Genomic DNA, 54,365 nt, shown 5'->3' with positions numbered 1-54,365 from the left:
AGCACGCGGATCGGGGCCCGGGGGCGGGCCGCCGGCACGGTGTGCGCCGACGGCGGCCGCGTCCCTGGCATGGGGGAGTCCGGTCAGGACGCCGGCTCGGTGGCCTTCTTCCGGCGCAGTGCGTACATGCCGGTGGCGCCTACCGCGAGCACGGCGAGCCCGCCCGCGGTGACACCGGGCGTGGCGAGGGCGCCGCCGCCGGTGTGCATGCCGCCGCGCGGCTTGTCCTGGTCGTCACCCCCGCCGCCCCAGTCGCTGTCCTCCTTGTCCCCCTTGCCGCTGTCGCCCTTGTCTCCCTTATCTCCCTTGCCGCTGTTGCCTCCCTTGTCCTCATCATTGTTCTTGTAGGTCTCGGGGTCGAACCTGCTGTCGTCGCTGCTCGAGCTCCAGTCGTCGTCACCCCGCACCGCGGCGAGGGCGCCGCCGCCCGTGTGCATTCCGCCGCGCGGTGAGTCGTGGCTGCCACCGCTGTCGCGGTCCGTGCTGTAGTCGTTGTCGTGGTCGCCGCCGGAGCCCTTGTCGCGGCCGCCGCCGGAATCGCTGTCTTTGTCCCTGCTGTACGAGGAGTCGTCACGGCCGCCGTCGTCCCCGGTCGATACGGCGAACACGGCGCCGGGTGTGACAAAGGAGAGGGCGGCCGCGGCGGCCGCCGTGGCGAGCAGGATGCGGGCAGAACGCATGTCGAGGTCCTTCCGCCGTGGCCGGGCAGCGGATTCGACATCGGCTGAATGAACCCGGCCTCGACATGAACCACCGTCAGTCAGGCGGTTGCCCCGCACCATCCGGGCCGCCCAGCCGGGTCATCGCTCCACCCGTCTGTCCCAGCGACACGCCGGAACACCCCTCGTTCGGACGAGTCCTCGTCACCCGTCCGCCCGCCGCTCGGCCGACGCCGTCAGTAGCCCACGAGGAACGTCGCGTCCGCCTGGTCCGTGGCCGTGGAGATCGGGTCGATGCGCAGGACGTAGTCCGCATGCCTGAGGTAACGGGTGGGGTAGTTGTGCGAGCGGAACGACGTCCAGCCGGCGTCGGCGAGGCCCGCGGTCCGGTGGAAGGTGGCGTCCTGGGCGAAGGTCGAGGTGCCGTCGTTCACGTCGAGGCGCAGCTGGTACGCGTAGTGCCGCAGATAGCGGGTCGGGTAGTTCACCGACTGGAAGGAGACACCGGATCCGTCGGCGAGGCCGGGGACGAGCTTCCACTGGGAGTCGGTGTACGGGTCGAAGGGGTAGGCGTCGATGCGGCCCACGTAGTCGGCGTGGCGGATGTAGCGGTCCGGGTGGTTGTAGGACTTGACCCGGTTCCAGGCGGGTGCGCCCCACTTGGCCACGAGGTCGGTGTACTCGGTGGTGGTGATGGGCTGGATGGTGCCGTGCTTGGAGTTGACCGGCTGGGAGTAGGTGCGCTGGTCGAGGGCGGTCCAGGTGCCCGCGGCCAGGTCGGTGCTCTGCCAGGCGTAGAAGACGCCGTTCGGCGTGTACGTGTCTCCCCACAGCCACCAGGTGCCCGAGGTCTGGGACTTGACGAGGATGGGGGCCTCGGTGCCGCCGTGGGCGACCGGCGTGCTGAAGACGGTGAAGCTCCCGGGGTCCAGCGAGGTGGATCTGGCGCCGACCAGTGCCTGGGCCGAACTGCTCTTGAAGTAGAGGTAGTTGACACCGTTGACGGATACGGCGAGGTCTCCGTCGATGACGTCGTAGCCGGGGTCGAAGAAGACCTGTGGGGCGGAGACGGTCTGGAAGTCGCTGGTGTAGTTCACCATGATCACGTTGTGTCCGCTGGAGTTCACGGACGAGTAGATGATGCCGTACTGTCCGCGGCCCGCGTCCCAGAAGGCTTCCGGGGCCCAGCTGTGGGTGTTCATGTCGTGCAGCTTGAGGCGGCGGTAGTGGGTGAAGGTGCGCAGGTCGGCGGAGTCCCAGACGTGGATGTACTGGCTGACGTAGCTCCAGTCGGTGCCCTTGAGGTCGGTGGCGAGGACGACGAAGGCGCCGTTCTGCTTGCGCAGCACGAACGGGTCGCGCAGTCCGCCGGCGCCTTCGGTCGGGGTGACGACGGGGTTGTTCTGGTTGAGCGGCATCCAGCGCAGCGCGTCCGTGCTGACGGCGAGGTGCAGGCCGTAGTCGGTGCCGGTGCCGTTCGGTGACTCGGTGAAGTACCCCATGACATAGGCGGAGTCCGCGGCGTGGGCGGGGCGGGCACCCAGGGTCAGGTCGGTGGCCGTGGCCAGCGGCACGGCGGCGGCCATGCCGAGGAACAGCCGGCGTGAGGGCAGGCCTTGGCGGTGGGGAGTTGCGCGCATGTGGTCTCCCGGGACTCTTCAATTGCCGGTATTTCGAACAGAGTTCGGTAAGTCGGTCAGAAAGTAGAGGTGCGGGAGGGGCGCGTCAATGCTTGTGACAGGCAAGCGGGCCGTGAGGCAGGGGGTGCTCCGCTGGGGGGTCCGCGCCGTCCCCCGTCCGGGTCGGTGCGGTCGTACGGCCGTGCGAGCGCCCCTAGCCTGAGTCCGACGAACCATCACGGCACGGCGGTGCCCCGCTGTCCCTCGCCCCGCCGAGAACGAGAAGGGGCCGCGCCATGACCGCCGCCGCAGCCGTGCTCGGACGTGCCATCCGCCGACTGTTCACGGCATCGCTGGGCGCCCTGGCCGGGGTCGCCGTCGTCGCCGCCCCGGTCCGGGCCGATGTCGGCGAGGTGACGGAGTTTCCGATCACGACCACGGCTGGCACTCTCCCCGCCGGCCTCACCACGGGACCGGACGGGGCCGTGTGGTTCGCGGCGTCCGGAGTCGGCCGGATCGGGCGGGTCACCGTCGAAGGCAGGGTCACCGACTTTCCCACCTCCCGTCCGGACAGCTTCCCGCTCGCCATCACCACGGGCCGGGACCAGGCACTGTGGTTCACCGAGGGGACGGCGAACAGGATCGGCCGGATCACCACCTCCGGACAGCTCACGGAGTTCCCGGTGCCGACGGCCGGTGGCTTCCCGACCGGGATCGCGCCCGGACCGGACGGTGCCCTCTGGTTCACCGAGGCGGACGGCAACAGGATCGGCCGCATCACCACCTCCGGCCGGATCACCGAGTACCAGGTCCCGACCCCGAGCGCCTCCCCGAACTCCATCGCGGCGGGCGGGGACGGAGCGCTGTGGTTCACCGAACTGACCGGCGGGAAGATCGGGCGGATCGACGGCTCCGGCCGGATCACCGAGTTCGCGCTGCCTCCCGCGTCCGGTTTTCCCGACGACATCGTCACCGGCCCCGGCGGCATGTGGTTCACCACGTCCGGTTCGAACTGGGTCGACCGGATCGACTCCACCGGACACGTCACCGGGATCCCGCTGCCCGACCCGGACAGCAGTCCCAGCGGCATCACCCTCGGGCCGGACGGGCAGGTGTGGTACGCCGATCAGGCCGGCCGGATCGGTCGCGTCGGGGCGACCGGCAGGATCACCGCCTTCCCGGTGCCGGGCGGCGCGGACAAGGTGCCGTTCCGCATCGCGGCCGGTCCCGACCACGGGGTGTGGTTCACGGGGCTGCTCGGCAATGTCATCGGGCGCGTCCAGGCCCTGCCCGAGTGATCACAGTGGCCGGAAACCGACCCGTACCCGCTTGTTATGACAGCGGTCATAGCGCAGGCTGGTGCCGACAGCACGGCAGGCCGACGCGGTGGGAGGAAGCAGTGGCGGGCGGGACGGCACGGACGATGTGGGAGCGGTACGAGCCGGTGCACGATCTCGTGTACTTCGCGCCCGAGGCGAGGCAGGCGGCGGACCGGCTGGGGATGCGCGGGTTCTGGATGGGGTACTTCGCGCTGCGGGCGGCCCCGCTGGGCGCGGTGTCGCCGTCCGTGGTCACCGGCTCCTTCTATGTCTTCCACCCTGTCCGGGTGGCCCGTGCGCTGCCCGACGCCTGGGGGTTCGCGGCTCCCGAGGAGGTTCTGGCGGCCCGCGGGGACGCCATGGACGCGGCCATGACCCGTCTGTTCGGGCCGGATGTGACGGGCTCGGCGGAGCTGGCCGAGGCGGCCGATCTCGCCTGGGAGGCGGCGGCCGCGGCGGACGTTCCCGGACGGGTGCTGGCTGCGGCCAACCAGGCACTGGAGCGGCCCGAGCGGCCGACGGTGCGGCTGTGGCAGGCCCTGACGACCCTGCGCGAGCACCGGGGCGACGGGCATGTCGCCGTCCTGGTGGGCCTGGGGCTCGGGCCGGTCGAGGCCATGGTGCTCAAGGCGGCCGCCGGGGAGTCGGATGGCGCGTTCCTGCGGGAGACCCGCAGGTGGGAGCCGGAGGACTGGGCGGCGGCCGAGGCCGCCCTGCGGGAGCGCGGCTTCCTCACCGAGGACGGATCGCTGACCCGCGCGGGTGTCGCCGGGCGCGCGCACATCGAGATGCGCACCGACCAGGCCGCCGAGCGCCCGTGGACCGCGCTCGGTGCGGAGCGCACCGCACGCCTGGCCGAGCTGCTGGAGCCGCTGGCCCGCACCGTCGAGGACTCGGGGCTGCTGCCGCCCGGCAATCCGGTGGGGCTGACGCGACGGGAGTCCGCGCGCCGGTGACGGCGCGCACGTCGGCGCCCCCGTCCGGGGTGCCGGACCGGGACGCCGTACAGGACGTACGGGGAGCCTGTGGGTTACCAGGCCACCGGGAGCCGTTCGGGGATGCGCTTCATGAAGCCGGTGCGCCACACCAGTTGACTCGGCGGCACGGCGAGCGTGAGGTTCGGCAGGCGTTCGAGCAGGACCTCCAGGGCGATCCGGGCGTGCGCGCGGCCGAGTGCGGTGGCGGGGCAGTAGTGGGCGCCGCCGCCGAAGGAGAGGTGGTCGGCGGTGTTGTCGCGGTGGACGTCGAAGCGGTGCGGGTCGGGGAACTTCTCCGGGTCGAGGTTGGCGCCCTCCACCAGGACCAGGACGAGTTCGCCCCGGCGGACCTGCACATCGCCGAGCCGGACGTCCTCCAGGGCGAGGCGCGGCAGGGCGTCGCCGATGGAGAGGTTCACCCGCAGCAGCTCCTCCACGCCCGGACCGATCAGGTCGGGGCGGTCCCTGAGCAGGTCCCTGGCCATGGGGTGGGTGAGCAGGTAGACCAGGGCCATGGCGAGGAAGCCCGAGGTGGAGATGGTGCCGGCGCCGAACATGGTGACGCCGACGGTGGCCAGCATCTCGTCGGTCAGGTGGGCGTAGTCGGGGTCGTCGCGCAGGGCGGCGAGTTCGCCCATCAGCCCATGGGTGGCCGGGTCGTCGAGCAGGGCGGTCATCCGGGTGATGTCCCGGTCCCAGTTGATCTTCGCGCCGGTGATCGGGCACGCCGAGTTCATGAAGGCGATGTCGAGGCTGCGCAGGAAGGCCGGGGCCTCGGTCTGCGGGATGCCGAGGATGCGGCAGTGCATACCCGCCGAGTACGGCTCGCAGAACGCGTCGCGCAGGTCCACCGTCGGCCCTTCGGCCTCCATCAGGTCCACCAGGCGGTGGGCGTCCTCGCGCAGCCGGTCCAGCAGGCCGGGCGCCTTGGGGTTGAGCGCCTTCATCACCGCCCGGCGCAGCCCCGCCCCGGTGATGTTGCCCATGTTGTTCACGACCTCGGGCGGGATCGTGAGCGCGTACTGGCGGGGGACGCCGGGCGCGGAGGTGTCCTTGAGGGAGAAGCGGTCGTCCTTGAGGACCTGCCGGCACAGGTCGTAGGAGGAGACCAGCCATGCCTCGTCGCCTGCGATGGTCCGCACGCGCCGTACGGGGGTGGCGGCACGCAGGTCCTCGACCTCGGCGGGCACGCGGGTGCCGTCCCAGGAGAACGGGAAGGCCGGCAGCGGCGCTTCGGTGCGGATGTCGGGGGCGGTGGTCATGCCGCGGCTCCTTGCTGGGCGGCGGGCGTCACGATGGCGTGGCCCTGGTTGCGGGAGGCGCGCAGTCCGGCGCCGCGGGAGTACAACAGCTCGGCCATCGGCAGCAGTTGGTGGTAGCAGTTGAGCGACGAGGGCACCTTGAGGATGGCGGGGGTGTCCAGGAACAGGGGCGCCTCGGCGCACACGTACTCCAGGCACACCTCACGCTGCCGCTCGCTCGCCTGCTCGCCGCGGGCCGACAGGAAGCGGCTCACCAGGGCGTCGCAGACGCGCCGGAAGTCGCTGTCGGAGTGCAGCCGGTGCTGCAGCTGCCGGTGGATCTCCTGGTAGGCGGGGTTGGTGCGGAAGGCCGACATCGGGTGCCAGTCGAGCCGGGTGCCGTCCGGGTCGGCCTCCGTCACCGCGTCGCGGACCTTCGCGCGCACGCCCCGCAGGTTCTTCACGGCCTTGCGGCGGGCCTCGTCCGGCGCGTATCCGGACGCCTCGTACATCTCGGCCACGTACAGGTCGGTGTAGACGAAGTCGACCCTGTCGAAGTGGTCCAGCCCCCAGCGGGCGAGGTCATGCAGGCGTTGGGCGGAGAAGTAGCTGTTGCCCGGCGACACGCCGATCACGGCGTGTGCGCCCTCGCCGAAGATGACTTCGCAGTGGGAGGTGTAGGGCTGAACCTCGAAGACGTCGGCCATCAGCACGGATGCTGTGGTCAAGGGGGATAACCCTCCGCCGCGCGCTAGTCCCGTCAGGGCCCTGTGCCCCTGGTGTGGCGACGCGGCGCCCTCACGCTAGCCGTACGACGTCAACACGGGTAGTTACTGCCTGGGTTTGGCCGAAATCAGTCGTATCAATGGTCGAAGTGCCCTCAGAGGAACCTCATTTGCGGGCCGTACGCTGGGGCCGTGGTCAACCGAGACGAGGATCCAGGACAGGCGGCGTCCCGGCTCACCGGGCGCCGGGTCACGGCCGTGCGAACGCCGTCCGGGTCGCCCGCAGAGGTGACGCTGGAGGGCGGAACGGCGGTGATGGTCAAGCGTGGCGACGCCACCGGCGCGGTACGCGCCGAGGTGACCGGGCTGCGCTGGCTCGGCGCGGCGGGAGCGGTCCGGGTGCCGGAGGTGCTCGGCCACGACGAGCGGTGGATGGTCACCGAGCGTGTGCCGACCGGGCGGCCCGACGCCGCGGCGGCGCTGCATTTCGGCCACGCCCTCGCGGCCCTGCACGCCGCCGGGGCACCGGCGTTCGGCGCGCCGCCGCCGGGCGGGCCGGAGGAGGCGTACATCGGCCTCGCCCCCATGCGCAACACGCCCGCGTCGGACTGGCCCGGCTGGTACGCCGAGCACCGCGTGCTGCCGTATCTGCGCGGTGCGGTCGACGCCGGCACGATGCGGCCCGCGGAGGCCGCCGTGATCGAGCGGGTCTGCGAGCGGCTGCCGGAACTCGCGGGGCCGACCGAGCCGCCCGCCCGGCTGCACGGCGACCTGTGGAACGGGAATGTGCTGTGGGCCACAGACGGGGCGGTCCGGATCATCGACCCGGCCGCGCACGGCGGGCACCGGGAGACCGATCTGGCGATGCTCCAGCTGTTCGGCTGCCCGCATCTGGACCGGGTGCTGGCCGGGTACCAGGAGGCGGCGCCGCTGGCCGACGGCTGGCGGCGGCGCGTCGGCCTGCATCAGCTGTTCCCGCTGCTGGTGCACGTGGTGCTGTTCGGCCGCGGCTACGCCGAACAGGCCCTCTCCGCGGCTCGGGACGCCCTCACGGAATGAAACGGAACGTAAGGCACCGCACGTCCGCGGGCGGACCGCGCAACTCCCCTCGACCGGTGTGACGTCCTCCTATCCGGCACCCCGAACGACCCCTCTCCGGACCCCGGTTACGGAGTGTGAGGAAACCAACCACCCGTTCGATTCGTATAAGGACGTGAAAGCCGAATCAGGGAGAGACCATGCAACCGTTCACGCTCAACTACGCGCGCCCCGCTGTGCAGTTGGACGTCACCGCTCCGTACGCGTACGACTCCGGACTGCAGTTGAACGTCCTCCCGGACGGGCGGATCGCCGCCACCGACCACGCGACTCTGAGAGCACTGGGGACAACGACCTCCACGGCAGGCTCCAAAACCCACTTCGACGACTGAACGCGGGCCGTGCAAGATGACCGTGCTCATCCTGACCAGTGAAGAGGACGTGACGGCGGACATGGTGGTCCTCCAGTTGGGCCGGGCCGGCGTGCCCGTGGTCCGGCTCGATCCCGCCGACCTCACCAACGGCGTGGCGCTGTCGGGCGAGTACGTGCAGGGCGCCCACCGCGGACATCTGTCCGTCGGCGGGCGCCTGGTGAGCATGAACGGCCTGCGCTCCATCTGGGTGCGCAGGCCGGGGGACGCGGCCCAGCGCGCCGACCAGCCCTCCGCCTGGCTGACCGAGGAGTCCGCCCAGGCGCTGTACGGCATGCTGCGCTGTACCGGCGCGCGCTGGATGAACCATCCGGACGCGGCCCGCCGGGCCCGCCACAAGCCCTGGCAGTTGCGACTCGCCCAGCTCAGCGGGCTCGCCGTGCCGGCCACGCTGATCACCACGTTTCCGCAGGCGGCCCGGGAGTTCGCCGAGCGTTTCCCGGACCTGGTGGTCAAGCCCGTCTCCGGCGCGCATCCCCAGGAGCCGCCGCGGGCGGTGCCCACCAGCCGGGTCGCGCCGGACGCCGACTTCGCGGCCGTCGCCTTCGGTCCGACCCTGCTGCAGCGGCGGATCCCCAAGCGGGCCGACATCCGGCTCACGGTCGTCGGCGAGCGGCTGCTGGCCGCGCGCAAGCCGGCCGACCCGGACGGCCACCCCGACGACATCGACGTCCGTTTCGCCCCGTCGGCCTCCCCCTGGCTCCCGGCGGACGTGCCCCCGCGCGTCGCCGAGGCCGTCCTGCGCTACCTGAAGGACGCCGAACTCGCGTACGGTGCCTTCGACTTCGCGGAGGACGCGGACGGAATCTGGTGGTTCCTGGAGTGCAACCAGTCGGGCCAGTTCGGCTTCGTGGAGATGGACACCGGCCAGCCGATCGCCGAGACCATCGCGCAGTGGCTGGCCGGGCACGGGGACCATGCGGTGCCGTACGTCAACGGCGGCCGGGACACGGCATCGTGAGGCCGTGGCGACCGGTCAGCGGAAAGGAACGCGAGATGCGCATCGGACTGCTGGGAACGGGCCCGTGGGCCCAGGCTGCCTACGCCCCCGCGCTCGCCGGGCACACCGGCCTGGACTTCGCCGGGGTGTGGGGCCGCCGCCCGGAGGCGGCCACCGCGCTGGCGGAGCAGTACGGCGTCGGGGCGTACGACGACGTGGACGCGCTGCTGGCCGACGTGGACGCGGTGGCGGTGGCTCTTCCGCCGTCCGTGCAGGCCGAGTTGGCGGTACGGGCGGCGCGGGCGGGCCGGCATCTCCTCCTGGACAAGCCATTGGCGGTGGGGGTCGCCGAGGCCCGGGCGGTGGCCGAGGCCGCGGAGCGGGCCGGGGTGGCCTCGGTGGTGTTCTTCACCACACGCTTCCAGAAGGAACCGGAGGCCTGGATCGACGAACAGGCCGCCGCGGCGGGCTGGTTCACGGCGCGGGCGCAGTGGCTGGGAGCGGTGTTCACGAGCGACAGCCCGTTCGCGGCCTCTCCCTGGCGACGGGAGAAGGGCGCGCTGTGGGACGTGGGACCGCATGCCCTGTCCGTCCTGCTCCCGGTGCTCGGCGACGTACGGCAGGTCCTGGCGGCGGCGTACGGTCCCGCCGACACCGTGCACCTGGTCCTCGACCACGCCACGGGCGCGTCCAGCACGCTCACGCTGAGCCTGACGGCACCGCCCGCGGCGGCCGGGGCCGACCTCGAACTGCGGGGCGAGGCCGGCGTGTCGCTCCTGCCGAGAAGCTCCGAGGGCGCCGTTCCCGCCCTCACCCGCGCCGCCGACGCCCTGCTCACCTCCACCCGCACCGGCCGCCCGCACCCCTGCGACGCCGCGTTCGGCCTGCGGGTCACCGAGATCCTGGCGGCGGCAGAGGCAAAGCTGGCCGGGCAACCGGCCTCCCTCGCTTAGCACCCGGCCCTAGGCCCCGTCGTCGTCCTCCTCGAACGGTTCGTCGCTCCACCGGAACCAAGCCCGGTCCCCCTCGATGTGCAGCAGGAACTCGGGGACCGGGCCGTCCGGCGAGGACAGCGAGACACGGCGCCGTATCTCGTCGTAGGCGGACTCCCACTCCTCCCAGCGCTCGTCCTCCAGCAGGGCCAGCTCACGAGCGAAGAGGTCCTGTACGGCGGCGAAGCCGGGGCCGGTGGTGAAGCTCCCCGACAGCCAGGGGAAGTCGGCCTCGTCGATCAGGATCTCGCCGACGGGGTCCTCCCCGGCACGCACCCGCCACACCGCTCCGTCGAACCCCATGGACTCTCCCCCGCTCCGCCGCCGTCGATCACCCCGTCAGCTTGTCACCCGGCACTGACAATGCGCTGGGACCAGAAGTTGAGGCGCTCCCGTACGACGGGGTAGCCGGCCCTGCTGAAATGCGCGGCCATCGGGAAGTTGTCCTGGTCGGTGGCGGCGGCGATGAACTCGGCGTCGCGTTCGACGAGGAAGTGGGTGCACTCGGCGAGCAGGTCGTAGGCGTAGCCGTGGCCGCGGTGCTCCGGGAGGACGCCGATGAAGCCGATGCACGGTCCGTTCGGATTGCGGGCCGGGATGTGGATGCCGACCGGTTCGCCCTCGGGCGTGCGGGCGAGCTGCCACCACGCGCGCGGTGACGGGAACCAGTGGAAGACGTCGAGTTCCTCCTGGGCGGCCTGGTCGATTCCGCCCTGCTCGATGGCCCGCCGGGCGTGGGCGTCCAGGGTGACGGAGTGGATGCGGCGCAGGGCGTCGAAGAAGACGGTGTCGTCCGGTTCGGCGGAGAAGACGAGGCGTCCGGGGCGCTCGGGCAGGCCGTTGTCCGGGGTCCAGCGGTAGATGAAGCGTTCCACGAGCGGTGCGTATCCGGCTTTGCGGGCGGCGGCGGTGCGGGTGGTGACGGTGGCCGACAGACCGGGGGCGTCCCGCCAGCCGGCGGGCAGGTCGAGTTCGAGTTCCTCGGTGCGCCAGGGTGCCGTCCGCAGGAGTTCGGCTCCCGCGTCCTCCTCGCCCTCGGCCACGTCGAACCAGTTGATGACGAGCGGCTCGGGGTCCTCCGGCCGGGCCCACCAGGCGGCGCGGGCCACGACCCGGCCGTCACGCAGGGCGACCCGCTTCCAGTCGGGCCGGTACCGGGTCTGCCGGTGCTTCTCACGAAAGCCCAGCGGGTCGGGCAGGGTGTCGAAAAGGTGAGCACTGCTCTCGTCGAGCGTGCGGATGACCACAGCGGTCATGGATTCCTCCGGGATGCGTGCTGCGTACAGCGGGGCGCGCTCCCGGTCGGACGTGTCACGCCCGAGGAACGGGAAGGCGGGAGCGCTGGGTGACAGTGGACTGCATGGCGCTCGCCTCCTTCCGGTGCCGTCTCGGGCGTGCTGCACAGGCTAGGAGGACGGGTGGGCGGGTGTCGACGGCTTTCTTCGCGGTGCACCCCCCTGCCGGCGACGCGTAGCGTGGGGATGTGAGATCGGTGCGCGGCTCGTCGTCGCGGCGGAACCGGGAGGAGCGCGGCTGGCTGCGGGGCGCGCCACCGCCGCGATGGGTGCGGGTGCTGCCGCCGGCGCTGCTGGTGGGGGTGACCACGGCCACGCTCGTCACCCCGCACGCAGCCGATCTCGGCTTCCTGCTGGGCGCGATCCCGCCGCTCGCCGTCCTGTCGTACGGGCCGGTGGCGACCGCCGTCATGGGCGCTCTGGTCGTCGTGGTGCTGAACCTCCCGTCGACGCACCTGAACCGTCCCGGCAACACCGATCTGCTCACCGTCGTGTTCGTCGCCCTGCTGAGTGTGTTCCTCTCCTACGTGCGCAGGCTCCGGGACGCCCAGCTGGTCATGGAGCGGGCGATCGGAGAGGCCGTGCAGCAGGCCGTGATGCCGCCGCTGCCGGAGCGCGTGGGGCGGGTGGGGTGCACGGGCTTCTACCGGGCCGCCCAGGACGGGACGCTGGTGGGCGGGGACTTCTTCGACGTGCGGGCGGGGCCGCACGGCGTCCGGGCGGTGATGGGGGACGTGCGGGGGCACGGGCTGGCGGCGATGGCGACGGTGGTGTCGCTGCTGGGCGCGTTCCGGGAGGCGGTGCTGGACCAGCCGGACCTGGCGTCGGTGGCGGCCCGCATGGACCGCAGGCTGGGGGTGGACTCGGCGGGTGTGCGGCACGCGGAGCTGTTCGCGACGGCGGTGCTGCTGGAGTTCACGCCCGACGCGCGGGCGGTGCGGATGGTCGCCTACGGGCATCCGCCCCCGGTGCTGCTGCACGACGGCCGGGCCCGCGAGCTGACCGTCGCGTCGGCTCCCCCGCTGGGCCTCGGGCTGATCGGCGCCGATCCCCCGAAGGAGGTCACGGTGCCGCTCCGGCCTGGCGACCGCCTGCTGCTGGCCTCCGACGGCGTCTGGGAGGCCCGGAACGCCTCCGGCACCTTCTATCCGCTGCCCGAGCGGCTGTCCGACATCGCGGACACCGTCTCCGGCGACCTGGCCGCCGCCGTGTGGACCGACCTCGGCCTACGGCACTACGAGGTGCGCGACGACGCCACCCTGCTGGTCCTGACGCCCCAGCCGCCGGGCACCTGACCTCGGCATCCCGTGCCCGTGCGGGACAGGCGGGTCAGCCCACGTCCCACAGGAAGCGGTGGGTGTGGATGCCGAAGTACGGGAAGGACTGGATCTCGCGGACGCCCTCGATGGGCCGGACCACGTCGTTGACGAAGTCCAGCAGATCCTTGGGGCCCGGCGCGACCACCTCCGCGAACAGGTCGAACCCGCCGGAGGTGAGCACGGAGTAGACCACCTCGGGGCGTTCGGCGAGGGCGTCGGCGACGACGCGCGGGTCGCCGTCGACGCCGATGCCGAGCAGGGCCATGGCCTGGCCGCCCATGGCCATCGGGTCGGTGACGCCCACGACCTGAACGGCCCTGGAGTCCAGCAGGCGTTGCAGGCGCTGGCGGGCCGCCGAGGCGGACAGCCCGACCTTCGGGCCGAGGTCGGCATAGGCGATACGGCCGTCGGTCTGCAGCTCGCGCAGGATGGCCCGGTCGATCTCGTCCACAACTCTCCCTTCGTGCTGTGCCGGGGGAACGTCCCGGCTCAGCCGGCCAGTGCGGCGAGGGCCGCGGCGAACACCTCGGTGTGCGTGTCGACGTCCTGCTCGGTGGTGTCGGGGCACATGAGCGCCATGTTGTGGAACGGGGTCAGCAGGATGCCCCGGTTGGCGAGGTAGAGGTGCAGGAAGTCCTCCAGCTCCGGGTCGGCGGCCGCGGCAGACTCGGAGCCCGTGCGGGGCGCCGGCGAGGTGAAGCGGTACTCGGTGCGGGCGCCGAGGCGGCTGACGGACCAGGGCAGCCGGTGGGCCTCGATGCCGGCCCGGACACCCGCCTCGAAGCGCTCGGAGAGCTTCGCCATCCGGGCGAAGGCCTCGTCGGTGAGCACGTGCTCGAGGGTGGCCCGGGTCGCGGCGACCGACAGCGCGTTGCCTGCGAGGGTGCCGCCGACGCCGCCCATGTCGACGAGGTCCAGGTCGGCGCGGTCCAGCAGCCGCTCGGCAAGGTCCGCGGAAAGGCCGTAGGCGCCGGCCGGAATGCCGCCGCCGATCGCCTTGCCGATGGTGAGCAGGTCCGGCTCCAGGTCCCAGGCGGCCGTACAGCCGCCGGGGCCCGCCGAGAACGTATGGGTCTCGTCGTTGATGAGCAGGGTGCCGTACCGCCTGGTCAGGTCGCGTACGCCCGCGAGGTAGCCGGGCTCGGGCAGGACGATGCCGATGTTGGTGAGCGCGGGCTCCATGAGGACAGCGGCGACGTCCCCGTGGGCCAGCTCGCGCTCCAGCCCGGCAAGATCGTTGAACTCGGCGACCCTGCTGGTCAGGGTGACGTCACAGGGGGCTCCGACGTTGCCGGGGCGGGCGGCGCCGCGGCCGTCCGGGCCGACGACGATCAGCGACTCGTCGACGCTGCCGTGGTAGCAGTAGCTGTTGACCAGGATCTTCGGGCGCCCGGTGACGGCACGGGCAAGCCGGATCGCCCATCGGTTGGCGTCGGTCGCGGTCAGCGAGAAGCTCCAGCGGGCCAGGCCGAAGCGGCGGGTCAGCTCGGCGCCGACCCACTCGGCGTCCTCCGTGGGCAGCATGGCGGTGGCCCCGCCCAGGCCGGCGTACCGGCGCTCGACCGCCTCGGTGACCGCGGCGGGCGAGTGACCGGCCATCGCGCCGGTGTCCCCGAGGCAGAAGTCGATGTACTCGTGCCCGTCCACGTCGATGATCCGTGCGCCGCGCGCCCCGGCCAGGTAGCGCGGGAAGGCACCGGCCGTCTTGTTCATCCAGGTCATCGGCACCCGGCCGAAGAGGTGGTCGGCCTTCGCGTAGGCCTCCCTGGAGCGCGGGTTGCGGCGTTCGGCCTCGGCGCTCTCGTCGGCCAGGAGGGCGTGCAGACGCGTGCGGTCCATGGGGTACCTCGATGCCTACCGGGGACGGAACGGTCCGAGCGTACGAGTGAAAACGTGGCGATTTCAAGAGTTGACGCTCGAAACGATCGCCTCGGCGCTCGAATCGAGCGCCGGCCGGGCGCTTGGCCGCGATGCCGGGGATGCCCCGACCGGCGAACCATTGCACGGTGTTCGAACGCGATGTCTTGAACGCCAGGGTTCGCCACCCCTTCCGCCAGGTAGAAATATCTATCAGCATGCATACGCCGGGTTGGGGTGCAGGATCACGCGGAGCGGTGCATGGCGAACAGGATGTGGATGCGGGGCGTGGAGTGGCTCGCCGCGGCGGCGGCAGATCCACGATCGTGCAAATGGGAGTGGGACCACGGGGATGGCATCGCGCTGCTGGAGGCGGGCCGCTTCTGGGACGTCCTGAGCGTCCCCGAGCGGCTCGGTCTGCTCACCCTGGACCTGCTGTGGCGGCCCTCGCTCCCCGTGCCGGGGCCGACACTGGTGGACACCGCCGCGGGGCGGGTCGGGTTCTTCCTGCCGCCGGACCCGTCCGGGGGCTGGGTCGGCGCCGGCCTGCGGTACGCGACCAAGGGGTCCTGGGTCTCCGTACCGCCGCCGTACCGGCCCGCCCGCTCCCTGGAGTGGCTGGTCCCACCGGACGGCACCGGTACCCTGCACCGGCCCGGCACGCTGGAGGCGGCGCTGCAGGAGGCCAACGGCACGCTGGCGGTCCTCGCGCCGTCGCGCGGGCAGTAGCGGATCAGGGGCGTTCGGGCTCGGGCAGGACACGCACCGCAAGCCCGGCGAGGGTGACCCAGAGCACGTAGGGTTCCGCGGGGACGGTGCGCCCCTGGGCCCGCCACTCCGCCACGAGTTGGGCGTAGATCGGCTCGCGGGCCCGGTCCACCGGGGCCCTGCGGCTGCTTCGGTCCGTCCGAACCGTCCGGTCCGCGCGGTCGATGACGTCCATGCCCGGGCAACGCCCGGGCCGCGCCACCGGTACGCTCCGCTCCGCCCGCTCACCGGGTCGGGTGACCACACCCCTCGAACGGGGCCTTCCGCCCGTCCGACAACCATCCCGGAACAGGGGCGGCTCAGAGCGTCGAGGGGCCCACTTGGCTGACAGGCGCCGCCGGGTGCGCGCTCCTATGCTGGGGAGCCAGGGCTCCGACGTCTCGCCCGCCGCACGTACTGCTCTCACGTGCTTGGAGTCAGCCCATGTCGCATTCATCCGCACGCCTGCGCCAGGGGGCCGCGGTCGCCGTCGTGGTGGGGACACTGATGGTGCCGCTCGGCGGCACTTCCGCAGGGGCGGCGCCGGCCTCCGCGCCCACCGCGTTCGCCGCCGCCGAGCCCACCCCCTCCCCTTCGGGGGCGGAGGTCCGCACGATCACGCCGGACGTGGCCCGCCAACTCGACGCCGCCGTGCAGAAGGTGATGACCGAGGCGAACGTGCCCGGCGTGCTGGTCGGCATCTGGACGCCGCACCAGGGCAGCTACGTCAGCTCGTTCGGTGTCGCCGACAAGAGCAGCGGCCGGCCGATGACACCCGACCTGTACATGCGGATCGGCAGCGAGACCAAGACGTTCACCGTGACCGCGCTGCTGCAGCTGGTCGACCAGGGCAAGGTCGGTCTGGACGATCCGATCGGCAAGTACATCGCCGGGGTGCCGAACGGGAACGAGATCACGCTGCGGCAGCTCGCCGGGATGCGCAGCGGTCTCTTCAACTACTCCGAGGACGACGACTTCTTCAAGGCGCTCACGTCCGATCCGCAACGCCCCTTCACGCCCCAGCAACTGCTCGCCTACTCCTTCAAGCACCCGGTGCTGTTCCCGCCGGGACAGAAGTTCGACTACAGCAACACCAATCTCATCCTGCTCGGCCTGGTCGTCGAGCAGCGGAGCGGACAGCGCCTCGGCGACTACATCCGTCAGCACATCCTGGAGCCCGCCGGGATGAGGAACACCCTGTTCCCGGCCGGCTCCGAGTTCCCCGCCCCGCACGCGCAGGGCTACACGAACCAGACGGCCGACGGCAAGATCGCGGACACGGCCTCCTGGAACCCGTCCTGGGCGTGGGCGGCCGGTGCGATGGTCTCGAAACAGGACGACATGCGGGTGTGGGCGCGCACGGTGGCGACCGGCCAATTCCCGGACGGCAACTGGATGATCAGCCCGGTCACACAGAGGCAACGGCTCACCACACCGCCCACAGCCATCCCGGGGGCGGGGTACGGGCTGGGTATCTTCAACGTGCAGGGCTGGATCGGCCACAACGGCTCCCTGCCGGGCTACGAGTCCCTGACCGTCTATCTCCCGGCGGCACAGGCGACCCTCGTGGTGCTGCTCAACACCGACATCGACCACGACGGACAGGAACCGAGCACCCTGTTCGGCGAGGCGATCACGCAGATCATCTCCCCGAACCACGTCTTCAACCTGCCGGCCCAGCCCGCTGCCAGGTAGGTCCCGGCCCAGGCGATTTCCGGTCGAGTCGAGGACGCCCTGTTCGCTGCCGGACGACGACGGTGTGTACTGGACCGCGCCTGCTTCGCGAGAGCCGACCAGCCAGGAGAGCCGTCGTGACCGTCACCGACCGCATCCCGCTCGACCCGTTCGGCACCGACATCGTCGCGGAGAGCGCCCGGCTGCGCGCCCTCGGCCCCGTCGTCCCCGTGGAGCTGCCCGGCGGCATCCCCGCCTGGGCACCCACCGGGTACGACGTCCTGAGGGAACTGATCCTCGATCCCCTGGTGAGCAAGGACGCGCGCCGGCACTGGCGGCTGTGGCCGCAGACCGGTGAGCGCCCCGACTGGAGCTGGATCGTGACCTGGGTGGGCGTGGTCAACATGCTGACCACCTACGGTCGCGACCATGCCAGGCTGCGCAAGCTGGTGGCGCCGAGCTTCACGCTCCGGCGCACCGAGGCGCTGCGCCCGCGCGTGGCGGCCATCACCGTCGAGCTGCTGGACGCGCTGGCGGCCGAGGGCGCCGACGGCCGCGCGGTCGACCTGCGGTCCGGGTTCGCCCATCAGCTGCCCCTGCGCCTGATCTGCGAACTCCTCGGAGTGCCCGACGGGTTGCGCGCGGATGCCGCACGTCTCATCACCGACATCTTCGACACCTCCGACCCGAGCCCGGAGCGGGCGGCGTCCGTGCAGGAGCGGATCGGCACGGTGCTGGGGGCGCTGCTCGCGCACCGGCGGCAGGAACCGGGCGACGATCTCACCACGGAGCTGATCCGGGTCCGGGACGAGGACGGTGACCGGCTCTCCGACGAGGAGCTGCTGCACACGCTGCTGCTGGTGGTCGGCGCCGGGTTCGAGACCACCGTCAATCTCATCGGCAACGCGGTCGTCGCCCTGCTGACGCATCCGGCGCGGCCGGCGGCGGTGCGCTCCGGGGAGGCCGGCTGGAAGGGGGTGGTCGAGGAGACGCTGCGGGTGCACCCGTCGGTCGCCGTGCTGCCGCTGCGGTTCGCGGTCGCGGACCTGTCGGTCGGGGGCGTGACGATCCCGGCCGGGGACGCGATCATCACGACGTACGCGGCCGCCGGCCTGGACCCGGCGCGCTACGGGCCGGACGCGGCCGACTTCGACGCGGGGCGCGGCGCCGACGACCATCTGGCGTTCGGGATCGGGGTGCACCGCTGCATCGGCGCTCCGCTGGCCCGCATGGAGGCACTGACCGCGCTGCCCGCGTTGTTCGCCCGCTTCCCGGAGCTGCGCCTGGCCGTCGGCACCGACGAGCTGCGGCAGGTGCCGTCGTTCATCGCCCACGGCTGGCAGGAGGTGCCGGTCCTGCTCGGCGCCTGAGACACGTGCGGGGCTCCGACCGGTCCCCCGTTCCGGTCGTGCCCCGCGACTGCTGAACCTACGTGCGGGGCCACGGCGGTGGGTACCGCGCCGGTGCCCTTTCCGGGGCGGCGAGGACTCACTCGTGCACAGGCGAGTCCGGTTGGCCCCGGTTCGCCCCGCCGACGGCGGGTGCGGCAAGAGCACCGGTCGCCAGGTGGGCGAGGACGACCTCGTACAGGTCGCTGCCCATGGCCAGCAGCTGGCGTTCCAGAACCGGTTCGGCGGCCCGGACGTGGTCGCGTACGGTCTGGGCGTGCACGCCCAGGTCCCGGGCCGTGCGTTCGGCGTTCGAGTCAGCGGCGATCCAGGCGCGCAGGGTGCCGCGCAGGTCGCGGCCGTCGCCGTCCAGGCGGCCGAGGAGGTCCTGCGCCCACAACCGCAGCGCGGCCGAGGTGAGCAGATCGCCGAGCCTGTCGGCGCGCGGGTGCGGGGCCGTGCCGTCGGGGTCGTACGGGCCCTGCACCGCCTCGGTGTTGAGCGCGAGGCGGACGACGGCGCGGGTGGTGAGGTGGGAGAAGTCGGTGCCGAGCAGCGCCTCGACGCGGTCCATGCGGGCACGGACGGTGTTGCGGCTGACGCCGAGGACCTTGGCCGCGCTGACGGCGGTGAACTCCAGGCCCAGCCGGGTCGTGGCGAGCAGTTCGGCGCGGATGTGGTGGGGCAGCGTGTCGAGGGGACGCAGCACGCGCGCGGACCAGGCGCGCAGGGCGACGGGGTCCATGAGCCGTTCGGGGTCGGTGCGTTCGGCGAAGACGGCCGTCTGTTCCGGGCGGAAGCGGGCGACGGCCAGGGCACTGATGGCCTGCCCGTAGGCGGTGGCGGTCCGGGCGAGGCGCTGGCGCAGGCTGCCGCCGAGGAAGGTGCCCGGCCGGCCGTCGACGAGGGAGCGCAGCCGGTCCCCCGCCGTCGGCCGGGGGCCGACGACGATGACGTGCCCGTCCATCGCGGGGCAGCGCACGACGAGTGCCAGGCCCTCGGTGAGGTGCGCGCAGGCGTCGGCGACCGCGTCCCGCTCGGCGGGCGAGACCTCGACGACGTAGACACACGCGGTGTCCTCCTCCAGCAGGCCCGGCCACAGTCCTGCCGCGACCCGGCGGGCGGAGACGGTGTCCTCCACCATCAGCAGCTGCAGGATGGCCAGCCGCAGGTCGGCCGTGGCCCGGCGCAGCCGGCGCCCGTCGTCCGTCAGCTTCCGTTCCCTCAGGAAGAGTTCGAGGACGGACGCGGTGCGGTTCACGATGTCGGCGGCACGCCGGTCGAAGGGGTCGCGGCGGGCCACGGCGAGCACCGCTCCCGCCGCCGGGCCCCGTTCGGGGTGCCGTATCCCGACCAGGCGGACATGGTGTTCACCGTCCTCCAGGGCGGCCGCGGAGATCCTGCCGGTGACCACGTCGGTGAGCACGGCGCCGTCGAGCGGCAGGCGTTCACCGGCGAGGAGGCTTCCCTGGTCGTCCTGGAGGCAGACCGTGGCCCCGACGGTCCGCCCGAGCCAGGTGACGACCCGGCGCGGGTCACGGCCGGCGGGACGCAGATGGTCGAGCAGCTGCTCCGCCCACGCGGTGTCGGAGTCCCGCGGCTGCTGGGCGTGAGGGCCCTCGTCGGCTCGGCCGGCCACGTCGCCCTTCTCCTCGTCGTCGGTTTGACCTCGGCTTTCGAACGTGGACGTTACCCCAAGCGGGGCCGCACGCCCCCGACGGTGGCGAGCGCGAATGCGGCGGCGAAGACACGGCACCCCGGGCCGGGGCCCGGACATCACCGCCTGCCTCACAACTTCCCTACCCCCGATGGCAGTTCGCCAGTCGGCCTCCCGGCCCGCGTCCGGACGGCCGCGAGAGCGCGCAGAGCACACGGAGCACCCCGGCCGTACGGGCAGCGGGGCGCAGCGCGCCGGAGCCGCGCGCGGCGCCCGGGGACGGCATAAGCTCGGCGGATGGCGAAGTACTTCGACGTGCACCCCGAGAACCCCCAGCCGCGCAGCATCACTCAGGTCGCCGACGCGGTCCGCTCGGGTGCGCTCATCGCATACCCCACCGACTCCTGCTACGCGCTCGGCTGCCAGCTGGGCAGCCGGGACGGCATCGACCGGATCCGTTCCATCCGCCACCTCGACGACCGGCACCACTTCACGCTGATGTGCCGGGACTTCGCGCAGCTCGGCCAGTTCGTCCGCGTCGACAACGACGTGTTCCGGGCCGTCAAGGCGTCGACTCCCGGCAGCTACACCTTCATCCTGCCGGCCACCCGCGAGGTGCCGCGCATGCTGCAGCACCCGAAGAAGAAGACCGTGGGCGTGCGCATCCCCGACCACGTGGTGACCCAGGCCCTGCTGGCCGAGCTGGGCGAACCGCTGCTGTCCAGCACGCTGCTGCTGCCGGAGGAGGAGGAGCCGATGACCCAGGGCTGGGAGATCAAGGACCGGCTCGACCACGCGGTGGACGCGGTGGTGGACTCCGGGGACTGCGGCACGGAGCCGACCACGGTCGTGGACTTCTCCAGCGGCGAGGCGGAGATCGTGCGGCGGGGCGCCGGGGACACGTCCCGGTTCGAGTAGCGGGCGCAAGTCCGGTCCCGGCGGAGTGGATCTTGCATGGCAGCATGAGAGGTACTCGCAGCGCCGAGGGGCGTCCGCCTCCCGCCGCTGATTCCTCAGGAGGCTCCTCAGCATGACCGCCGTACAGGGAACAGCCGTCGACATCCCGACCGAGGACGGCACCGCCGACGCCTACCTCGCCCACCCCGCTGACGGGAACCCGCATCCGGGCGTCCTGCTCTACCAGGACGCCTACGGCCTGCGCCCGCAGCTGAGGGCGATGGCCGACCGGCTCGCCGGATCCGGTTACACGGTCCTGGTGCCGAACGTCTTCTACCGGCACGGCCGCACCCCGATCGGAGAGCTTCCGGAGTTCATCGACCCCGCTGCCGACCCGAGCATCTGGGAGCGGATCGGCCCGGTCATGGCTTCCCACACCCCCGAGCAGATCAGGTGGGACGCGGACGCCTACCTGGGCTGGCTGGCCGACAGCCCGCTGGTCGCCGACGGCCCGGTCGCGCTGACGGGGTACTGCATGGGCGCCCGCCTGGCGCTGCGCACGGCGGCCACCCATCCCGGGCGGGTGGCCGCGGCAGCCGGCTTCCACGGCGGCCGGCTGGCCACCGACGCCCCGGACAGCCCGCACCGCGGTGCCGAGCACATCACGGCGGAGCTGTACTTCGGCCACGCCGACCAGGACCAGTCCATGCCCGAAGAGCAGATCCGGCTCCTGGCGGACACGCTCACCGCCGCCGGCGTACGGAACACCTGCGAGGTCTACCCGGGGGCGCGGCACGGCTACACGCAGGCCGACACCCCCGCCTACGACCGGGAGGCCGACGAGCGGCACTGGGCGGCTCTTCTCGGCCTGCTGAAGCGCACCTTCTGAGGTCCGCGGGGCGCCCGCCACGCGGCGGGCGCCGCCCGGATCCCGTCCAACTCATTGACATGCACCCGCCTTACCGCAAATCTGAGAGCGCTCTCAAACAGGTACGGACCAATGTCCGTACGACCCCGACCCCACACGGAGGTGGAGAGTGCCCCCCAGCATCAAACGCCCCGCGCTGCCCCTGGCGGCCGCGGCGGCCCTGGTCGGCGGCCTGCTCACGGTGGTCGCACCGGACCATGCCGGTGCCGCCGTACCGGACACCGTCCCGCTGAAGATCACCAACAACTCGGGCCGCGCCGACCCGGTGTACGTCTACGACCTCGGCACCCAGCTGTCCTCCGGACGACAGGGCTGGGCCGACGCGAACGGCACCTTCCACGCCTGGCCCGCGGGTGGCAACCCGCCGACTCCCGCACCGGACGCGGCGATCACGGGACCCGCCGCCGGGCAGTCGAAGACGATCCGCATCCCGAAGTTCTCCGGCCGGATCTACTTCTCCTACGGCCGGAAGCTCGACTTCCGGCTGACCACCGGCGGGCTGGTGCAGCCGGCCGTGCAGAACCCGTCCGACCCCAACCGGAACATCCTGTTCAACTGGTCGGAGTACACGCTGAACGACTCCGGGCTGTGGCTCAACAGCACCCAGGTGGACATGTTCTCGGCGCCGTACGCGGTCGGCGTGCAGCGGGCCGACGGCAGTGTGAGCAGCACCGGGCACCTCAAGTCCGGTAGCTACACCGGCTTCTTCAACGCGCTGCGCGGGCAGCCGGGCGGGTGGGCGAACCTGATCCAGACGCGCTCGGACGGCACCGTGCTGCGCGCGCTGTCACCGCTGTACGGCGTGGAGACCGGGGCGCTGCCGGCGAACGTGATGGACGACTACGTCAACCGGGTCTGGCAGAAGTACTCGACGTCCACCCTCACGGTCACGCCGTTCGCCGACCAGCCGGGCACCAGGTACTACGGCCGGGTCTCGGGGAACGTCATGAACTTCACCAACTCCTCCGGCGCGGTCGTCACCAGCTTCCAGAAGCCGGACGCGTCCAGCATCTTCGGCTGCCACAAGCTGCTGGACGCACCCAACGACGCCGTGCGCGGCCCCATCTCCCGCACGCTGTGCGCCGGTTTCAACCGCTCCACCCTGCTGGTGAATCCCAACCAGCCGGACACCTCGGCGGCGAACTTCTACCAGGATGCGGTGACCAACCACTACGCGCGCAAGATCCACGCGCAGATGGCCGACGGCAAGGCGTACGCGTTCGCCTTCGACGACGTCGGCAACCAGGAGTCGCTGGTCCACGACGGCGCTCCGCAGCAGGCGTATCTGACGCTCGATCCGCTGTCCTGACATGCCACGGTCCCGCACCCGGAAGCCTCCGGTGTGCGGGACCGCGACGTGGGACTCAGCCCGTCGTCAGGGCGGTGTCGTCCACGACGAAGCTGGTCTGGAGCGAGTAGTCCTCGACTCCGTTGAACTTCAGCGTGACCGTCGAGCCCGCCAGCGAGGACAGGTCGAAGGACTTCTGGCTGTAGCCGGAGGCCTTGTTGAGGTTCGAGTAGGTCGCCAGGGTCTTCGAACCGGCGGTCACCGTCAGCTTGTCGTACTGAGTGCTGCTGGTGGTCTCGTCGGTGTCGATGTGCAGGTAGAAGGTCAGGGTCGCCTTGCAGCCCGCGGGGATCGTCACCGACTGGGACAGGGTGTCGGTGTGCGAGGAGCCGTAGCCGTCGAGCCAGGCCTTGTAGGAGCCGCTGTGGGCCGCCTCACCGCTGTCGGTGCCGATGACTCCGCTGGTCGCCGTCCAGCCGGTGCTCCCCGACTCGAAGCCCGGGTTGCTGAGCAGCTGGGTCGACGAGCAGCCGCCGCCGGTGGAGCTGACCGTCCAGCCGAAGGTCGCGGTGCCGGTCGCACCGGTGGAGTCGGTCACCGTGACCGTGGTGCTGGAGCTGCCCGCGGTGGTGGGCGTGCCGGAGATCAGGCCGGTCGAGCTGTTGATCGACAGGCCGGCCGGCAGCCCGGAGGCGCTGTAGGTGAGGGCACCGCTGTTGGTGCTGCTCGCCTGGATCTGCAGGCTGACCGCGGTGCCGACGGTGGCGGTCTGGCTGCCCGGGTTGGTGACCGTCACTCCGCTGCTGGGCGGGTTGATGTGGCCGCCGACGTTGATGCCGGCGAAGGCGTTGCCCACCCCGGCGTACTGGGTGGAGTTGGTGCCGTAGAGCGCGGCGGCCGCGTTGAGGGCCGCGGTGCGGGCGGCGGCGTAGTCGGTGCTGGACGTCATGTACGACGTCAGCGCCTTGTACCAGATCTGCAGGGCCGCGGCCCGGCCGATGCCGGTGACGGCGACGCCGTCGGAGGTCGGGCTGTTGTAGGTGACGCCGTTGATGACCTTGGTGCCGCTGCCCTCGGACAGCAGGTAGAACATGTGGTTCGCGGGGCCCGAGGAGTAGTGCACGTCGAGGTTGCCGACGCCGGAGTACCAGCTGTCGGCGGATCCGCCGTCCTTGCTGGGCTTGTCCATGTAGCGCAGCGGCGAGCCGTCGCCGTTGATGTCGATCTTCTCGCCGATGAGGTAGTCGCCGACGTCCGAGCTGTTGTTGGCGTAGAACTCCACGCCCGTGCCGAAGATGTCGGAGGTCGCCTCGTTCAGACCGCCGGACTCACCGCTGTACTCCAGACCGGCGGTGTTGGAGGTGACGCCGTGGGTCATCTCGTGGCCGGCCACGTCGATCGAGGTCAGGGCGTGCGTGTTGCTCGTGCCGTCGCCGTAGGTCATGCAGAAGCAGCTGTCGTCCCAGAACGCGTTGACGTACGCGTTGCTGTAGTGGACGCGCGAGTAGGCCGCGACGCCGTCATTGCGGATGCCGCTGCGGCCGAAGGTGTTCTTGTAGAAGTCCCAGGTCTCCTGCGCACCGTAGGCGGCGTCGGCGCCCGCGGTCTGGGTGTTGGAGCCGGTGCCGTCGCCCCAGACGTCGTCGGAGTCGGTGAACAGGGTGCCGGTGCCCGAGGTGCCGCGGTTGAGGTTGTAGGTCTTGTGACCGCCGCGCGTGGTGTCGTACAGCTGGTACGTCGAGCCGGACAGCGTGGTGGTGAGGCTGACCGTGCCGCTGTACTGGGTGTTGCCGGTGCCTGTCTTGACGGCCTGGTAGCGGTACAGCTCCTTGCCGGTGGAGGCGTCGGTGATGACGTGGAGCTGGCTGGGCGTGCCGTCGTCCTGGAAGCCGCCGACCACCGTCTCCCAGGCGAGCTTGGGTGTGCCGTTGCCGGCCCAGATCACCTTGCGGGCGCTGTCGGTGGTGGGCTTCTTCGCGTCGAGGGCCTTCGCGGCCTTGAGGGCCTTGGTCTCGGCGGCGGACTTGGTGAAGGTCGCGGCGGTGGAAGCGACCTTGATCTTGTGCTTGTTGTTGAAGGTCGTGCTCACGGTGCCCGCGGCCAGGGAGGCCGGCGGGGTGTGCACGACGAGGTCGCCACCGAGGACCGGCAGGCCGGCGTAGGTGCGTTCGTAACGCGTGTGCAGGGTGCCGTCGTTGTCCTTGACGACGTCCTTGACGACCAGCTTCTCCTTGGCGCCGAGCCCGAGGGTGCGGGCGGTCGCGGCGGTCTTCTCCTTGGCGCTCTTGATGAGCGCGGAGTGCTGGGCGGGGCTGAGCTTGGCCTCCAGGCCTCCGGTGCGAAGGGGGCTCGGGTGGGGGCCTGCGGGCTTGGCGGTCGCCGGGACCGACTGGATGCCGACGGCGAGGAAGGCGGCGGTGGAGACCAGTGCGGCTCCGACCGTGGCCCGTCTGTGGGGAAGACGTCTCACTCGTACTCCTCCTGCTGCGGCCGCCGGGTCGCGGCCGGTGACAGACCGGACAGACGGGTGTGCTGCCCGGGACGAGCTGAGCTGTGCGGGGACCGTGATCCGTGCACACACCTTGGAGGATCCGTGTGCGGGGGGAGGATTTCAGCTTTGACCCGCACATGTCAGCCACGTCGGGGGCAATCGAGGGTTTTCCCTATGCGGGCGGGGCAGCTCGGGACACTCCCGTAGGTATGGCCCCCAAGTGCTCCCGCAGGAACCGGACCTGATGGTCCAGCAGGCCCTCGGTCAGGTCGGTGCCGAACGCCTGGTGCCCCGTGCCGGGCAGGAGCAGCACCTCGTGCGGACGGCCCGCCGCGAGCAGCGCCTCGGACAGGCGCAGCGTGTGGACGGGCCGCACGTTGGTGTCGGCGAGGCCGTGGATCAGCAGCAGCGGGCGGGTGAGCCGGTGCGCCTCGCCGAGCAACGAGCAGGCGTCGTACCACTCGGGGTACTCGTCCGGGTGGCCGAGGAAGCGCTCGCGCCAATGGGCGTGGTAGAGCCGCTGGTCGGTGACGCCCGCGCCGGCGACGGCCGCGTGGAAGACGTCCGGGCGGCGCAGGACGGCCAGGGCGGCGAGCGAGCCGCTGAACGACCAGCCGCGGATGCCGACCCGGTCCAGGTCGAGGACGGGATGACTGCGAGCCGCCGCGTGCAGCGCGGTCACCTGGTCGTCCAGCACCGGCCCGAGCAGGTCGCCGTGCACCGCCCGTTCCCAGTCGGGACCGCGCCCCGGGGTGCCGCGGCCGTCGGCGACCAGCACCGCGAAGCCCTGTTCGGCGAACCACTGGGACAGCAGGTCCTTCCAGTCGTGCGCGGCGGTCACCCGCTGAATCGCCGCGCCGCCGTACGGGTCGAGCAGCACGGGCAGCCGGCCGTGCTCGGGTCGGTGCCAGGAAGGCAGGTACAGGTCGGCGCGCAGCTCCCGTGGGCCCAGCCGCAGCGGGGTCCGGCGCACGTCCAGCACAGGCTGTTCGACGTACGACGGCACGGGCAGCGCCGGCCGCTGGGCACGCAGCACCCCGGCGCGCCCGCCCGGCCCGTCCGCGTCCAGGGTTGTCCGTACGAGGGTGCCGCCGCGCCGCACTCCCCCGTGCAGCCCCGCCCCCGCACTCAGCCGACGCGGGCCCGCCGCTCGGTTCCACGACCACAGGTGGGTCTCGGTGGGCTCGTCGGAGCCGGTGAACAGCACGTCGTCCCCGTCGACACCGAGGACGGCGCGGAGTTGGAGGCCCGCCGGGGTGACCGGCTCACCGTCCACGGCCAGGTGGCGGGTGCCGCGCAGGTCGGCGTGCGACAACAGGGCGCCGGAGGCGGTACGGACAGGGAGCCCGGTCACCAACTGCACCCAGTGGGCGTCCCGTTGCTCGTGCAGGACCGTGGTGCGGCCGTCCGCGGGGTCGATGGCGAGGAAGCGGACCGTGCACTGGTCGCGGGACTGCACGACCGCGAAGGGCCCGTGGACGTCCCAGCCCGCTCCGACCACGTACTCGAAGGCACCCCGGTCCCAACGGACGGGAATCAGCGGTCCGTCGAGAGGGGCGAGCCACAGGCTGACGTCCGGGTTCGGGGTACCGGCGGTGGCGTAACGGTGGACCTCGGGCGGGCTGTCCGGGGTGGCGGGGTCGGTGCTGTACCAGCGCCGGACGCGGCGGTTGTCCGTGCGGGCGCAGAGCAGTGCGGTGCCATCGGGCGACCACCAGTGCCCGCGCGGGCCGTCGGGGAGGGTGGCCGACGTGTGCTCGGCCGCACCGAACTCGATGTCGGGGTCGGACGGTTCGGCGAGTACCCGCTCTTCCGTGCCGTCCGCCCGGATCACGCACAGCGCGCCCTTGCTGAGGTAGGCGATCCGCCGGCCGGTGGGGTCCGGGCGCGGATCGGCTACCGGGCGGCGGGCGGGAAGCCACAGAGGCTCACCGCCGCCCACCCGTACGGTCCACAACGCGCCGGCGAGGGCGAAGGCGACCAGCCGGGCCGCGCGGTCGGTGCCGTACGCCTCGATGCCGCGGGGCCTCACCGCATCCCCGGTCAGCCGGACCGGATCGGCGAACAGCCGTTCCGCACCGGTGTCGAGGTCGAGCAGCCACAGGCACGGAGCCGGGTCGTCGCCCGTACGGCCCCGCAGGTACAGGAGCGCTGCGCCGTCACCGGAGACAGTGAACTGGGCGGGGGCGCCGCGGGTGAAGCGGGCAGTGCGGACGAGCTGGGCGGGGAGGGAGAGGGGGGCCACGGGTGGGAGCCTCCCCAGCCACCACACAGTTATTCGATCATGTGGGCGACTGCTGCCCATCAAGACACGCTCGCCGCACCCGGCACCGCGAACCGGGGCCGGTTGCGCGCGGCGCCGGACGGCATCGACGTGTACTTCGACCATGTGGGCGGCGAGCAGTTGCGGGCCGGGGGAGACGCGATGCTGATCGGCGAGCTGGCGGAACGCACCGGCACCACCACCCGCGCCCTGCGCTACTACGAGGAGCAGGGCCTGCTGGAGTCCGCCCGGACGCCGGCGGGGTACCGCGTCTACGGTCCGGCCGCGGTGACCCGGGTCCGCGACGTCCGTGACCTGCTGGCGTCCGGGTTCACCGTCGAGGACGTGAAGTCGTTCGTCCGCCACCTCGACACCGATCTGCTCGAGGTCTTCACCTACTCGCAGGCGCGCGCCGACGCCTATGCCGTGGGCGCACACCGGGTGGCCGAGCTGGAGGAGAGGATCGCGACCCTCACCCGGGTACGGGACATCCTCGTGCGTCGGATGCCCTGGCCGGCGGCGCCCGGCGGTGCCCCGGAGCAGTGCGCCACCTGACCGGCACCATGCCAACTTGTCTGGTCAAGTTTGGTCTCGGTTCTTCCGTTCGACAGCGCAGACCGATACCCATGTCCCGTTCATCGTGCACAGCCGGGCCCTACGGCCCTCACCCTCACCACACCCTCTTGAACGGGACGAGGTACACGCATGCGACTGCGCTGGAGATCCCTCGGCGGGCTCCTGGCCCTCCTCGGCGCACTGATCGTCTCCGCTCCCCCGGCCCACGCGGCCGGGAGCAGCGGCAATCTGATCGTCAACGGCGATGCGGAGGCCGGTGGTTACTGCACCGACGACTGGTCCGCTGCCACCACGGTGCCCGGCTGGACCACCCAGGCCGGCGGCCCGGACGTCATGTGCCACACCGCCGGGTCCTTCGGGCTGCCCGACGACGGCAAGGCCCCCGGCAAGGCCTTCTTCGGGCCCGGCAACTTCGGTGACGGCTCGATGTCGCAGACCGTGAACGTCTCCTCGGCGGCCACGGCCATCGACGGCGGCGGCGTGAGCTACAACCTCTCCGGCTGGCTGGGCGGCTGGACGGTCTACGGTGGTTACGTCGCCGTCGGCCTGCACTTCCAGGACGCGAGCGGCCACCCGCTGGGTGCGACGGCCAAGCTGCCGACGGTCTCCGCGTCCGACCGGGGCCTGGCCACCAAGTTCCTGTCCCGCAGCACCACCGGCCCGGTGCCCGCCGGGACCCGGTCGATCCAGGTCGAGGTGCAGTTCCTGTCGACTTCGCACGAGACCGGCTACCTCGACAACCTCTCCCTCACCCTGAACACCCCGGTCACCGCGCCGGCGCCGCTCACCCCGCCCGTGTCCCGAGTGCCCGGCTACGACAACGTGTTCATGGTCATGATGGAGAACACCGACTACTCCGCGGTCATGAACGACCCGGCCGACACGCCCTACATGCACAGCCTGATGAGCAAGGGCGCGACCCTGACCGACTTCCACGGGGTCTACCACCCGAGCGACGAGAACTACCTCGCCGTCGCGGGCGGTGACACCTACGCCAAGGGCGCCACGTACTGGCCCAACATCAACTCCCCCCAGCGCAACCTGGGCGACACCCTGGAGGACGCCGGGAAGACCTGGAAGGCCTACGAGCAGGGCATGGGCACGCCCTGCAACACCAAGAACAACTACGACAGTTACTACGAGCCCGACGACGCCCCGTTCATCAACTACACCGACATCAGCGGCAACGCGTCGCGCTGCGCCGCCCACCTGTTCGACACCACGCAGCTGACCACCGACCTGCAGTCGGCCGCGACCACGCCGAACTTCTCCTGGATCGCCGCCGACGACTACTACGACGGCGAGGCCTCCGGCAACGGCAGCGCCACCAGCCTGAAGACGCAGGACGGCTGGCTGAAGCAGACCCTCGCCCCGGTGCTGTCCTCCCCCGCCTGGACCCAGCAGCGCTCGCTGCTCGTCCTGACCTGGGACGAGAGCAACAGCGAGGCCTACAACCACATCGTCACCACGGTCGTCGGCTCGCAGGGCACCGTCCCGGCCGGCACCAGCAGCCCGGCCCACTACGACCACTACGGCATCGCCCGCACCATCGAGTCGGCCCTCGGCCTGCCCGGCCTGACCGCCAACGACACCTATGCGACGCCGCTGAACGCCGCCTTCGCACCGTCCAGCACGACGACGCCGACGCTCACCGGTGACCTGAACGCGGTCGCGAACGGCGGCAACGTCACCTTCCGGTACTCGGTTCCGTCCGCCGCGCAGGTCAGCACGAAGAACTGGATCGGCATCTACCCGGCCGGTGTCACCCCGGGCCAGCGGTCCGCACTGACCTGGGCCTACACGCCCAACGCGAGCGGCGCGGCCACCTTCTCCACCGGCAAGCTGGGCGGCGCCGGCAGGTACGACGTGTACTACCTGGCCAATGACGGCTACTCGGTGCTGGCCGGGCCGTTCTCGCTGACCGTGGACTGATCGGGACTGTGGACCGACCAGGACTGTGGGCTGATCAGACACCCTCAGTTCGGCGCCCCGGGCGGCACCCGGGGCAGCGGGTCGAGCCTCAGCGTGCGTGGGTCGGCCAGGTAGGCACCGATCGACCTGGCCGCCTCACGCCGCTGTTCCCCGCCCTGCACGCGCAGGATGTCGGCGAGCCGTCGCAGGGCGTTCCGGAGGGTGGCCCTGACCGGAGCGTGCAGGCCGGGCGATTCGAGGACGGTGAGCAGATGGTTCAGGACGGTCCAGTCGGCCGTGTGCCGCACACCCTCCCCGCCCGGCGGAACTCCGCGAGGAGAAAGTCGGGGGCGGGGGTGTCGTCGCCGGTCATACGGGCCTCTCGGTCGGTGCGGCTCCGGGAACGCTCGGTGCGGGTCCGGGGACGCATCGTGTCAGGCCCCGCCCTGCGGGCCGTGATCGGCACGTTGTTACCGTGCACCGCGTGTCTGACTCCTCACGCGATACCGCACAGGGCGCCGGCTGGGGCGCGGCCGAACGCGGCGCCTACCAGCGGCTGATGCCCGACCACGTCGAGAAGCTGTCGTGGCTGAATCCGAGGACCCTGTGGGCCGCCCGCAACGGCGTGCTGGCGTCCTGGTTCGGCGACCCGACGGGCCGTACCCGCAGCCGCCTGGTGGCCCGGCAGGCCGAGGCGGGGGCACCCGTCGACAAGGTGATCCGGCGGGAGGTGCCGGACCGGTTCTCCTTCATGGTCATCGGGGACACCGGAGAGGGCGACGACTCCCAGTACGCCGTCGTACCGGGCTTTCTGAAGGCGGGTCAGGACTCGGAGTTCGCGGTGATCGCGAGCGATGTCATCTACCCCGTCGGCAGCGCGGACGACTACGGCACCAAGTTCTTCCAGCCGTACCAGGACTACCCGGCGCCCATATACGCGATACCGGGCAACCACGACTGGTACGAGGACCTCGGCGCGTTCATGCGCGTCTTCTGCGCCGACGCCCCGCCGCCGGCCCCCGAGCCCACGCCCCGCCCGCTCACCGGCGCCTGGTGGCAGAACCTGCTCTGGCACCGCCCGCGCGCGGGTGACGGGCAACGCCTGGCCGACGCACGGAAGTTGCGGTCGGCGCCGGGGCAACAGGCCGTACAGCCGGGGCCGTACTGGGCGATCGACGCCGGTCCGGTGCGGATCGTAGGCATCGACACCGGACTGCTGGGCACGATCGACGCCGAACAGGGCGCGTGGCTGCGGGAGGTGTCCCGCGGGCCGAAGCCGAAGATCCTGATCACCGGCTCGCCGCTGTACGTGGACGGCGAGCACCACCCCTGTGCCATCGAGGGCGGCGGCACGGTCGACGACATCGTCCGGGACCCGGCGCACCGCTACGTGGCCGCGATCGGCGGCGACATCCACAACTACCAGCGCTATCCGGTCGACGTGGACGGCCGGACCATCCAGTACGTGGTCTCGGGCGGCGGCGGCGCGTTCATGCACGCCACCCACACCATTGCGCGAGTGTCGGTCGCGGGTGTCACCGAACGCGACTTCCGCTGCTATCCGCTGCGCGGCGACTCGCTGGCCTTCTACAGCCGCCTGTACGGCCGCCGCCTGCGCCTGCGCCGCTTGTTCACGCTCACCGAGTCCGAGGCGACGGCCGTCATCGCCGAACGGCTGGGCATCGAGCCGGGCCGGGCGCCCGGCCCGGACACCCGGGTCACCCGGCGCACCCGCCTGGTCGCGAGCCTGCTGGGCACCGGCGGCCGCCCCGACCGCACCTCCCGCTTCCGGCTGCCCGTGCGCAAGCTGTACACCCAGCTGTTCTCGCCCGGCTCGGCCACCTACAGCCCGCCGTTCTTCAAGTCCTTCCTGCGCCTGGACGTCACCCCGGAGGCGGTACGGCTGCGCTGCTTCGCGGCGACGGGCAACCGCGCCCAGGAACTCGATCCGCCGGTCGAGGACGAGGTCACCATCCCGCTGAACTGATCACACGGTTGTCACACTCGCCTGCCAGAATCGGAGCAGGGCCGATGCCAGGACCGGGACGGAGACACCGCCAGAACCGGGGCAGGGCCGACGTACAACCGCTGGAGGAGCCCGTGCCGTCCACCGCCCGCCCGCTGCGCAAGCTGGGCTTCCTCACCATCGGTCTGTTCGACGCGGCCGACCCGGGCCGGGGCCACGAGGCCACGCTCGAGATCATCGAGCTGGGCGAGCGGCTGGGCTTCGACAGCGCCTGGGTCCGCCACCGGCACCTGCAGTACGGCATCTCGTCCCCGGTCGCGATGCTGGCGGCGGCCTCACAGCGCACCCGGCGCATCGAGCTGGGCACGGCGGTGATCCCGTTGGGCTGGGAGAACCCGCTTCGCCTCGCCGAGGACCTGGCGACCGTGGACATCCTGTCCGGCGGCCGGCTGAACCCCGGCGTCAGCGTGGGCCCGCCGATGCACTACGAGCAGATCAAGGAGGCCCTGTACCCGGACACCGCGGACGCCGAGGACTTCGGCTACGAGCGGGTGCGGCGCCTCCTCGACTTCGTGCACGGCAAACCGGCCGGCGGCTTCAGCGGGGTGGAGGGCATTGAGGTGTTCTCGGACATGGTCCAACCTCACTCCCCCGGCCTCGGCCGCCGCCTCTGGTACGGCGGCGGCAGCCTCGGCTCGGCCCGCTGGGCGGGCGAGCACGGCATGAACTTCCTGACCAGCAGCGTGGTCAAGGCCGAGGCCCCGGAAGGACCGCTGGACTTCGCGCAGATCCAGCTGTCCCACATCCGCGCCTTCCGTGCGAGCCACCCCGACGGGGACGCGGCCCGCGTCTCCCAGGGCCTGGTGGTGATCCCCACCGACTCGGCAACCCCCGAGCAGCGGGCCAGGTACGAGGCGTACGCGGCCAAGCGCCTCCCCCGGACGGCCTCCCCGCAGGGCCCGGCGCGACTCCTCTTCGCCCCGGACCTGGTCGGCACCTCCGACGAACTCGCCGAGCGGCTGCACGCGCACGCCGCGTTCCGCGAGATCGACGAGGTGGCGTTCGCCCTGCCGTTCACCTTCGAGCACGAGGACTACGTCCAGATCCTGACCGACATGGCGACAAGACTGGGCCCGGCGCTGGGGTGGCGGCCGACGCCCTGATCTCCCGTGTTGCCGGGATCTTGCCGAGCATCACGCGGTGCGTGATCCAGCAGCAGCTGCAACACCGGAGCCGCGGCCGGCACCGCCGTGCCCCGCCGGTCTGCACCCGTTGCGCCCGGTTCGCGCCCTACCCTGCCCGGACGGGAGCCCGCACGCTCAGGGATATGGGGGACACCGACCGTGATGACAGCGTCATTCCGTTACCAGGCCCGGGCCCGGACGGATCCCGGCAGCCACCCGTCGGCACAACGCAGCCGTGGGAAGCCGCCGACCGCGCCCAAGCCGCCAACGACGGCGCCGCCGGACCCGAACCGCCGAACCCGCCGATCTGCCCACAGTGCGGGCTCACTTGCGACCGGCGGGCCACCTACACCGGGCAGCACGTCCTCCTCGAACCCCGCCTCACTCTGCCCGCCCACCTCGTACCAGGTGGGCACCGTTGGCACACGGACGGCAACGGCGCCGCCTGGAACGGAGGCCTGGACGAACCACCGCCCGGGGCGACTTGCCGGATCCCCCACCAACTGGCCTGCCCGGGACTCACGCTGGACGAGATCCGACCGTGGCGGTGGCTGACCGCGGTCCGCGAGTACAACACCGTGCTGGCGCAGCAAAAGGCCGACGCCGAAGCCTTCCACGAGACACTGCCGGACGTCGGCTGAAGGCGCTGCCGGCGTTTGCGCGAAGGAGGGCACCGAGTCAGGTGCCGGTCTGCTGCTCCTCGACGCGCTCGGTCCGGGCGCCCGGGTGGGGTGCGGTGAGGTTGCCGAGGATGTCGAGGAGTTCGGCACTGCGGCTGTCGGGTTCGGTGGGGAAAACGACCAGGGTGAGTCCGTCGGTGCCGTCCACGGAGGGTTTGTTCGAGTGCAGGTCCAGGTCGCCGACCTGTGGGTGGCTCAGGTGGCTGACCCGGCCGGGCCGGCTCGTCCCCGGACCACCTGCGCGAGAACATCGCCGCGGCCGCTCTGGTCCTCCCGCAGGACGCGGCCGCGGAGCTGGACGGCATGGCCGGCTGAGCGGACCGTACCAGGGCACTCGCAGGAGCGGTTCGGGGCCGCAGCAGTGGACCAGGGTGTGGTCGTCGGGCTCGCCGAAGCGGTGGCGCCGGGCCGGCCGCAGGGCGAAGGGGCGAGGGGCGGTTTCAGGAAGATCCGGATTACCGGGTTCCGCCCCCGACTCGCCCTCCCCGGGCCTATGTTCACGGCGGTACCCCCTCGCGTCCATGGAGGCTCCGCATGCGCACCGCACTCCGCCTGGCCGTCACCGGCGTGTTGACCGCCGCCACCGTCCTGACCTGCGGCACCGCGGGGGCGACCCCGCCGGGGCCCGGGGTGACGGCCCGGATCATCAGCCAGACCACCATCGGCGACACCGACTACACCCTGCGGGAGATCACGGTCCCGCCCGGTCAGAGCACCGGATGGCACTACCACGACGGCCCGTTGTACGGCTTCGTGAAGCAGGGCACCCTCAGCCACTTCGACTCCACCTGCGCCTCGGACGGCGTGTACCGGAAGGGCTCGACGATCCAGGAGCCGTCCGGCCCGGACCACGTCCACCTCGGCCGCAACCTGGGTGACACCCCGCTCGTCCTCGATGTGCTCTACGTGCTGCCGCACGGCTCCCCGTTCTCTGAGGACGCGCCGAACCCGGGCTGCCCGTTCCAGTGATCAGGCGTCGGGCAGCGACTGCTGCGCCCAGATGGTCTTGCCGCTGCCCGTCTGCCGGCTGCCCCGGCGCTGGGTGAGCTGGGCGACCAGCAGCAGTCCGCGCCGCCCTCGTCGTAGGCGTGCGCCCGCCGCAGGCGCGGTGAGGTGGAACTGTCGTCGGAGACCTCGCAGATGAGCGCGCGGTCGCGGATCAGGCGCAGTTTGATGGGCGGTTCGCCGTAGCGGATGGCGTTGGTGACGAGTTCGCTGACGACGGGTTCGGTGACGAACGCGGCCTCCTCCAGCCCCCGGGCGGCCAGTCGTTCGGTGGCCGCCTGCTGGAAGCCGGCCACCCGGGCCGGGTCGGGCGGTACGTCCCAGGTGGCCACGCGGTCGCTGCCGAGGGCGCGGGTGCGGACCATGAGGAGGGTGACGTCGTCGGTGGGGTGTTCGGGCATGACGGCCTTGTCGCAGGGCGAGGGTCCCGGCCTGCGTGGCGAGAGCGTCGGACGGAACGTGAACGTCCTCGGCGAGCAGGTCGGTCGCCGGCCTGCCGACGACCTCCTGCGCCGTGTGCCCCGTGAGCAGTCGTGCGCCCTCGCTCCACCCCGCCACCCTGCCCTGGGCATCGATGATCGCCGCGGCCGCGACACGCTCCATATGCCCGAGGATGATCCGATTGCTCCGGGCATCAAGCGCGGCAGCGGCGCGCTTCAGCCCTTGTGGGCGCGCAGTGCGGACAGAGCCCGGTCGGCGTGGGTGTTCATCCGCAGCTCGCTGCGGACGATCTCCAGGACCGAGCGGTCCTCGGCGATGACGAAGGTGACCCGCTTGGTGGGCGCGAGCGTGAAGTCCCGCTTGACCCCGAACCGCTCGCGGACCGCTCCGTCGGCGTCGGAGAGCAGCGGCATGCCGAGGGTGTGCCGGCCGGCGAACTCCTGCTGCCGCTCGACGCTGTCGCCACTGATTCCGACCGGGCGGGCACCGACGGCGGCGAATTCCGCGGCGAGGTCGCGGAAGTGGCAGGCCTCGGCGGTGCAGCCGGGCGTCAGGGCGGCGGGATAGAAGAAGAGGACCACCGGGCCCTCGGCCAGCAGCTCGGTGAGCCGCCGGGTGGCGCCGGTCTCGTCCTGCAGGGCGAAGTCCTCGACCTTGTCCCCGACCTCAATGCGCTCGCTCACGACCGTCCCTCTCCGTTCCTTGCCACACTGCGGGCCCACAGTACGAGGGGCACCTGGAGGGGCAGCCGGGCCAGGGCCGCGTTCCGCTGCGGCGCGGGCCGGTGCCGCCAGTCGACGGCCATCTTCACATTGGCGGGGAACACCCCGACGAAGAAGGCGGCGGCCGCCTTCGCGGCGACGGCGCGGGTACGGGGCGATGCCAGCCCTGCCGCCAGTGCCAGTTCCACGACCCCGCTGCCGTAGGTCCAGGCCCTGGGCGAGCCCGGCAGCACCTTCGGAATCGTGGCGTCGAACTGCCGCGGGACGGCGAAGTGGGCGACCCCGACCGAGGCCAGCAGACCGGCCAGCAGCAGGGGTGAGCGTTCGGACCGGGGCACGGTTCCTCCTCTGGTGTCCTGCCGCCGGATATTACTCGACGGTAGACACTGGGGCCGTAGCTTCGGGATGAACAGATGGGGCGGTTACCTCGGGAGCAGCGACCGGGACTGCCGCTCCGGGAGGAACTGCCGGGACCGTCGCTACGGAAGGAACGGCCGGGACCACTGCTTCGGAGGAACGGCCGAGACGGCCGCCCCGGAAGGAACAGCCAGAGCCGCTGCCGTCACGCCGTCGTCGCGCGGGCGTCGGCCTCCTGGCCGGACTCGTCGTCCACCGCGTAGGCGAGGAAGTCGTCGACCATGCGATGGAACAGCCCGGCCAGCTGCCGCAGCTCCGCGGGCTGCCAGTCGGAGAGGGCGAGCTGCATCCCGCGGGCCCCGGCCTCCCGGACCCGTGCGACGGCCTCCCGGCCCGCGTCGGTCAGCTCGATCCGCTGGGCCCGGCGGTCGTCGGGGTCGGGGACCCGGGTGACGTACCCCGACCGCTGCAGCTGCTGCACGGTTACGTGCTTACCATATGATTTGCGTAACTTAAGTAAGTTAGTGAAGCGCCCGTGCCCGGACGTTCACGGGGACGCGCAGGACGCCGGAACACCTCTCGGCACAGGACTGGATGGGCCGAGACGCGGGGCGGTGCTCGTCCCCGGGAACGTCCCCGGCGTCCCAGGGGATGCGGGAACGGCATCCTGTCGGCCCGTCACGGCAACGCTGGCTGTTGTGATCACGGTTCGTGGTCACAAGAACGACAGCCGGAGGTTTCCATGATCCGACGGACTCTCAAGAGCGGGGTACTGGCCACGGTCGCGGTGCTCGCGTTCCTGCCCACGGCGGCCGGGGCCGCCTCGGCGAACGCGACCACCACCCCGCGCCCGGTGCCCAGCGTCGCGGCCCGGCACACCACGCACCACGCACAGCAGCGCACGCACCACACCAAGCACCGCGGCCACCACGCCAAGCGCACCGTCCGCCGCGTCCACCACCGTCGGTACCGCACGCGTCACATGCACCACTTCGTCGCCGCGGGAGTGGCGCGGGCGGTCGCGCAGGGCATGTCGTACCGCCGCAGCCTGCCCGCCCTCGGCCGGGTCTCCACGCACGGCGCCCGGCTGAACGTACGCTCCGGCCCGGGCACCAACTACCGCGTGATCGGGCACCGGCACACGCACCGGCTGCTCACGCTCAGCTGCAAGAGGTACGGCTCCTGGGTGTACGGCAACCACACCTGGTACCGCCTCCCGCACCACCGGGGCTATGTCTCCGCCCGCTACGTCCGCACCGGACGCACCGCCGTCCCGTGGTGCTGACGACCGCTCACGCACGCACCGCCTGACCGCCGAAGGCCTGCTCGGGAACTCCCTTCTCCCGAACAGGCCTTCGGCGCGCATATGCCTCACCGTCCTCATACCTCGGCAGGTGTTGCGGATCCCGATCTCCTGGGCAGCCATTCCGACAACAGGGGCGAAAGCGCCCATAGCGGAATGGGAGTCGAGGGACGCACGATGCGGCATCCCCAAGGATCGACCACGCCGGACGAGCCACTGGTGGTGAGACTGCGCGAACTGAAGGACGGTACGGGACTGAGCCTGGCGGCACTGGCCGCGCGCACCCCGTACAGCAAGTCGGCCTGGCACCGCTATCTGACCGGCACCAAACGCCCCCCGCGGGGCGCGGTGGAGGCGCTGAGCCGACTGGCCGGCGCCGATCCCGAAGCCGTACTGGCCCTGTGGGAGGCGGCCGAGGAACCCCCCGCACCGAGTCCGCCCGAGCAGGCGGGCCGGTCCCGCCCCCGATGGCTTCCGCTGTCGGCGCTCGCGCTGCTCGGCACGGCCGCAGCGGTGGCCGCCGCGGTCACCGTCTCCGGCCGGCAGGGCTCCCCCGCTCCCGCCGCTCAGACCCTCCTGACCGCGCCCCGCTGTCACGCCCGGTCCTGTCAGGGCCAGTTGCCCGACGCGTCGGTGTGCGCCCGGGACGCGCAGACCACGAGCATGGTGTCCGACACCGACTACGACGTCCGGCTGCGCTACTCCCCCGCCTGCGGCACCGCGTGGTCGCAGGTACGGGTGCGCACGCCGATGGCGCGGGAGGTGTCGGTGCGGGCCGGACAGGACGTGCTGTCGGCGAGCTATCCGGCAGACGACTCCGCCGGGGACACCAGCCCGATGCTCGCCGTCCGTTCACCCAAGGGCGTGGAGGCCTGCGCCGAGGTGGGCGGGAAGCTGGCGTGCACGGGTCTGGACGTGGAGCCGCCCGGCGAGTGAGGCGACGGCGGTGCCGCACCATGGATCCGGGTGCGGCACCGTGCCGGTCACCGGGCGGCGACGAGCTGCTGCTCCGCGCCGCTGCGCTGCGGCCCCCGGGCCGAACGCAGGGCCGCGAGGCCGATGAAGACCATCGACGACACACCGGCCAGGGCGAAGGCCGTGAAGCCCCAGTCGCCGTTGCCCGCGGCGAGCAGCTGACCGCCGAGCCACGGGCCGAAGACGGCGCCGAAGCGGCCCATGCCGGAGGTCCAGCCGACGGCGGTGGCGCGGCTGTCCGGGGTGGAGCGGATGGAGACGGTCGCGTAGATCATCGTCTGGGCGCTGTTGAGGAACACGCCGGTGAGGAAGACGACCAGGAAGGTCACGCCCAGCGGCATGCGGACGCTGAGCAGGAAGACGCCGGCCGCGGTGAGCGCGAACCAGGCCGCGGAGATGCGCGGGGCACCGAAGCTGTCGGCGGCGCGACCCGCCAGCAGCACGCCGACGATGCCGCCGAGGTTGAACAGGACCACGAACGTCAGCGCGGAGCCGAGGTTGTAGCCCTCGCCGCGCATCAGGGTGGGCAGCCAGGTGGCGCCGCCGTAGACGAGGAGGAGTCCGCCGAAGGAGGCCAGCCAGTAGAGCAGGGTCTGGAGCCACTCGCCACCGCGGAACAGGCCGAGCAGGGCGTCCCAGCGGTCGGCGGGAGTCTTCCTGTCGGCCGCGGCGGGCAGTTCGACGTCGTAGCGGTCGGCCGGCGCGCGGGCCTGTTCGGTGCGGCCCTTGGCGACCAGGAACCTCAGCGACTCGGGCAGCACCTTGGCGAGCACCGGGACGATGAGCAGCGGGAGCACACAGACCCAGAACGCGGAGCGCCAGCCGACGGGCTCCACGAGCCACTTGGCCACGTGGGCGGACAGGATGCCGCCGGCGTGGTGGGCGGTCATCAGCAGGCCGATGGTCAGGGCGCCGCGGCCGCCCCTGGCGTAGTCGGAGACCATGCTGATCGCAGTGGGCAGCTGACCGCCGAGGCCGACACCGGCCAGGGTCCGGCCGAACGAAGATGTGCTCCTCCCCCGCCCCCTCCGCTCGCGGCAGCAGACACGCGCTGCTGGTCGTCGGTCTGTGCTGGCTCGCCGTCCTCTTCGACGGCCTCGACATGTTCATCTACGGCTGCGATGAGGCATCGGCGTGGCGGCTCCGGGCGTCGGCGGTCAGCCCACCGGCGGTGTGCCGTGGGTGTGGAAGGACTCGATGGTCTTCAGCCCCCAGGCCTGCCCCTTGGCCCGCTCGGCCTCGGTCCAGGTGATGAGCGGCCAGTCCGGGGCCAGGACGAGTCGGGTGAGCGGGTTGCACAGCTCGATGCGGTTGCCGCCGGGCTCGTAGACGTAGAGGAAGAACGTCTGCTGGATGGCGTGCTTGTGCGGGCCGGTCTCGATGAAGACGCCGGTGTCGATCGCGAGGTCGGCGGCGCGCAGGATGTCCTCACGGGTGTCGGTCGCGAAGGCGATGTGGTGCAGCCGGCCGCTCGAACCGGTCCAGTCCTCCGTGTACACGACGTCGTACGACTTGTTCGTGAAGGTCAGCCAGCGGGCCGCGATGCGCCCGGTGTCGAGCCGGATCTGCTCGGTGGGCCGGGCGCCGAGCACGTGTTCCTGGAACTCGGCGCCGGCGAGCACGTCGGCGGCGAGGAAGTTGACGTGGTCGAGTCGCCGCACCCCCACGCCCCGGTTGGGCTTGGCCTGCGGCTGGTTCTTCAGCGCCGGTTTCAGCTCGTCGGGGGCCTGGTAGTGCTCGCTCTCCCAGTACAGGGCGTGTTCGTGGCCGTCCGGGTCGGTCGTGACGTACAGCGCGCCGAGGCCGGGTTCGTCCTCGGCCCAGCGCCCCTTGCCGCCTGCCGCCTCGATCGCCCTGATACGGCGGTGGAGGGCCTCCTCGCCGGAGGTGCGCAGCGCGAGCCGGCCCAGGCCGGGCCGGTCCCGGGCGGTGAGGACGAGGCTGTGGTGCTCGTAGTCGTCGAATGTGCGCAGGTAGACGGTGTCGCCGTCCTCCCCGTTGACCGTGAGCCCCAGGTAGTCGGTGAAGAAGGCGACACTGGCGTCCAGGTCGGGGGTGAACAGCTCGACGTGGCCGATATGGGCGATGTCACCGAGCGGCGGAGCCATCGTTGCCTCCAAGGGGTTGTCCGGGTGCAGGGGCGGCGGCACGTGGGAAGACGATGCCGTCGATGATCTTTCGGGCCGTGCGGACGACGGCGGTACGACGCGCCGTGGGCGGGGAGGCGGCCGGGTCGACGGCCGTCTCGACGTCCAGGAAGCCGGTGGGGTGCTCGATGCGGACACGGTCGCCGCGCTCGGGCGGTCGGGCGATCCCCTCCCCCACCCCGCCGGGCAGCCGCAGCCCGGCCGCCACGCCCGGGGCGCCGAGGACGCCGATGGAGGTGTGGCAGCGGACGGGGATGAAGGTGCGGGTGGTGACCGCGCCGCCGTTGCGGGGCGGGGCGAGCAGGGTGAGCTTGGGGACGGTGGCGGTCTCCACGTCCCCGAGTCCCATCAGCCGCCCGGCCGCCACCCGGATCTCCTGGAGGCGCTCGGCGAGTGCCAGGTCCTCCTCCAGGTCCTTCGGTTCCTCGTACCCGGTGACGTTCAGCGCGGTCGCCGGGATGAGCACGGTCGGCATCCCGTTGTCCACGCACGTCACCTCGGTACCGGCGACGGTGTCGCGGACGCGGCCGGTCGGCAGCAGCGGGGGGTCCCCGCCCGGGAACTCGATCACCACGGGGGCCGCGGTGCCGGGCACGCCCGAGATCTCGGCGTCACCGGTGTAGTCGACGCGCCCGCCCGGGGTGGGGAAGGCGGCGACGGCCCGCTCCCCCGTGTTGAGCATGCGGATGCGGACGGAGGTCTCGCCGTCACCGGGGACCACGAGCCCCCGCTCGACCGCGAACGGGCCGACTCCGGCGAGGATGTTCCCGCAGTTCTGACGGCCGCTCACCTCGCTGCGGTCCACGGCCAAGCACGCGACCGTACCCAACTCGTGGCGCCGGCCTGCCAGTCGGCGCCGGTGGTACCGAGGCGACCGGACGGGCCCGTTCAGGGGAACCGGTGACGAAAGGCGCGTGACGGCGCCGGGTGCGGTCGACACCTTCTGCCGTGACCGCCGTGACCCTGCCGTTGATCGCGCCGATGCTCGCCACCCCGGGCAGGCTGCCGCCCGCCGCCCAGGACGAACGGTGGGCGTACGAGACCAAGCAGGACGGTCAGCGGGTGATGGTCTACCTGCCCGGCGACGGCAGCGTGCTGCTGCGCGCCCGGTCCGGTGAGGAGATCACCGGCGCCTACCCCGAACTCCGGCCGCTCGGCCGCGCCCTGGGCAGCACGGCCGCCGTCCTGGACGGCGAGGTGCTGGCCCTGGACGAGCAGGGGCGGGCGGACTTCCAGCTGCTGCAGAGCCGGATGGGTCTCGCCCACTCCCCCGCGCGAGCGGCCCGCCGGGCCGCCCAGGTGCCGGTCCACCTGGTGCTGTTCGACGTGCCCTATCTGGAGCGCCCGCTGCTCAGGCTCCCTTACGCCGAGCGGCGGGCGCGGCTGGAGGAGCTGGGCCTGGCCGGGCCGTACTGGTCGACGCCGGCCGCGGTGACCGGGCACGGCGCCCAGGCGCTCCGGGCGACCCGGGAACACGGTCTCGAAGGGCTGGTGTGCAAGCGGCTGGACTCGGTGTACGAGCCCGGGGTGCGCTCCCGCGCCTGGATCAAGATCCGCAACATGCGCAGCGAGGACGTGATCGTCGGCGGCTGGCTGCCGGGCAAGGGGCGGCTGACCGGGCTGCCCGGCGCGCTGCTGGTCGGCCAGCGCGCGGGCGGCCGGCTGCGTTACGTGGGCGGGGTGGGCACCGGCTGGAGCGAAGCGGAGCGGACGGAGCTGGCGGAGCTGCTGCGGGCCGCCGCCAGCGCCGAGTGCCCCTTCGACCCGGTACCGCGGATCCCGGACGCCCACTGGGTGCTGCCCCGGCTGGTCGGCGAGGTCAGCTACAGCACCCGGACCCGGGCCGGAATGCTGCGCCAGCCGTCGTGGCTGCGGCTGCGCCCCGACCTCACCCCGGAGGAGTCGGCGGCGGACGTCCCGGAGGGCGGGCAGTAGGCGTTCTGCGGGGCTTCACTCATGGGACGCGTGTGATCTCTTGGCAGCACGGCCTTTGCCCGGGATGCTGAACTCCCTTGCCCCCCACCTCTGTTGGAGGACCCTCGTGCCGTCGCTCACCTCCCGTGTCCGGCCCGGCAGATGGCTCGGCGTGCTCGCCGGCGCCGCCGCACTCGTCGTCGCCTTCCCGGCCGTCGCCTTCGCCGCACCGCCGCTCGCGCTGCCCAGGAACGCCGAGCCCGCCGAGCTGATGTACCAGCCGGCCTTCGACTACGACACCGACGGCTGCTACCCGACGCCCGCGATCGGGCCTGACGGCACCATCAACGGCGGCCTCAAGCCGACGGGCGCCCTCAACGGCAGCTGCCACGACGCCTCCGACCTGGACAACACCAACAGCTACTCGCGCTACAAGTGCAACAACGGCTGGTGCGCCTACCTGTACGGCCTGTACTTCGAGAAGGACCAGGCGCTCCCCGGCACCAGCATCGGCGGGCACCGGCACGACTGGGAGCACGTGGTGGTGTGGGTGCAGGACGGGCAGGTGCGGTACGTGTCGACGTCCAACCACGGCTCGTTCACCGTGCACCCGGCCTCCAAGGTCCGCTTCGAGGGCGGCCACCCGAAGGTCGTGTACCACAAGGACGGCATCAGCACGCACTGCTTCCGGCTGGCCAACGCGAACGACGAGCCGCCGGAGAACCACAAGCACACCTGGCAGTACCCGCCGCTGGTCGGCTGGAACGGCTATCCGGCGGGCCTGCGCGACAAGCTGAGCACCTACGACTTCGGCAGCGCCCACTTCGGTCTGAAGGACGCGAGTTTCCCCTCCCACCTGGCCTCGGCCGAGCCGTCCGGGATCCCCTTCGACCCGAACGCCTGACCTGCTCTCGAACGCCTGATTCTTGGTGGGGGACATGACGGGGAGGGGCGCCCGAGGGTCTATCGTGTCCCCCATGTCCGTCCCGGAACTGATCCGCATCGTGTCCCGCGACTCACCGATGGCTCTGGCCCAAGTCGAGCGCGTGCGCGCCGAGTTGGGCGTGCTGCAGCCAGGGGTGCGCACCGAGGTCGTACCCGTGAAGACCACGGGTGACAAGTGGCTCGGCGACCTGTCCAAGGTCGAGGGCAAGGGGGCGTTCACCAAGGAGGTGGACGCCGCCCTGCTGGCCGGGGAGGCGGACCTCGCGGTGCACTGCGTCAAGGACGTGCCCGCCGACCGCCCGCTGCCCGCCGGCACGGTGTTCGCCGCGTTCCTGAAGCGGGACGACGTCCGGGACGCGCTGGTGCACCCGGGCGGGCTCACCCTCGACGAGCTGCCGGCCGGCACCCGGATCGGCACCTCCTCGGTGCGCCGGGTCGCCCAACTGGCCGCCACGCACCCGCACCTGGAGTGCGTGCCGTTCCGCGGGAACGCCAACCGGCGGCTGGAGAAGCTGGCCGCCGGTGAGGCGGACGCGCTGCTGCTCGCGGTGTCCGGTCTGGAGCGGATCGGCCGCCAGGACGTGATCAGCGAGGTGCTGTCCCCGGAGACGATGATGCCGCCGATCGGTGCGGGCATCCTCGCCCTGCAGTGCCGGGAGGGCGACACCGAGCTGATCGACGCGGTCAGTGGGCTCGGCGACCCGGCCACGCACCGGGAGGCCACGGCCGAGCGGATGTTCCTGCATGTGCTGCAGGGGCACTGCAACAGCCCTATCGCCGGCTACGCACACGTGGACCGCGGCGGTGAACTATCCCTGCGGGCCTGTGTGTTCACCCCGGACGGCAAGACGCGGCTGAACGCCCACGAGTGGGCGGGCCGGCTGGACGCGGCCACGCTCGGCACCTCGGTCGCGGTGGCGCTGCTGCGGCAGGGGGCGCGGGAGATCATCGACGGCATCCCGCACTGACCGGGTCAGGCGGTGCCGGGCTCCGTCTGGTCCTTCACCGTCTGGTCCTTCACCGTCTGGTCCTTCAGGAAGGCGCTGACCTGGTGGGCCAGGCCGCCCTGTACGGCGCCCGCGGGGGCGGCCGCCGTGGTCGCCTCCAGGATGCCGATGCCGCCCGTCCACAGCCGGCGGTCGGCCCACTCCTCGTCCACCCGCAGCTGGACCTGCACGTCCACGTGGGCGAGGGCTGCCTCCGGGGCGGCCGCATAGAGCACGGCGGTGGCCCGGCGCAGCGGATAGACGTCGAAGCCCTCGATGAACTGGGAGTTGCGCCAGTCGATGAACGCGCCCTCCCCGTCCGGGCCGACCCGGACGTCCATCTGACCGTCCTCGAGATGGATGCCGTAGTGCTGCGCACCGCGGTTCTCCACCGTCACCCGGACACTGAAGTACGTCAGCCCGGCCGCGGCGTCGTCACGTCCGCGCGGCGGCTCGGCCGCCTCCAGGCGGTGGACGCGGACCCGCAGACCGGCATGCTCGTCGTACTCGTGCCAGTCCCCGACCACGTTCGGCTCGTACACAGTGCCCCTCTCGACCTCAGAGAGCTGCTGTCTATCTGTGCGCTCAGCGCACTGTCAAATGAGCGGAATGCGCTGTGGCCAGGGGGTTCGCCCGCTTTGATCGGTGATCAAGCGCTGCCCAGGAAGAATCCCGTCACGGGTGCCTGGGGCGGGGTGCGGCTGCGTGCCGCATGTCACTCCGCGGCAAGATCAGCGGGCCAGCCGGCCGAGCAGTGAGGAAGCCGCGGCGATGCCGAGGGCGGCGGCCACCGCCAGGACGCCGAAGTCGGTGGCGAGGTGGGCGGGCGTGCCCAGCAGCAGGCCACGCAGAGCGTCGACCTGGTAACTGAGCGGGTTGGCCTTGCTGACGGCCTGGAGCCAGCCCGGCATCACCGAGACGGGGTACAGGGCGTTGGAGCCGAAGAACAGCGGCATCGTGATCGCCTGCCCGAAGCCCATCAGCCGGTCGCGGCTGAGGACGATGCCCGCGATGGTCATCGAGAGGCACGAGAAGAACGCGGAGGCGAGGACCACGGCCGCGGCGACGCCGAGCAGCTTCAGCGGGTTCCAGGTGAGGGCCACGCCGAGCAGGGCGGCGATGAGGACGACCACGACGGCCTGGATCAGCGACTTCACTCCGGCCGCGAACGCCTTGCCGGTGATCAGTGCCGAGCGTGGGGTCGGTGTGACGAGGAGCTTGTTCAGGATGCCCGCGTCCCGCTCCCAGATGATCTGGATGCCGTAGAAGATGGCGATGAACATCGCGGACTGGGCGATGATGCCGGGCGCCAGGTAGTCGATGTAGGGGATGCCGCCGGTGGGTATCGCGCGGACCCGGGTGAAGGTCTGGCCGAAGATCAGCAGCCACAGGGCGGGCTGGACGGCGCGGGTGTACAGCTCGGTGCGGTCGTGGCGCAGCTTCTGCAGTTCGACGGCGCACATCGCGGCGACCCGGGCGGGCAGCAGCCGCCAGCCCGCGCGGGGCCGGGGCGGGGTGAGCAGCAGGGCGGTGCCGGCGGCGGTGGGGTCAGCCGACGCGGTGCGCGGTGCGGCGGGTGCTTCGGACATCGCGGAAACCTCCTGCGGAGTCGAGGCCGCTGCCGGCGACGTCCCGGAAGACGTCCTCCAGCGTGGGCAGGGTGTCCGTGCCCCGGCGTTCGGCGAGTCCCCGGCGCAGCTCGGCCGGGGTGCCCAGGGCGCGGACGCGGCCGCGGTGCATCAGGCCGACCCGGTCGCAGTACTGGTCGGCCTCGTCCATGTAGTGGGTGGTGACCAGGACGGTCATGCCGGTGGCGGCGCGTACGGCGTTGATGTGCTCCCAGACGCCGGTGCGGGCGATCGGGTCCAGGCCGATGGTGGGCTCGTCCAGGATCAGCAGCCGGGGCGCGCTGACCAGGGCCTGGGCGAGTTCGAGGCGGCGGACCATGCCGCCGGAGTAGGTGCCGGCGAGCCGGTCGGCGGCCTCGGCGAGGCCGACGGCGGCCAGGGCCTGGGCGACGCGCTCGCCCCGCTCGCGGCGCGGCACGTCGAAGACCCGGGCGAACAGGGCGATGTTCTCCCGTCCGGTGAGCCCGCTGTCGGCGGACAGTTGCTGCGGGACGTAGCCGAGGAGGCGGCGTACCGCCATGCGCTCCTCGGCGACGTCGTGCCCGAAGACCCGGACCATGCCGGCCGGCACCGGGAGGAGTGTGGTGATGCAGCGGATCACGGAGGTCTTTCCGGCGCCGTTGGGCCCGAGCAGTCCGAACACCTCGCCCTCGCGGACGGCCAGGTCGAGTTCGTCGACCGCCCTGGTGTCCTCGAAGGCATAGGCGAGACGGGTGCAGGTGACGGCTTCGGCGGGCGGGGCGGGGGTGTCGCTCGTCATGTCTCCTCGGCTTCCTCGTGCAGGGTGAGGGCCAGCTTGCGCAGCGCCGGCAGGGCCGCGCGCAGGGCCTCCCGGTCGGCCTCGTCCAGCCGGGCCACGTGCCGGCCGACCAGTTCGGCCCGGCGGCGCTGCCAGTCCCCGAGCCGCTGCTCGGCGGCCTCGGTGAGCAGCAGGCGGGCGGCCCGCCGGTCGGCGGGGTCCGTCTCCCGGATCAGATAGCCGTCCCGGACGAGGTGATTGACCAGGGTCGACACGGAGTTGCCCGCCAGGTGCAGGGCCCGGGCAGCCTCCGAGATGCCGATGCCGGGCCGGCCCTGGACCAGCCGCAGCAGCTCCACCTCGGCACCGCTCAGCCGCGGCAGGGTCAGCCCGCCACGCAGCCGGCGCCGGATCAGCCGCTGGATCCGTACGAGCGCGTCGGCCAACTCCTGGGGGAAATCGGATTCCACTCCTGGAGATTATCTCTGTTACAGAGGTATCGCCTTTCAAGAGGAGGCCAAGAGCGGTCCGGGGGGATTCCTCGCGATACCTCGCGCCCGATATCAACCGAATTGTTTGGGCTATCCATCAGCGGGAATCCGCACAACAGTGCTTCGGACAGGAGGCACGCCCGGATCCAGCGACTGCTGAGGGAAGTGCGTGCGATGCCTGTCACCGGCAGCACGAAGCCTCACCCCCATGACGACGCCCCCGACACGACCGAGTCCTTCGAGCGGCTCGCACAGCTGCCGGACGGTCCCGAGCGCCAGGCGCTCCGGGACGAGCTGGTCCGGCTGTGGCTGCCCATGGCCGAGCGGATCGCCGTACGGTTCCGGGGCCGCGGGGAGTCCCTGGAGGACCTGTACCAGGTGGCCGCCCTCGGCCTGGTGAAGGCCGTCGACCACTACGACCCGGCCCGTGGCCGTGCCTTCGAGGCGTACGCGGTGCCGACGGTCACCGGTGAGATCAAGCGCCACTTCCGCGACCACATGTGGACGCTCCATGTGCCGCGCCGGGTGCAGGATCTGCGCAACCGGGTCCGCGGCGCCCTCAAGGAACTGGCGCAGACCACGCCCGGCCGGGCGCCCACCGTCGCCGAGATCGCCGCGCACACGAAGCTCAGCGAGGCCGAGGTGCGCGCGGGCATGGAGGCCCTGGAGTGCTTCTCGGCCCTGTCGCTGGACGCCGAGGTGTCCGGCACGGAGGGGTACGCGCTCGGCGACTCGCTCGGCGAGGCGGACCCCGGCTTCGACCTCGTGGTCGACCGCGCCGCGGTCAAGCCGTGTCTCCAGGCGCTGCCCGAGCGTGAGCGCATCATCCTCTACCTGCGGTTCTTCGACGGGATGACGCAGAGCCGGATCGCCCAGCAGCTGGGTATCTCGCAGATGCACGTCTCCCGGCTGCTCAGCGGCTGCTTCGAGCGACTGCGGGAGGAGCTGCTCGCGGAGGCGCCGGCCGAGCACCTCGCGGAGGCCGGCTGAGCACCTGGCGGCGGCCCGCCCGGCAGCTCGCGGACTCAGGCCGATCCCTCAGTCGTCCACGCTGCCCGGGCTCTCCTCCGTGCCGGCGGGAATGGCCTCGGCGGTCCCGGGGATCTGGACGGGCCCGTGCCGGTCCAGGGCGTCCTCCAGCGCGGCACGGATCGCGGGCGGGATGTCGCCCCGGCGGCCCCAGATCAGGATCAGCTCCGCGATGTTGCGCAGCTTGATGTTGGTGTGCTGGGAGACGTCCTTCAGCACCTCCCACCCCTGGTCGGGTGTCACCCGGCCGAGGGCGACCATCATCCCGATGGCCTGGTCGATGACAGCGTGGGAGGCCACGGCCTCCTTCAACTGGTCCACTTCGGCCTGCAGCTCGGCGATCCGGTCGGGCTCCGTCTCTCCCATGCCTCCATCGTGCTCACCCGCCTGGCCCCCCGCCACCGGGGTACTCGACAGGCACCGCACCCGGTTCCGGTTGGACACTGGGTCCAGACCGGTGGGCGCCGGGCCCCGAGACCAGGACGCGACTGCAATGAACCATGACACGCCTGCCAGCAGTGGACCGAGGACGAAGGCCATCATCTCCACGCACTCCGTCTTCGGTGCCCCGTGCTGGGTGAGCCTGACCAGCCGCGACCTGGCGGCCACCCAGGAGTTCTACTCGGCGCTGCTCGGCTGGCGGTGGCGCGGCGCCAAGCTCGGCGAGCACTTCCGGATCGCGCTGGCCGACGGTGTGCCGGTCGCCGGGATCGCCGCGGTCGCCGCCATGTGGCAGATGGCGGTGGCCTGGACCCCGTACTTCGCCGTGCCGGACGCGGACGAGGCGGTGTCCCGGGCCCGGGAGCGGGGCGGTACGGCGGCCGTGGGGCCCCTGTCGTTCCCGCCGGGGCGGGCGGCGCTGCTCGCGGACCGGGACGGGGCCACCTTCGGGATCTGGGAGGGCGAGCTGGTCGGCAACTGGGAGGCCTGGCGGCGGGCCGCCCCCACCTTCATCCGGCTGCACACCCGCAACGCCTTCGACTCCGCGCTCTTCTACGGCGAGATCCTCGACTGGGCCTCCGGCAAACCGGGCTGCTGCGAGGTCGAGTACGAGGGCGGCGAGGTGGTGCTGCGCAGCAGGGGTGACGTGGTGGCGCGCATCGACTCGGGCGCGGCGGAGTCGGCCCCCGACCCCTCCGTACGGCCGCACTGGCAGATCCACTTCGCGGTGGCCGACGTGGCGGGCTGCGCGCGGACCGCCGAGAAGCACGGCGGCAGCGTGCTGAGCGAGCAGGAGGACGAGGCGATCCTGCGGGACCCGGACGGCGCCCAGTTCACGGTCACGTCCCGCCGCTCGCGCTGAGCAGCCTCAGCGGACCGGCCCGACCCGACCGGTCCAGGAGGCCTGATCGGGGGAGGGGCCCCAGGTCACTTCGACGCCTGCGTCCCCGGCGAGGAACCTGACCAACTCGGCGGCAGCGGCCTGCGCCGCTTCGGCGTCCGCCTCGGCCGGCAGCCCGTCGACGCGTCCGCAGAGCATCCCGCCGTCCGCCGTGCGGACGCTGTGGCGCCACCCGTCCGGTGTCGCCAGCACAACGATGCTCTCGGGCACGCCGCCGAGAGACCTCTGCTTCCTGCGCCGTTTCGCCATACGGCCATCCAACATCACTTCACCGGCGCCGAACCCCGTCGGCCCCTCCCCCCGCCGCGCGACGGCCTCGACAGCACGATCAGGCTTCGGGACTCCACGCGGAGTCGGGTGCCTGCCTTGCGTTCACGTTCGTCGGGGATGCCGTCCGGGTCGGCGGTGTCGATCAGGGTCGTCCAGCGCTCGCCGTAGGACTCGTCGGGGAGGCGGAAGACGACGGGCTCCCAGTAGCCGTTCAGGAGCAGCAGGAAGGAGTCGTCGAGGACGCGGCGGCCGTAGGGGTCGCGTTCGGCGATCGCGTCGCCGTTGAGGAACACGCCGACCGAGTGAGCGTCCTCGCGCTGCCAGTCCCGGGCGGTCATCTCGCGGGCGTCGGGCCGCAGCCACATGAGGTCGGGCAGCGGCTGCGCGGCGTTGGTCGCGGTCTCGCCGCGGAAGAAGCGGCGTCTGCGCAGCACGGGATGCCGGGCGCGCAGGTCGATGACGTACCGGGTGAAGTCCGTGAGGGTGTGCTGCTCGTCCGTCAACTTCCAGTCGACCCAGGAGACTTCGTTGTCCTGGCAGTAGGCGTTGTTGTTGCCGCGCTGGGTGCGGCCGAGTTCGTCGCCGTGGCTGAGCATCGGTATGCCCTGGGACAGCAGCAGGGTCGCCAGGAGGTTGCGCTGCTGGCGGGCACGGAGTTCGAGGACGGCCGGGTCGTCGGTGTCGCCCTCGGCGCCGCAGTTCCAGGACCGGTTCGTGCTCTCGCCGTCGCGGTTGCCCTCGCCGTTGGCCTCGTTGTGCTTGTCGTTGTACGACACGAGGTCGCGGAGGGTGAAACCGTCGTGTGCCGTCACGAAGTTGACGCTCGCCCGCGGCCGGCGCCGGCTGTGCTGGTACAGGTCGGAGGAGCCGGTCAGCCGGGAGGCGAACTCACCGAGCGAGCCGGGTTCAGCCCTCCAGAAGTCCCGTACGGCGTCCCGGTAGCGGCCGTTCCACTCCGACCACAGCGGCGGGAAGTTGCCCACCTGGTAGCCGCCCTCCCCCACGTCCCAGGGTTCGGCGATGAGCTTGACGCGGCTGATCACCGGGTCCTGCTGGATCAGGTCGAAGAATGCCGAGAGCCGGTCCACCTCGTGGAACTGCCGGGCCAGCGTGGCCGCCAGGTCGAAGCGGAAGCCGTCGACGTGCATCTCGGTGACCCAGTAGCGCAGTGAGTCCATGATCAGCTGCAGTACGTAGGGGTGCCGCATCAGCAGGCTGTTGCCGGTGCCGGTGGTGTCGTAGTAGTGGCCCCAGTCGCCGTCGACGAGGCGGTAGTAGGAGGCGTTGTCGATGCCCCGGAGGGACAGGGTGGGGCCCATCTCGTTGCCCTCGGCGGTGTGGTTGTAGACCACGTCGAGGATGACTTCGAGGCCGGCCGCGTGCAGCGCCTTCACCATCGCCTTGAACTCGTTGACCTGCTGGCCCAGGCTGCCGAAGGCGGCGTAGGAGTTGTGCGGGGCGAAGAAGCCGATGGTGTTGTAGCCCCAGTAGTTGGCGAGGCCCCGGTCCTGCAGGACGCCGTCCTGCACGAACTGGTGGACCGGCATCAGCTCCACCGCGGTGACGCCGAGCGAGGTCAGATGCTCCAGGACCGCGGGGTGCGCGAGGCCCGCGTAGGTGCCGCGCAGCCGCTCGGGGACGTCCGGGTGGGTGCGGGTCAGGCCCCGCACGTGGGCCTCGTAGATGACGGAGTCGGCGTACGCGTACCGCGGCGGGCGGTCGTCGCCCCAGTCGAAGTACGGGTCGGTGACCACGCCGAGCATCGAGTGGCCGGCGCTGTCACCCGGGGAGGGGCCGTCCGCCGCGCGCTCGTAGAGCGAGGCGTGGTTGTCGATCTGGCCGTCCACCGCCCGCGCGTACGGGTCGAGCAGCAGTTTCGCCGGGTTGCACCGGTGGCCGAGGCCGGGCTGCCAGGGGCCGTGCACGCGGTAGCCGTAGCGCTGCCCCGGGCCGACGCCGGGCAGGTAGGCGTGCCAGACGAACCCGTCGACCTCGCTCAGGGGGACGGGGCGCTGGGTACCGGCGTCGTCGACCAGGATCAGCTCGACGCGCTCGGCGACCTCGCTGAACAGTGCGAAGTTGGTGCCCTGCCCGTCGAAGGCGGCACCCAACGGGTAGGGGTGCCCGCTCCAGACGGGCACCCCTTTCCGGGACTTCCGTGCCGTCACCGGGCGCCCTCCAGGACGCCGTCCACGGCGGTCGCCGGGGCGGCCAGGGCGAGCACCGGGAGTTCGCGGGGGACCTGGAGCCCCTGGCTCAGGCTCGGCGCCGGAGCGGTCGGAACCAGCGGGACCCGTTCCCCGGCGCGGGCGCGCTGCGAGAACCAGATGATCCTGGCGCCGCCGTCCGGGGCACAGCAGCCCCAGCCGTCGCTCATGGCGGCGATGTCCGCCAGGCACGCCCGCAGGTCCTGGTCCGGGCGCAGGTCGCGGTCGTCGCCGCCGACGGCCGTGATGAGATGCTGGCCGTTCCACCACATCTCGATCGACGTGTCCTTGTCCGAGGCATGCTCGTCGATCGCGCGCAGCAGCAGTTCGGCACCATGACAGACGGGAACCACGAGGTTCTCGAGGTCCCAGTAGCGGAGATGGGCGGCCAGGATGCGGCTGACCTGTCCCACCCGTTCCGGGCTGACTTCCACGTCCAGGTGGTAGTAGCAGGGCACTGCGGTCTTCATTGTCGCTTGCTCCTCACCCGCGAAGCTCCCGCTCCCCGTGCCGGTGTCCGGGAGTGCCCCGGACACCGAGCGTGAGCGCCGATCGCTTCTGAGTCACCTCCACAGTGGGGTCACTACGCCATTCGTGCAACACGAGCCTCCCGAACGGCGGATGGTTGAAGATCCAACAGGACGTTGCGTGGTCGTACGTGCACCATGAGTGAAAGCCTCGATCGCCGTAACGGTGCCGTGCCCTCCCCTGCGCGGACACCACCCGACCGTCGGGAACGCGCCCAGTCGAGAGCGTGGAAGGTGAAGAGGGTCATGCTGCTACCCGCCAAGGCCGAAGTGGCCCGGCAGTTGCGGCGTTACCGGGCGTGGGAGCGCGTGATGCTCGCCAAGCCCCACGACCGCACGGTCCGGGCCACTTTCGAGGACTCGGGCTACACCTTGTGCGTGCTGATGGGAAAGCGCTGCGCCCGGGAGGCAGCGGACGCGGCGGAGCGCTATCTGCACTCCAGCCCGGCCGGCTATCTGCGCGACCAGGACGGACGGCCGCAGTCGGGACGGGCGGCCCGTCCGACACCACCGGAGCGGCGTTCCACGGCACCAAGCCCCTGACGTGGCACCGTACTCGGCAATCCCCACGGGGCGGCAGCAGCCGAACCGTTTCTCGGATCGAGAAGCCGGGCCTCAGGCCCGGCTTCGCGCACGGCGGAGGTGAGTTCCATGCGCAGGACCCCGGCCATCGGCCGTGTACCGGTACGTGACGTGCGGCCGGCCGTGGAGTGCGGCAAGCGCCCGGCGAAGGCGGTGACCGGGGAAACGTTCCAGGTCACGGCCACCGTGTTCCGCGAGGGGCACGACGCCGTCGGCGCCAATGTCGTCCTGCGCGATCCGACGGGCCGCCGTGGGCCCTGGACCCCGATGCGCGAACTGTCCCCCGGCAGCGACCTGTGGGGCGCGGAGGTCACCCCGGACGCCATCGGCCGCTGGACCTTCCGCGTGGAGGCGTGGAGCCATCCGCTGGCGACCTGGCGGCACACCGCCTCCGTCAAGATCCCGGCAGGCATCGACACCGGCCTGGTCCTGGAGGAGGGCGCCGATCTCTACGAGCGGGCTGCCGCGGGAGTGCCCAAGGGGCCGCAGCGGGACCTGGTCCTGGCCGCGGCGCGGGCTCTCGGCGACGACACGCTGTCCGTGCACCACCGCCTGAAGGCCGCGTTGTCACCCGAGGTGGACGCGGTGTTGGACCGGTATCCGTTGCGGGAGTTGGTGACCGCGTCCGACGCGATGCCGCTGCTCGTGGAGCGGGAGCGGGCGCTGTTCGGCTCGTGGTACGAGTTCTTCCCG

General features: G+C 71.8%; 54 protein-coding genes and 4 pseudogenes. 28 read left to right on the top strand and 30 right to left on the bottom strand.

The features are described 5' to 3' along the window. Positions 1–83: 83 nt before the first annotated feature. Both ACFYZZ_RS44820 and ACFYZZ_RS44815 read right to left on the bottom strand, forming a co-directional pair. Positions 84–680, bottom strand: coding sequence for a hypothetical protein (locus ACFYZZ_RS44820; protein ID WP_389189776.1), 597 nt, complete (start codon positions 678–680; stop codon positions 84–86). 215 nt (positions 681–895) lie between these two features. Then, the gene (locus ACFYZZ_RS44815; protein ID WP_389189774.1) at positions 896–2,299 is read right to left on the bottom strand and encodes a glycoside hydrolase family 43 protein; all 1,404 of its coding nucleotides are present in this window, start codon (positions 2,297–2,299) and stop codon (positions 896–898) included. A 275-nt stretch (positions 2,300–2,574) separates the two neighbouring features. On the opposite strand from ACFYZZ_RS44815, the gene ACFYZZ_RS44810 reads away from it, so the two are divergent. Next, a complete protein-coding gene (locus tag ACFYZZ_RS44810; protein WP_389189772.1) occupies positions 2,575–3,576 on the top strand; it encodes a hypothetical protein in 1,002 nt (333 codons plus the stop codon). A 101-nt stretch (positions 3,577–3,677) separates the two neighbouring features. Then, on the top strand, positions 3,678–4,553 hold the full coding sequence (locus tag ACFYZZ_RS44805; RefSeq protein ID WP_389189770.1) for a hypothetical protein: 876 nt from the start codon (positions 3,678–3,680) through the stop codon (positions 4,551–4,553). Between the two features lie 74 nt (positions 4,554–4,627). On the opposite strand, the gene ACFYZZ_RS44800 is transcribed toward ACFYZZ_RS44805, so the two are convergent. After that, positions 4,628–5,836: a cytochrome P450 gene (locus ACFYZZ_RS44800; protein ID WP_389189768.1), complete on the bottom strand. Its 1,209-nt coding sequence runs from the start codon at positions 5,834–5,836 to the stop codon at positions 4,628–4,630. After that, positions 5,833–6,543 (bottom strand): tRNA-dependent cyclodipeptide synthase, encoded by a 711-nt coding sequence (locus ACFYZZ_RS44795; RefSeq protein ID WP_389189766.1) that lies wholly within the window; start codon positions 6,541–6,543, stop codon positions 5,833–5,835. The genes ACFYZZ_RS44800 and ACFYZZ_RS44795 overlap by 4 nt, the downstream gene beginning before the upstream one ends. Positions 6,544–6,732: 189 nt before the next feature. Between ACFYZZ_RS44795 and ACFYZZ_RS44790 the strand changes: the two genes are divergently transcribed. From ACFYZZ_RS44790 to ACFYZZ_RS44775, 4 genes are all read left to right on the top strand, one after another. Then, positions 6,733–7,599 (top strand): fructosamine kinase family protein, encoded by an 867-nt coding sequence (locus ACFYZZ_RS44790; RefSeq protein ID WP_389189764.1) that lies wholly within the window; start codon positions 6,733–6,735, stop codon positions 7,597–7,599. A 179-nt stretch (positions 7,600–7,778) separates the two neighbouring features. Continuing rightward, on the top strand, positions 7,779–7,970 hold the full coding sequence (gene tgmA / locus ACFYZZ_RS44785) for a putative ATP-grasp-modified RiPP (RefSeq protein ID WP_014670659.1): 192 nt from the start codon (positions 7,779–7,781) through the stop codon (positions 7,968–7,970). Positions 7,971–7,986: 16 nt separating this feature from the next. Continuing rightward, the gene (gene tgmB / locus ACFYZZ_RS44780) at positions 7,987–8,970 is read left to right on the top strand and encodes an ATP-grasp ribosomal peptide maturase (protein ID WP_389189762.1); all 984 of its coding nucleotides are present in this window, start codon (positions 7,987–7,989) and stop codon (positions 8,968–8,970) included. A gap of 35 nt (positions 8,971–9,005) precedes the next feature. Beyond that, on the top strand, positions 9,006–9,902 hold the full coding sequence (locus ACFYZZ_RS44775) for a Gfo/Idh/MocA family protein (protein WP_389189761.1): 897 nt from the start codon (positions 9,006–9,008) through the stop codon (positions 9,900–9,902). A gap of 9 nt (positions 9,903–9,911) precedes the next feature. Here the strand turns inward: ACFYZZ_RS44775 and ACFYZZ_RS44770 are convergent, their stop codons facing one another. Next, the gene (locus tag ACFYZZ_RS44770; protein WP_389189759.1) at positions 9,912–10,244 is read right to left on the bottom strand and encodes a hypothetical protein; all 333 of its coding nucleotides are present in this window, start codon (positions 10,242–10,244) and stop codon (positions 9,912–9,914) included. Between the two features lie 44 nt (positions 10,245–10,288). Beyond that, the gene (locus ACFYZZ_RS44765; RefSeq protein ID WP_389189757.1) at positions 10,289–11,197 is read right to left on the bottom strand and encodes a GNAT family N-acetyltransferase; all 909 of its coding nucleotides are present in this window, start codon (positions 11,195–11,197) and stop codon (positions 10,289–10,291) included. A 227-nt stretch (positions 11,198–11,424) separates the two neighbouring features. Between ACFYZZ_RS44765 and ACFYZZ_RS44760 the strand changes: the two genes are divergently transcribed. Continuing rightward, positions 11,425–12,531 carry a PP2C family protein-serine/threonine phosphatase gene (locus tag ACFYZZ_RS44760; RefSeq protein ID WP_389189755.1) on the top strand — a complete coding sequence of 369 codons (1,107 nt, stop codon included), beginning with the start codon at positions 11,425–11,427 and terminating at the stop codon, positions 12,529–12,531. Positions 12,532–12,565: 34 nt separating this feature from the next. Here ACFYZZ_RS44760 and ACFYZZ_RS44755 read toward each other — a convergent pair whose 3' ends face one another. Beyond that, entirely contained in the window at positions 12,566–13,006 is a 441-nt protein-coding gene (locus ACFYZZ_RS44755; RefSeq protein WP_145887395.1) for an Lrp/AsnC family transcriptional regulator, read from the bottom strand. A gap of 38 nt (positions 13,007–13,044) precedes the next feature. Continuing rightward, entirely contained in the window at positions 13,045–14,394 is a 1,350-nt protein-coding gene (locus ACFYZZ_RS44750; protein ID WP_389189753.1) for a transaminase, read from the bottom strand. 279 nt (positions 14,395–14,673) lie between these two features. On the opposite strand from ACFYZZ_RS44750, the gene ACFYZZ_RS44745 reads away from it, so the two are divergent. After that, positions 14,674–15,141: a hypothetical protein gene (locus tag ACFYZZ_RS44745; RefSeq protein ID WP_389189751.1), complete on the top strand. Its 468-nt coding sequence runs from the start codon at positions 14,674–14,676 to the stop codon at positions 15,139–15,141. A gap of 4 nt (positions 15,142–15,145) precedes the next feature. Here the strand turns inward: ACFYZZ_RS44745 and ACFYZZ_RS44740 are convergent, their stop codons facing one another. Further along, positions 15,146–15,355 (bottom strand): hypothetical protein, encoded by a 210-nt coding sequence (locus ACFYZZ_RS44740; RefSeq protein ID WP_389189749.1) that lies wholly within the window; start codon positions 15,353–15,355, stop codon positions 15,146–15,148. 248 nt (positions 15,356–15,603) lie between these two features. Here ACFYZZ_RS44740 and ACFYZZ_RS44735 point away from each other — a divergent pair, with 248 nt between their 5' ends. Both ACFYZZ_RS44735 and ACFYZZ_RS44730 read left to right on the top strand, forming a co-directional pair. Continuing rightward, on the top strand, positions 15,604–16,854 hold the full coding sequence (locus tag ACFYZZ_RS44735) for a serine hydrolase domain-containing protein (protein WP_389189746.1): 1,251 nt from the start codon (positions 15,604–15,606) through the stop codon (positions 16,852–16,854). Positions 16,855–16,970: 116 nt separating this feature from the next. Beyond that, on the top strand, positions 16,971–18,203 hold the full coding sequence (locus ACFYZZ_RS44730; RefSeq protein WP_389189743.1) for a cytochrome P450: 1,233 nt from the start codon (positions 16,971–16,973) through the stop codon (positions 18,201–18,203). A 118-nt stretch (positions 18,204–18,321) separates the two neighbouring features. Here ACFYZZ_RS44730 and ACFYZZ_RS44725 read toward each other — a convergent pair whose 3' ends face one another. Further along, a complete protein-coding gene (locus tag ACFYZZ_RS44725; protein WP_389189740.1) occupies positions 18,322–19,860 on the bottom strand; it encodes a helix-turn-helix domain-containing protein in 1,539 nt (512 codons plus the stop codon). A 315-nt stretch (positions 19,861–20,175) separates the two neighbouring features. Between ACFYZZ_RS44725 and ACFYZZ_RS44720 the strand changes: the two genes are divergently transcribed. From ACFYZZ_RS44720 to ACFYZZ_RS44710, 3 genes are all read left to right on the top strand, one after another. Continuing rightward, a complete protein-coding gene (locus ACFYZZ_RS44720; protein ID WP_389189737.1) occupies positions 20,176–20,796 on the top strand; it encodes an L-threonylcarbamoyladenylate synthase in 621 nt (206 codons plus the stop codon). Positions 20,797–20,908: 112 nt separating this feature from the next. Further along, positions 20,909–21,664 (top strand): dienelactone hydrolase family protein, encoded by a 756-nt coding sequence (locus ACFYZZ_RS44715; RefSeq protein WP_389189734.1) that lies wholly within the window; start codon positions 20,909–20,911, stop codon positions 21,662–21,664. Positions 21,665–21,812: 148 nt separating this feature from the next. Beyond that, entirely contained in the window at positions 21,813–23,012 is a 1,200-nt protein-coding gene (locus ACFYZZ_RS44710) for a glycoside hydrolase family 64 protein (protein ID WP_389189731.1), read from the top strand. A 55-nt stretch (positions 23,013–23,067) separates the two neighbouring features. Here the strand turns inward: ACFYZZ_RS44710 and ACFYZZ_RS44705 are convergent, their stop codons facing one another. Continuing rightward, entirely contained in the window at positions 23,068–25,461 is a 2,394-nt protein-coding gene (locus ACFYZZ_RS44705; protein ID WP_389189728.1) for a M4 family metallopeptidase, read from the bottom strand. 193 nt (positions 25,462–25,654) lie between these two features. Beyond that, complete coding sequence (locus tag ACFYZZ_RS44700; RefSeq protein ID WP_389189725.1) at positions 25,655–27,727, bottom strand: prolyl oligopeptidase family serine peptidase; 2,073 nt, start codon at positions 27,725–27,727, stop codon at positions 25,655–25,657. Between the two features lie 39 nt (positions 27,728–27,766). Between ACFYZZ_RS44700 and ACFYZZ_RS44695 the strand changes: the two genes are divergently transcribed. Both ACFYZZ_RS44695 and ACFYZZ_RS44690 read left to right on the top strand, forming a co-directional pair. Continuing rightward, positions 27,767–28,300 (top strand): MerR family transcriptional regulator, encoded by a 534-nt coding sequence (locus ACFYZZ_RS44695; RefSeq protein WP_389189722.1) that lies wholly within the window; start codon positions 27,767–27,769, stop codon positions 28,298–28,300. Positions 28,301–28,450: 150 nt separating this feature from the next. Then, positions 28,451–30,253 carry an alkaline phosphatase family protein gene (locus ACFYZZ_RS44690; protein ID WP_389189719.1) on the top strand — a complete coding sequence of 601 codons (1,803 nt, stop codon included), beginning with the start codon at positions 28,451–28,453 and terminating at the stop codon, positions 30,251–30,253. A 44-nt stretch (positions 30,254–30,297) separates the two neighbouring features. Here ACFYZZ_RS44690 and ACFYZZ_RS44685 read toward each other — a convergent pair whose 3' ends face one another. After that, positions 30,298–30,540 carry a hypothetical protein gene (locus ACFYZZ_RS44685; RefSeq protein ID WP_389189716.1) on the bottom strand — a complete coding sequence of 81 codons (243 nt, stop codon included), beginning with the start codon at positions 30,538–30,540 and terminating at the stop codon, positions 30,298–30,300. 176 nt (positions 30,541–30,716) lie between these two features. Here ACFYZZ_RS44685 and ACFYZZ_RS44680 point away from each other — a divergent pair, with 176 nt between their 5' ends. From ACFYZZ_RS44680 to ACFYZZ_RS44670, 3 genes are all read left to right on the top strand, one after another. Then, on the top strand, positions 30,717–32,219 hold the full coding sequence (locus ACFYZZ_RS44680) for a metallophosphoesterase family protein (RefSeq protein WP_389189713.1): 1,503 nt from the start codon (positions 30,717–30,719) through the stop codon (positions 32,217–32,219). A gap of 113 nt (positions 32,220–32,332) precedes the next feature. Then, positions 32,333–33,361 (top strand): LLM class flavin-dependent oxidoreductase, encoded by a 1,029-nt coding sequence (locus ACFYZZ_RS44675; protein WP_389189710.1) that lies wholly within the window; start codon positions 32,333–32,335, stop codon positions 33,359–33,361. Between the two features lie 164 nt (positions 33,362–33,525). Beyond that, on the top strand, positions 33,526–34,023 hold the full coding sequence (locus tag ACFYZZ_RS44670) for a DUF6083 domain-containing protein (RefSeq protein WP_389189707.1): 498 nt from the start codon (positions 33,526–33,528) through the stop codon (positions 34,021–34,023). Positions 34,024–34,060: 37 nt separating this feature from the next. Here ACFYZZ_RS44670 and ACFYZZ_RS44665 read toward each other — a convergent pair whose 3' ends face one another. Continuing rightward, entirely contained in the window at positions 34,061–34,210 is a 150-nt protein-coding gene (locus ACFYZZ_RS44665) for a hypothetical protein (RefSeq protein WP_389189704.1), read from the bottom strand. A 386-nt stretch (positions 34,211–34,596) separates the two neighbouring features. On the opposite strand from ACFYZZ_RS44665, the gene ACFYZZ_RS44660 reads away from it, so the two are divergent. Then, on the top strand, positions 34,597–35,031 hold the full coding sequence (locus tag ACFYZZ_RS44660) for a cupin domain-containing protein (RefSeq protein ID WP_389189701.1): 435 nt from the start codon (positions 34,597–34,599) through the stop codon (positions 35,029–35,031). On the opposite strand, the pseudogene ACFYZZ_RS44655 reads toward ACFYZZ_RS44660, so the two are convergent. The 5 genes and pseudogenes from ACFYZZ_RS44655 to ACFYZZ_RS44635 form a co-directional block, all read right to left on the bottom strand. Next, positions 35,032–35,483 (bottom strand): annotated as a pseudogene (locus ACFYZZ_RS44655) (ATP-binding protein); the annotation flags it as partial. It lies immediately after the preceding gene. A gap of 52 nt (positions 35,484–35,535) precedes the next feature. Then, a pseudogene (locus ACFYZZ_RS44650) lies at positions 35,536–35,670 on the bottom strand (PAS domain-containing protein); the annotation flags it as partial. Positions 35,671–35,723: 53 nt separating this feature from the next. Then, positions 35,724–36,191, bottom strand: a complete 468-nt coding sequence (locus tag ACFYZZ_RS44645) for a peroxiredoxin (RefSeq protein ID WP_389189698.1) — start codon at positions 36,189–36,191, stop codon at positions 35,724–35,726. Further along, the gene (locus ACFYZZ_RS44640) at positions 36,188–36,568 is read right to left on the bottom strand and encodes a hypothetical protein (protein ID WP_386578829.1); all 381 of its coding nucleotides are present in this window, start codon (positions 36,566–36,568) and stop codon (positions 36,188–36,190) included. Before ACFYZZ_RS44640 ends, ACFYZZ_RS44645 begins: the two co-directional genes overlap by 4 nt. A 224-nt stretch (positions 36,569–36,792) precedes the next feature. After that, positions 36,793–37,071, bottom strand: a pseudogene (locus ACFYZZ_RS44635) (MarR family winged helix-turn-helix transcriptional regulator); the annotation flags it as partial. 258 nt (positions 37,072–37,329) lie between these two features. Between ACFYZZ_RS44635 and ACFYZZ_RS44630 the strand changes: the two are divergent. Both ACFYZZ_RS44630 and ACFYZZ_RS44625 read left to right on the top strand, forming a co-directional pair. Next, positions 37,330–37,872, top strand: a complete 543-nt coding sequence (locus ACFYZZ_RS44630) for a hypothetical protein (RefSeq protein WP_389189695.1) — start codon at positions 37,330–37,332, stop codon at positions 37,870–37,872. 195 nt (positions 37,873–38,067) lie between these two features. Next, the gene (locus ACFYZZ_RS44625; RefSeq protein WP_389189691.1) at positions 38,068–38,826 is read left to right on the top strand and encodes an XRE family transcriptional regulator; all 759 of its coding nucleotides are present in this window, start codon (positions 38,068–38,070) and stop codon (positions 38,824–38,826) included. A 47-nt stretch (positions 38,827–38,873) separates the two neighbouring features. Here ACFYZZ_RS44625 and ACFYZZ_RS44620 read toward each other — a convergent pair. From ACFYZZ_RS44620 to ACFYZZ_RS44610, 3 genes and pseudogenes are all read right to left on the bottom strand, one after another. After that, positions 38,874–39,863 (bottom strand): annotated as a pseudogene (locus tag ACFYZZ_RS44620) (MFS transporter); the annotation flags it as partial. Between the two features lie 159 nt (positions 39,864–40,022). Next, a complete protein-coding gene (locus ACFYZZ_RS44615) occupies positions 40,023–40,973 on the bottom strand; it encodes a VOC family protein (protein WP_389189688.1) in 951 nt (316 codons plus the stop codon). Next, positions 40,954–41,823, bottom strand: a complete 870-nt coding sequence (locus ACFYZZ_RS44610; RefSeq protein ID WP_389189685.1) for a PrpF domain-containing protein — start codon at positions 41,821–41,823, stop codon at positions 40,954–40,956. The genes ACFYZZ_RS44615 and ACFYZZ_RS44610 overlap by 20 nt, the downstream gene beginning before the upstream one ends. 146 nt (positions 41,824–41,969) lie before the next feature. Here ACFYZZ_RS44610 and ligD point away from each other — a divergent pair, with 146 nt between their 5' ends. From ligD to hemC, 3 genes are all read left to right on the top strand, one after another. Continuing rightward, positions 41,970–42,947 carry a non-homologous end-joining DNA ligase gene (ligD, locus tag ACFYZZ_RS44605; RefSeq protein ID WP_389189836.1) on the top strand — a complete coding sequence of 326 codons (978 nt, stop codon included), beginning with the start codon at positions 41,970–41,972 and terminating at the stop codon, positions 42,945–42,947. 106 nt (positions 42,948–43,053) lie between these two features. After that, entirely contained in the window at positions 43,054–43,830 is a 777-nt protein-coding gene (locus ACFYZZ_RS44600; RefSeq protein WP_389189682.1) for an NPP1 family protein, read from the top strand. A gap of 73 nt (positions 43,831–43,903) precedes the next feature. Then, positions 43,904–44,839: a hydroxymethylbilane synthase gene (hemC, locus tag ACFYZZ_RS44595; RefSeq protein WP_389189679.1), complete on the top strand. Its 936-nt coding sequence runs from the start codon at positions 43,904–43,906 to the stop codon at positions 44,837–44,839. Between the two features lie 5 nt (positions 44,840–44,844). On the opposite strand, the gene ACFYZZ_RS44590 is transcribed toward hemC, so the two are convergent. The 4 genes from ACFYZZ_RS44590 to ACFYZZ_RS44575 form a co-directional block, all read right to left on the bottom strand. After that, positions 44,845–45,399, bottom strand: a complete 555-nt coding sequence (locus ACFYZZ_RS44590; RefSeq protein ID WP_389189676.1) for a hypothetical protein — start codon at positions 45,397–45,399, stop codon at positions 44,845–44,847. Between the two features lie 189 nt (positions 45,400–45,588). Next, positions 45,589–46,446 carry an ABC transporter permease gene (locus tag ACFYZZ_RS44585; protein WP_389189673.1) on the bottom strand — a complete coding sequence of 286 codons (858 nt, stop codon included), beginning with the start codon at positions 46,444–46,446 and terminating at the stop codon, positions 45,589–45,591. After that, the gene (locus tag ACFYZZ_RS44580) at positions 46,406–47,245 is read right to left on the bottom strand and encodes an ABC transporter ATP-binding protein (protein WP_389189670.1); all 840 of its coding nucleotides are present in this window, start codon (positions 47,243–47,245) and stop codon (positions 46,406–46,408) included. Before ACFYZZ_RS44580 ends, ACFYZZ_RS44585 begins: the two co-directional genes overlap by 41 nt. Next, positions 47,242–47,694 carry a MarR family winged helix-turn-helix transcriptional regulator gene (locus ACFYZZ_RS44575; RefSeq protein WP_389189666.1) on the bottom strand — a complete coding sequence of 151 codons (453 nt, stop codon included), beginning with the start codon at positions 47,692–47,694 and terminating at the stop codon, positions 47,242–47,244. The genes ACFYZZ_RS44580 and ACFYZZ_RS44575 overlap by 4 nt, the downstream gene beginning before the upstream one ends. A gap of 195 nt (positions 47,695–47,889) precedes the next feature. On the opposite strand from ACFYZZ_RS44575, the gene ACFYZZ_RS44570 reads away from it, so the two are divergent. Continuing rightward, on the top strand, positions 47,890–48,705 hold the full coding sequence (locus tag ACFYZZ_RS44570) for an RNA polymerase sigma factor SigF (protein WP_389189663.1): 816 nt from the start codon (positions 47,890–47,892) through the stop codon (positions 48,703–48,705). Positions 48,706–48,753: 48 nt separating this feature from the next. Here the strand turns inward: ACFYZZ_RS44570 and ACFYZZ_RS44565 are convergent, their stop codons facing one another. Continuing rightward, positions 48,754–49,110, bottom strand: a complete 357-nt coding sequence (locus ACFYZZ_RS44565) for an ANTAR domain-containing protein (protein ID WP_389189660.1) — start codon at positions 49,108–49,110, stop codon at positions 48,754–48,756. Between the two features lie 127 nt (positions 49,111–49,237). Here ACFYZZ_RS44565 and ACFYZZ_RS44560 point away from each other — a divergent pair, with 127 nt between their 5' ends. Next, positions 49,238–50,047, top strand: coding sequence for a VOC family protein (locus ACFYZZ_RS44560; protein ID WP_389189657.1), 810 nt, complete (start codon positions 49,238–49,240; stop codon positions 50,045–50,047). A gap of 6 nt (positions 50,048–50,053) precedes the next feature. Here the strand turns inward: ACFYZZ_RS44560 and ACFYZZ_RS44555 are convergent, their stop codons facing one another. The 3 genes from ACFYZZ_RS44555 to ACFYZZ_RS44545 are packed head-to-tail and all read right to left on the bottom strand — an operon-like array spanning position 50,054 to position 53,033. Continuing rightward, positions 50,054–50,296, bottom strand: coding sequence for a hypothetical protein (locus tag ACFYZZ_RS44555; protein WP_389189654.1), 243 nt, complete (start codon positions 50,294–50,296; stop codon positions 50,054–50,056). A gap of 53 nt (positions 50,297–50,349) precedes the next feature. After that, on the bottom strand, positions 50,350–52,497 hold the full coding sequence (gene glgX, locus ACFYZZ_RS44550) for a glycogen debranching protein GlgX (protein WP_389189834.1): 2,148 nt from the start codon (positions 52,495–52,497) through the stop codon (positions 50,350–50,352). 23 nt (positions 52,498–52,520) lie between these two features. Next, positions 52,521–53,033, bottom strand: coding sequence for a pep a2 (locus ACFYZZ_RS44545; protein WP_389189651.1), 513 nt, complete (start codon positions 53,031–53,033; stop codon positions 52,521–52,523). 303 nt (positions 53,034–53,336) lie between these two features. Here ACFYZZ_RS44545 and ACFYZZ_RS44540 point away from each other — a divergent pair, with 303 nt between their 5' ends. Next, the gene (locus ACFYZZ_RS44540; protein WP_389189648.1) at positions 53,337–53,633 is read left to right on the top strand and encodes a DUF5133 domain-containing protein; all 297 of its coding nucleotides are present in this window, start codon (positions 53,337–53,339) and stop codon (positions 53,631–53,633) included. Between the two features lie 108 nt (positions 53,634–53,741). After that, a partial coding sequence (locus ACFYZZ_RS44535) for a maltotransferase domain-containing protein (protein WP_389189645.1) occupies positions 53,742–54,365 on the top strand: 624 nt, incomplete at its 3' end.

It is taken from the genome of Streptomyces sp. NPDC001816 (assembly GCF_042892235.1).
Classification (GTDB): Bacteria; Actinomycetota; Actinomycetes; order Streptomycetales; family Streptomycetaceae; genus Streptomyces.
Note: the sequence above shows the minus strand (reverse complement) of the source record. Positions and strands in the feature narration are given on the sequence as shown.

What these genes read in the sequence shown, in the direction of transcription:
- ACFYZZ_RS44545 (WP_389189651.1), bottom strand. Translation starts at nt 53,033, where the DNA reads ATGAAGACCGCAGTGCCCTGCTACTACCACCTGGACGTGGAAGTCAGC.
- ACFYZZ_RS44715 (WP_389189734.1), top strand. Translation starts at nt 20,909, where the DNA reads ATGACCGCCGTACAGGGAACAGCCGTCGACATCCCGACCGAGGACGGC.
- ACFYZZ_RS44720 (WP_389189737.1), top strand. Translation starts at nt 20,176, where the DNA reads ATGGCGAAGTACTTCGACGTGCACCCCGAGAACCCCCAGCCGCGCAGC.
- ACFYZZ_RS44625 (WP_389189691.1), top strand. Translation starts at nt 38,068, where the DNA reads ATGCGGCATCCCCAAGGATCGACCACGCCGGACGAGCCACTGGTGGTG.
- ACFYZZ_RS44810 (WP_389189772.1), top strand. Translation starts at nt 2,575, where the DNA reads ATGACCGCCGCCGCAGCCGTGCTCGGACGTGCCATCCGCCGACTGTTC.
- ACFYZZ_RS44615 (WP_389189688.1), bottom strand. Translation starts at nt 40,973, where the DNA reads ATGGCTCCGCCGCTCGGTGACATCGCCCATATCGGCCACGTCGAGCTG.
- ACFYZZ_RS44540 (WP_389189648.1), top strand. Translation starts at nt 53,337, where the DNA reads ATGCTGCTACCCGCCAAGGCCGAAGTGGCCCGGCAGTTGCGGCGTTAC.
- ACFYZZ_RS44660 (WP_389189701.1), top strand. Translation starts at nt 34,597, where the DNA reads ATGCGCACCGCACTCCGCCTGGCCGTCACCGGCGTGTTGACCGCCGCC.
- ACFYZZ_RS44565 (WP_389189660.1), bottom strand. Translation starts at nt 49,110, where the DNA reads ATGGGAGAGACGGAGCCCGACCGGATCGCCGAGCTGCAGGCCGAAGTG.
- ACFYZZ_RS44740 (WP_389189749.1), bottom strand. Translation starts at nt 15,355, where the DNA reads ATGGACGTCATCGACCGCGCGGACCGGACGGTTCGGACGGACCGAAGC.
- ACFYZZ_RS44765 (WP_389189757.1), bottom strand. Translation starts at nt 11,197, where the DNA reads ATGACCGCTGTGGTCATCCGCACGCTCGACGAGAGCAGTGCTCACCTT.
- ACFYZZ_RS44695 (WP_389189722.1), top strand. Translation starts at nt 27,767, where the DNA reads ATGTGGGCGACTGCTGCCCATCAAGACACGCTCGCCGCACCCGGCACC.
- ACFYZZ_RS44750 (WP_389189753.1), bottom strand. Translation starts at nt 14,394, where the DNA reads ATGGACCGCACGCGTCTGCACGCCCTCCTGGCCGACGAGAGCGCCGAG.
- ACFYZZ_RS44735 (WP_389189746.1), top strand. Translation starts at nt 15,604, where the DNA reads ATGTCGCATTCATCCGCACGCCTGCGCCAGGGGGCCGCGGTCGCCGTC.
- ACFYZZ_RS44775 (WP_389189761.1), top strand. Translation starts at nt 9,006, where the DNA reads ATGCGCATCGGACTGCTGGGAACGGGCCCGTGGGCCCAGGCTGCCTAC.
- ACFYZZ_RS44815 (WP_389189774.1), bottom strand. Translation starts at nt 2,299, where the DNA reads ATGCGCGCAACTCCCCACCGCCAAGGCCTGCCCTCACGCCGGCTGTTC.
- tgmA (WP_014670659.1), top strand. Translation starts at nt 7,779, where the DNA reads ATGCAACCGTTCACGCTCAACTACGCGCGCCCCGCTGTGCAGTTGGAC.
- ACFYZZ_RS44690 (WP_389189719.1), top strand. Translation starts at nt 28,451, where the DNA reads ATGCGACTGCGCTGGAGATCCCTCGGCGGGCTCCTGGCCCTCCTCGGC.
- hemC (WP_389189679.1), top strand. Translation starts at nt 43,904, where the DNA reads ATGTCCGTCCCGGAACTGATCCGCATCGTGTCCCGCGACTCACCGATG.
- ACFYZZ_RS44630 (WP_389189695.1), top strand. Translation starts at nt 37,330, where the DNA reads ATGATCCGACGGACTCTCAAGAGCGGGGTACTGGCCACGGTCGCGGTG.
- ACFYZZ_RS44585 (WP_389189673.1), bottom strand. Translation starts at nt 46,446, where the DNA reads ATGTCCGAAGCACCCGCCGCACCGCGCACCGCGTCGGCTGACCCCACC.
- ACFYZZ_RS44580 (WP_389189670.1), bottom strand. Translation starts at nt 47,245, where the DNA reads ATGACGAGCGACACCCCCGCCCCGCCCGCCGAAGCCGTCACCTGCACC.
- ACFYZZ_RS44560 (WP_389189657.1), top strand. Translation starts at nt 49,238, where the DNA reads ATGAACCATGACACGCCTGCCAGCAGTGGACCGAGGACGAAGGCCATC.
- tgmB (WP_389189762.1), top strand. Translation starts at nt 7,987, where the DNA reads ATGACCGTGCTCATCCTGACCAGTGAAGAGGACGTGACGGCGGACATG.
- ACFYZZ_RS44570 (WP_389189663.1), top strand. Translation starts at nt 47,890, where the DNA reads ATGCCTGTCACCGGCAGCACGAAGCCTCACCCCCATGACGACGCCCCC.
- ACFYZZ_RS44670 (WP_389189707.1), top strand. Translation starts at nt 33,526, where the DNA reads ATGGGGGACACCGACCGTGATGACAGCGTCATTCCGTTACCAGGCCCG.
- ACFYZZ_RS44770 (WP_389189759.1), bottom strand. Translation starts at nt 10,244, where the DNA reads ATGGGGTTCGACGGAGCGGTGTGGCGGGTGCGTGCCGGGGAGGACCCC.
- ACFYZZ_RS44820 (WP_389189776.1), bottom strand. Translation starts at nt 680, where the DNA reads ATGCGTTCTGCCCGCATCCTGCTCGCCACGGCGGCCGCCGCGGCCGCC.
- ACFYZZ_RS44745 (WP_389189751.1), top strand. Translation starts at nt 14,674, where the DNA reads ATGGCGAACAGGATGTGGATGCGGGGCGTGGAGTGGCTCGCCGCGGCG.
- ACFYZZ_RS44800 (WP_389189768.1), bottom strand. Translation starts at nt 5,836, where the DNA reads ATGACCACCGCCCCCGACATCCGCACCGAAGCGCCGCTGCCGGCCTTC.